Origin of the sequence: Pseudomonas sp. A014 (assembly GCF_052378495.1) — a bacterium.
GTDB classification, from domain to species: domain Bacteria; phylum Pseudomonadota; class Gammaproteobacteria; order Pseudomonadales; family Pseudomonadaceae; genus Aquipseudomonas; species Aquipseudomonas machongensis.
In genome coordinates this window covers 3,557,012-3,613,230 of the sequence record NZ_CP199001.1, presented here as the reverse complement: position 1 = coordinate 3,613,230, position 56,219 = coordinate 3,557,012, and the positions used below count along the sequence as shown (strand labels likewise).

Here is a 56,219-nt window from a genome sequence, read left to right as displayed (position 1 = left end):
TCACGCACGCCTTCGCGCAGGGGGTGGTGGTCGACGTCGATGTCGTAGTAGCCCATCTGCGCCAGCCAGTCGACCACATCCTTGCCGCGATAGAAGCGCGCGCAGCGCGGCGCATCGCCCACCGCCAGGAATACCTTGCGCCCGGCCAGGTGTAGGTCTTCGGCGATCTGCGCGCCGGACTGTCCTGAACCGACCACCAGCACGGCACCTTCCGGCAGGGCCTGGGGGTTGCGGTACTGCTCGGAGTGGATCTGCTGGATGCCGCTGGGCAGGCGCTCGGCCAAGGTGGGAATGATCGGCGTGTGGTAGCCGCCGCTGGCGACGATCACCTGATCGGCGCTGAAGTCGCCAGCGCTGGTGTTGAGCAGGTAACCGCCCTCGGGCCTAGCGGTCAGACGCTGCACCGCCACGCCTTCGCGTACCGGGGCGTTGACCTTGGCGATGAAGGCGTCGAGGTAGTCGATGATCTGGTCTTTTTTCATGAAGCCGTGCGGGTCATCGCCGCTATAAGGATGGCCGGGCAGGCTGCATTGCCAGTTCGGCGTGACCAGGCAGAAGGCGTCCCAGCGCTGGCTGCGCCAGGTGTGGGTGAGGCTGTGTTTCTCCAGTACCAGGTGGTCGATGTCCTGCTGTTGCAGGTAGTAGCTGGCCGAAAGCCCGGCCTGGCCGCCGCCGACGACGATTGCGCGATAGTGGTTCATGTGGGTGTCCTTGATTTCAGATGTCGCCGAAGGCGGCGTAGTTGACGGGGCTGGCGCCGTGTTGGCGGATGTCCAGGACGGTGACGCACTGCTGCGGGTCGGGGTATTGCCGGGCGCGTATACGCAGGCCGCCGAGGCTGTCCATGGCCGAGCTGCAATAGAAGCCCTTGACCTCGCGCACCCGCTCGGAGGCGGCGTTCAGGGCGCTTTCGGCCAGGCGCATGAAGTGCTCCAGCGGGTAGCTTTGGCCGACCGTCAGGTAGTCATGCACGGTGGTGGACGGCGAGTAGGTGTCGGTTTCCTGGCCGTCGGGCCAGCGCAGGCGGATGTTCACGGCGGGCATGTCAGGGTTCCTCGGGGTAGCTGAAGCCGGTGAAGGGGCGGGTGTGCAGGTTCCAGAATTCCTGGTGTTGCTGGCCCAGGCTGACGTGCAGGCGGGCGCTGTCGTCGATCTGGCCGATGGCGGCGCAGTGCAGGCCTTCGAAGGCGAAGGCGGTTTGCACGTGGGGCAGGTCTTCGGCGGCCAGGGTCAGCAGGAAACCGTAGCTGGGGAAGGCTTGCAGCCAGCGCTCTATTGGCGCGTCGGCGGGGCGCGGTAGGCATTCCAGGTCGAGCTGGGCGCCGCAGCCGGTGGGTTCGAGCAACATCAGCAAGGTGCCGAGCAGGCCGGCGTTGCTGATGTCCTTGGCGGCCAGCAGCAGGCCGGCTTCGGCCAGGCGCGGAATCACGTTCAGCTTGGCCCGCAGGCGTTCGCCGGGTACGCCTTCGAAGGCTTTCCAGTAGGGCGCGTCGCCGTGCCATTGGCCGTCGAGGTCGACCACCATGGCCAGGCATTGGCCGGGCGCCACATGCAGGGTCGACAGCAGGCGCCTGGCCCAGCCGGTGATCGCCACGGCCAGTGCCGCTGGGTTGCCAGGCGCCTGGCTGGTGTGCCCACCGGCCAGGTGCAGCCCGTAGGCCTGGCAGGCATCGCGGATGCCCAACAGAATTTCTTCGGCGGCCTGTTCGTCGTGGTGCCAGTAGGCATTGACCACCGCGCTGGCGCGCCCGCCCATGGCGGTGATGTCGCTGACGTTGGCCATCACCGCCGACCAGCCGGCGAACCACGGCGCCTGCTCGACGAACTGCGGCAGCATGCCTTCGATGGCCATTAGTTGGTATTGGTCGCCGCAGCGGATGGCCGCCGTGTCGTCGCCGGGCAGTGCGTACAGGGCATCACGCCCGGTGCCTGTGGTGGGCAGCACCCGTGCCGGGTGCTGGATGGCCTGCTTGGCACGCATGGCGGGGGTGTCGGCCAGGCGCGCGAGCAAGGCGTGCAGGTCAGTGTGCATGGCGGGCCACCTGCGGGCGCAGCATTGCCACCTGACGCGCCATGAAGGGGTATTCGGGCAGCCTGGCCTGCATCAGCACATGGGGCTGGCCGAGCAGTTCGAGTGCTTCGAGGCTGTCCCAGTGCAGGCCGTGGAAATAGCTTTCGTTGGCCTGTTGCACGGTGGCCAGGAAGGTTTCGCAGCCAAGGTCGATGGCCCGCGACACGGCTTCGTTGACCAGCGCCTTGCCGATCATCGCGTGGCGCCGGTAACGCCGCTCGACGCACAGGCGCCCGCCGTACCACACGCCCGGGGCGGTGGAGTAGATGCGCACGGCGCCGATCACCTGCTCGGGCATGCCGCACTGGTGGGCCACGGCGACGATGGCGATGGCCTGGAAGTCGCGCTCGTCCTTGTCCTGCTCCAGCAGGCGCTGCTCGTCGGAGAACACTGCCCGGCGCAGGGCGTAGTAGCCACTGCGCTCCCAGGCTTCGCTGGCGGGTTTGACCCGCAGCTCGCCGGCGAGGAAGTCGTTGAACGTGTCGTGTGTCAGTGCGAAGGCAAGTTCGGCCATGGCAGGGCTCCTGTCACTCGTGGTTCTTGAGCGCCGAGCAGGCGCCGCATTTGGCGCAGCCGGCATTGATGCGCTCTGAATGCAGCCCGTGGCGGCGCAGGCTCGCGCCGATGCGCGGGTACAGGCGCTGCATGAACGCGCTGTCGGGCTTGGGGTGGTGGGCCAACGGGGTGCCGTCGATCGGCACGAAGGGCACCACGAAGGGGTACACGCCCATGGCCGCGAGGCGCTCGCTCATCTGCGCGATGGCCTCTTCGCTGTCGCCCAGCCCGGCGAGGATGTAGGTGCTGACCTGGCCGTGGCCGAATACCTTGACCGCCGCCTCGAAGGCGCTGAAGTAGCGCGACAGCGGCACCTGCGCCTTGCCCGGCATGATGCGCTGGCGTACGGCGTCGGTGACCGCTTCCAGGTGCATGCCCAGCGACACCACGCCGCTGTCTTTCAGGCGAGTGAACCAGTGGTCGTGGTCCGGCGGTTCGCACTGGGCCTGGATCGGCAGGTCGACGGCGGAGGTCACCGCAGCGGCCGATTCGCACAGGATCGCCGCGCCACGGTCGGGGGTTTGTGGGGTGCCGGTGGTCATCACCATGTGCTTCACGCCATCGAGCTGCACCGCGGCCTTGGCCACCTGGGCCAGTTGCGCCGGGCGCTTGCGGGCGATGGTCTTGCCGGCGGCCAGCGACTGGTTGATTGCGCAGAACTGGCAAGCGGTGGCGGCATCGTTCATGCGGATGCAGTGCTGCAACAGGGTGGTGGCCAGCACGTCCTTGCTGTGCAGGGTGGCGATCTTCCAGAACGGCACGCCGTCGTCGGTGCTCAGGGCGTAGAAGTTCGGTACGCCCGGTATCTGCACCTGGCCCACTTGCAGGCCTTCGCGAAAGATCAGGGCCTGGGCGCCGCTGGCGTCCGGCACGGCGCTGTAGGGCGAGTCCAGCGAGGCGCGGTTGAGCATCGGCACCATCGCGGTACGTTCGCCAAAGGTCAGCGCCTTGTGGTCGGAGGGACCGGCGCCGCCCTTGCGGCTCAGGCCGTCCGAGCCCTGCCAGCGCACGCCGTGGCATTGCAGTTCGGCCAGCAGGTCGCTGGCGATCACTGGGCTATTCATGCTCGGCCACCTCGCGGCGCTCGTGCACGTGCAGGGCCGGGCGGCGGTCGATCAACAGGCTCAGCAGCTCCGGGCGGCTGTAGTGGCCCACCGAGTCCATCATGCGCTTGCGCTTGTCGATCAAGGCCAGGTCCAGGTCGGCGACGATATAGCCTTCGCCTTCGGTCTTGCGCGCCAGTACCTTGCCTTCGGGGCTTACGATGGCGCTGAAGCAGCCACCGGAAATCGGCTCGCGGGCGCAGCCGGTGTCGGCCATGATCTGCGCTTGCTGCTGCTCGTCCAGCCAGGCGGTGGCGTTGACCACGAAGCAGCCGCTTTCCAGGGCGTGATGGCGGATGGTCACTTCCATTTGCTCGGCGAAGATCGGCCCCACCAGCGAGCCTGGGAACATCGCCGCGTGAATCTGTTCGCCATCGGCCATCAGCGCGTAGCGGGCCAGCGGGTTGTAGTGCTCCCAGCAGGCCAGGGCGCCGATGCGGCCCACGGCGCTGTCGCAGGCGCGCAGCCCGGAGCCATCGCCTTGGCCCCAGACCATGCGCTCGTGGTAGGTGGGGGTGATCTTGCGGCGGTGCTGAAGCAAGGTGCCATCGGCATCGAACAGCAGTTGCGCGTTGTAGATCGTGCCGCCATCGCGCTCGTTGACGCCGATGCAGGCGACGATATTGGCCTCGCGGCAGGCTTCGGCGATCTGCCGGGTGGCATCGCTGGGCACGCTCACCGATTCTTCGAGCAGCTTCAGGTGTTGCGCGCCCATGGCGAAGGGCGGCTGCACGAAGGAAAAATAGGGGTAGTAGGGCACCACGGTTTCAGGGAATACCGCGAACTGCACGCCTTCGCGGCCCAGTTCCAGCAATTGGCCGCAAAGTTTGTCGACGGTGGCCTGGCGTGAGTAGAGCACGGGGCTGAACTGAACGGCGGCGGCGCGGATGACGGGCATGGGCTGGGGTCCTTGGGTTGAGGCGGTGGAAGGTGTCGCCGATGCGCGAGGCGCGCATCGGCGTTGGCGGTACGGGTCAGGCGGTCCAGGTGTCGATGATCAGCGCGCCTTCACGGCGCATCAGCAGGCGCAGGTCCATGACATCCAGCGGGTTGATCGGGCGGATGCCTTCGATCAGGGCTTTCTCGGTCTGGCCGTACAGCGCTTGCAGGGCGAAGCGGCAGGCATACACCTCGCCGCCCTCGCTCATGAAGGCCTTGAGCTGGTTGTTCACCGCCAGGTGGCCGGGGAAGGCTTCGGTGCCCAGGGTCGGGAAGCCGCGTTGCACGCCCAGTTGCACGCCTGGCCCGTAGAGCAGCACCTTGGTTTCGAAGCCCTTGCGCAGCAGGCGCTTGGCTTGCAGCAGGTTGACCAGGCCGATGGAGCCTTCGAAGGCGATGGTGTGGAAGGTCAGCAGCGCTTTTTCGCCCGGCTCGGCTTTGACGTCTTCGAAGACTTTCTCTTCGTAATTGACCAAGAAATCGCCGTCTTGGTAGTGGGAAATGTCCACGGTAGGCATATCGTCTTCTCCGGTTTTTATCGCTGTGGTGATCGCCGGTGCGGCGGATCGTTGCGAAGGAGAATTGCGAAGGGCGTGCCAGGCGGTTGCAGGTTTTTTTCAAGAAGGCTAAGTGTCTGATTTTAATGGAAATGCTCAACTGATACGGTTTTTAGACGATTATCTGAGCCTGTTCTGGCGCTACGTAAACGCGTAGAACTACGATTATTCGTAATGGTGACTGCGAGATTTCGTACGATGTCCGAAACCGATTACCTCAGTGGTTGGGCAGACCTGGCCTACGCGTCGCGGCATATGGTGTTCGAGCATTGCGCCGATGCCATCGCCTTGCTCGACCCCTACGCCGACCGCTTCAGCGACCTCAACATCGCCACCTGCAAACTGTTCGGCTACCCGCGTCAGGAGCTGTTGTTGCTGCCGGTGAGCAAGCTGTTCGGGCACCAGTTGGCCGACCTGATCGTGTTCAGCCAGGCGGTGCTGGAAAAGGGCCATGGCTGGAGCGACGAGTTCAGTTGCAACTGCAAGAGCGGCGAGCGTATCGAACTCGAAATCAAAGCCACTGCCTTGCAGGTAAAAGGCCAGACCCAAATCATCCTGGTGCTGCGCGAGCAGAGCCAGCAACGCTACCAGCAGGACCAGGCCGAAACCGAGCGGGCCATGCGCGGCGGGCTGCTGGAGTGGCGCAACATCCTCAACTTGTTCAAGGAAACCGAGCGCGACAACCAACTGCTGCTCAGCGCCGTGGGCGACGGTATCTACAGCATCGACAACCAAGGCCTGGCCACCTTCGTCAACCCTGCCGGCGCACGCATGCTCGGTTGGGAGCCGGCCGACATGATCGGCAAGAACATCCACCGCATTCACCACCACAGCCATGCCGATGGCTCGCACTACCCGGTGGAGGACTGCCCGATCTACCGCGCCGTGCACGATGGCGTGGTGCACGAAGGCCGCCAAGAGGTGTTCTGGCGGCGCGACGGCAGTTGTTTCCCGGTGGAGTTCACCAGCACCCCGGTCATCTCCGACAGCCGCCTGGTGGGCGCGGTGGTGGTGTTTCGCGACATCACCGAGCGGCGCACCACCGAGCTGCAACTGCAAACCGCACTCGAGGAACTCAAGCAGCTCAAGGCGCGGCTGGAGGAACAGAACGCCTACCTCCAGGAAGAAATCCACATCGAGCACAACTACCGCGAGATCGTTGGGCAGAGCGAACCGATCCTCAAGATCATCAAGCAGATCGACGTGGTCGCGCCTACCGATGCCAGCGTGCTGATCCATGGCGAGTCGGGCACCGGCAAGGAGTTGATCGCCCGCGCCATCCACCAGGCCAGTCGACGCAGCAAGCACCCGTTGATCCGGGTGAATTGCGCGGCGATTCCTGCCGAGCTGTTCGAGAGCGAGTTCTTCGGGCATATCCGTGGTGCGTTCACCGGGGCGGTGCGCGACCGTGTCGGGCGCTTCGAGCTGGCCGATGGCGGTACGTTGTTCCTCGACGAGATCGGCGAAATTCCGCTGGATCTGCAAAGCAAGCTGCTGCGCGTGTTGCAGGAAGGGCAGTTCGAACGGGTGGGCGAGGAGCGCACGCGCAAGGTCGATGTGCGTATCGTCGCGGCCACCAATCGCAACTTGCGTGAAGAAGTGCAGGCCAAGCGCTTTCGCGAAGACCTGTACTTCCGCCTGAATGTGTTCCCGATCCAGTCGCCGGCCTTGCGCGAGCGGCCGATGGATATCGCACCCTTGGCCATGCACTTCATCAGCGAGGTGGGCCGGCGCCTGAACCTGCCGGGCAAGCGCCTGCGTACCGTGGACATGGAGCGCCTGCAGCGTTACGCCTGGCCGGGCAATATCCGCGAGTTGCAGAACGTGATCGAGCGGGCGTTGATTACCGCCCAGGGCGATACCCTTGCCATCGACCTGCCCGATGATCTGCCCAGCAGCCGTATGCCGCGTAGCGCGCCGACCGAGGCGACGATCCTGACCGACGAACAGCTGCGGCAATTGGAGCGCGACAACACCCTGGCAGCGTTGCAGGCGTGTGACGGCAAGCTGTTCGGCAAGGATGGCGCGGCGCACTTGTTGGGCATTAAACCAACTACATTGGCGTCGCGACTCAAGCGCCTGGGGTTGAGCATGGAACCGCAAGAGAGATGAAATGGGACTTCAGGATAATAACGGATTCTCGATGGTACGATGTGTTTCCCTAGCCGCTAGAATACAGTGGATCAGTGCACGCAACGGGCGCGGGGCGCGATTGCGATCAGGGTAGTAGAGGGTGAATCCCGACATTTCCGGGCTCCAGTCGGGCAGCAAACGCACCAGCCGACCGGCGGCGATCAACGGCTCTACGTAGCCATTGATCATATACACGATCCCCATACCATCCAGCGCCGCGTGCACCAGTGTGCTAGCGTCGTTGACGACAAGCTGGCCTGTGGGTTCCAGCTCGAGTGTCTCATCACCTTTTGCAAATTGCCACCTATCGACCATGCCGGAGCTTGCGTTCTTGTGCAACTCCTGCCAGGGCGGGCGAGGTAAGTTGGACTGGCCAGGACGTGCGCCGACAGCCTCGGCCCTACAGGAACACCGACTATGTCCATTTTCACCAGATTACCGAAGCGGATTCCCGAGTCGTAGCCGGGTGCCACGATATCCACCAGGGCGTTGTCCGAGGTCAACTCCAGGCGTACGTTCGGATAGTGCTACAGAAAACTGGGTAGCACAGGTTGCAGGACGATCAGTGAGGCCGAGCGTGAAAAGGTGATCCTCAGTGCCCCACTGGGGGCGCTGTTCTCATCGGCTAAGTCGGCCGCCGCTTGGGTCAGTAGATGCAATGCAGGTGCCACGCGCTCAAGGTAGCGTGCGCCGATGTCGGTCAGTGAGACACTGCGTGTGGTGCGGTGGAAGAGAGTGAGTCCCAGACCTCGTTCCAGTTGGCGGATGGATTGGCTCACCGCCGAGGGTGAAATTCCCAGTTGCACGCCGGCCGAGGAGAAACCGCGTTGGTATGCGCTGCAGCCAGGAAGACCATCGAGTTTATCCTGTCGCATACCTGCGGCCTCAGCTTAGGAAGAACACTCTCTTAGCGCGTCTGTTATGAAGTGTTACTTAGTCTCCCCAACGAGCCCCCTACTACCGAAAATATGGGTTTTTACGCAATGTTGGGAGGGGGCTGCACTTTGTCTATCGGGAGATAGGGGGGAGGGTAGGCGATTGTCTTTGGTTCTGAGGTGAACCTAAATCGATCGCCACCCAAAACGGCGCTAGATCTCACAGGCGTTGAAAAATTTCAAAACACAGCCAAAAGTTCAATAGTAGACACCAGTGCGGGCAAGATCCGGTGGTGGTTTCAGTAGATGACTTTTTTGGGAGCAGTGTCTCCGGCAAACTTAGGCTCGTGATGGGCTGCCCCAGGCACTGGCTGGCACAATGTGTCCAGCGACATGTTCGCCAGGGCTGGCAGCAAGTCCTGCGGTAGTGCAGCAGTGTCAGACAATTTGTCTGAAGGGCCGCACCGATGCCCTGGTGAGAGATGGTCAGGAGGTCGGCCCAGATGATCGGGGTCTGTGATGCCTTCGCCAAGGCACGCAGCCTCCGGGCCTAAGTCAGCCCTGGGCAGTCGCAGGCGCTGTCGTGGCGGGTACACGGCGAACGCCGACGGCGAACAGTAGCAGGCCCGAAGCGGTCAATGCAACGCCCGCCCAAGAGGTCGATGGCAGGCCGTAGCCAGCCGCGAGGCTCATGCCGCCCGCCCAGGCGCCCAGGGCGTTCGCCAGGTTCAGCGAGGCCATGTTCATCGCGCCCATCAGCGTGGGTGCGCCCGGCGCCAGGCGCACCAAGCGCACTTGAATGGTGGGAATGGCCATCATCGTGGTCAAACCCACGCCGAACAGCGCGAGCATCAGCACGGCGGGGTGCCGGCCTACCAGGGCCAGCGTCACCAGCACCAGCAGTGCCAGCCCGAAGCCCAGCAGCATGCCTCGGTAGGGGTAGCGATCGGCCAGGCGGCCACCGATGATGTTGCCCAGCGCCATGCCCAGGCCGAACAGTGCCAGGGCTAGCGGGACCTGGTTCGCGGGCAAGCCGGCGCTATCGGTCACCCAAGGCCCGATGAAGGTGTAGACCGCGAAGATGCTCGCCACGGTCAGGGCCGCCACGGCCATCATCATCCACACCTGGACGTGCGCCAAAGCAGCGAACTCACGCATCACTGGGTTGCCACGCAGCGCGCCGCTCTTCGGTGTCCAGGCCCACAGCGCCAGCAGGGCGAGGGCACCGAGGGCTGTCACGCACAGGTAGGTGCTGCGCCAGCCCAGGTGCTGGCCGAGGAATGTCACCAGCGGCGAGCCGACGATCATGGCGATGGTCAGGCCAGAGACCACCAGCGAGAACGCCTTGCCGGCGCGCTCGCCGCCGACGATATGGCTGGCCACCACAGCGCCCGCACCGAAATAGGCGCCCTGTGCCAGGCCGGTGATGAAGCGCGCGGCGATCAGTTGAACGATGTCGCTGGCCTGTGAAGACAGCAGGTTGCCGACCGTGAACAGCACCATCAGGCACAGCAGCAGCGTGCGTCTGTTCAGGCGCGCCGCCATTAGGGTAATGAGTGGGGCGCCGATCACCACGCCCAGTGCATAGGCGGTGATGGCATGGGTCGCTGTGGGTACGTCGATACCCAGTGTCGAGGCGAACAACTGCAGGATGCCCATGCTGGCGAATTCCGAGGTGCCGATGGCGAAACTGCCAAGGGCCAGGGCGAGCAGCGCCAGGTTGCCCTGGCGGCGGGAAGGCTCGGTGTGAAACGACGAGGGCATTGCGCTACTCCTGAACGAAAAGTGGCGCGGCATGACCGCGCCACCCTGGGGTGTCGTGCGAAACGTGCGCCAGGCGATCACTCGCCAGGCGGGAAGTCCGCACCGATCGATACATCGGCCCAGCGGATGATTTCTGCCTGGCGCGCGGCCATGGCTTCCCCGACCTGCTTGAAGCCCACCTGGCCCAACAGCAGGCGGCGGGGCGGGTTGTCGCTGTTGACCACCTGCATGATCGCCGCGGCGGCGCGGACAGGGTCGCCAGGTTGACGACCGTTGCGCTGGGCCAGGGAGGCGCGCATGGCGCCTGCGGTCGGTAGGTAGTCGTCGATGATGTTGTCCACGTGGGCCATCGAGGCGCCGGCCCACAGGGTGCGGAATGGGCCCGGTTCGATGGCGATGACCTTGATGCCCAGCGGCGCGACCTCCTGGTACAGCGCATCCGTCAGGCCTTCCAGGGCATGCTTGCTGGCGTTGTACACGCCTAGGCCTGGGAAGGTGATCAGCCCTCCGGTGGAGGTGATGTTGACGATGTGCCCCGCGCGCCGTCGGCGCATGCTGGGCAGCACCGCGTGGATCATCGCCATGGCGCCGAAGAAGTTCACTTCGAACTGGTGGCGCGCCTGGGCCAGGCTTACCTCCTCGATCGCGCCTTCCACGCCGTAGCCGGCGTTGTTCACCAGCACATCGATGGCGCCGAACGTCTCGGTGACTTCGCCGACTACCCGGGTGATCGCGGCTTCGTCGGTGACATCTAGCAGCACGCCATGGGCCAGCTCGCTGTGCAGCTCATTGAACGCACTGCGCTGGGTTTCGTTGCGCAGCGTACCGACAACCCGGTTGCCGCTGGCCAGCACTTGCAGGGCCAGCTCGCGGCCGAAGCCGCTGCTGACACCGGTGATGAACCACGTCTTGGGAGCGTTTGACATGAGGTGTTCCTCGATTAGGGAAAGTCACTACGGTAGAGGCACGCGATTGTTCTGATAATCCGCTTTGTCGAAGATGCGGTATGAAGCAATGCTTCATGATCGCGCGCCGCTCAGCGGTTCACCGTGCGGGCAGGCTGTGCCCGGACACCTGGTGCGGCACGTAGGGTTGCTCCAGAAGCGCCTTCTCCTGCGCGTCCAGGCTCACCTCCAGGGCCGCGATGGCGTCGCTCAGGTGCTCGGGTCGGGTGGCGCCGATGATCGGGCTGGTGACGCCGGGCTGCTCAAGCAGCCAGGCCAGGGCCACTTGGGCCTGGGGTATGCCGCGCCGCTCGGCGATCTGCCGGGTCTGCTCGACGATCTGCGCGTCGGTTTCCACATACAGCGTCTTGCCGAAGGCATCGGTCTGCGAGCGCTCGGTGCTTTCATTCCAGGGCCGGGCCAACCGACCCCGGGCCAGCGGGCTCCAGGGCATCACCGCGACGCCTTGGTCCCTGCACAGCGGCAGCATCTCGCGCTCTTCCTCGCGGTACAGCAGGTTGAGGTGGTTTTGCATGCTGGCGAAGGGTGTCCAGCCGTTGAGCCGGGCGGTGTAGAGGGCCTTGCTGAACTGCCACGCGGCCATCGACGAGGCGCCGATGTAGCGGGCCTTGCCGGCCTTGACCACGTCGTGCAGGGCCTGCAGCGTTTCCTCGATGGGGGTTCGCTCGTCCCAGCGATGGATCTGGTAGAGGTCGACGTAGTCGGTGCCCAGGCGCCGCAGGCTGTTGTCGATCTCGCCGAGGATGGCCTTGCGCGACAGGCCCCCGCCGTTGGGCCCCGGGCGCATGCGGTTGAAGACCTTGGTGGCGATCACCACCTCCTCGCGCCGGGCGAAGTCGCGCAGGGCCCGGCCGACGATCTCTTCCGAGGTGCCGTCCGAATAGCTGTTGGCCGTGTCGAAGAAGTTGATTCCGGCTTCCAGGGCCTGGCGGATCAAGGCGCGGCTGGGTGCTTCGGCGAGGGTCCAGGCATGGGCGCCACGCTGGGCCTCGCCAAAGCTCATACAGCCAAGGACGAGACGGGAAACGTCAAGGCCGGTCGAACCGAATTTCACGTAGTGCATGGAGTGGGTTCCTGATCGTAGATCGCAAGTGTGTATCGAGTTCAAGGTATTGCTCTTGCACGCGCGCGATAAGGCCGAAATGCGGCAAGCTCTTTGAAGTACGGCTTAAAGATCGGGCTGATCGTGTACTACATCGCCAGGGTCAACCCGCCGTCACTTCCAGCCGCCGCAAGGCATCACGCAAAGCTGCGGGTAGGTGCAGCAATGGCCGACGGTACAAGGGGTCGACGTAAACATGCACGTAGTACCCTAGCGCGCAGGCCTGCTCGTGCCCCTCGATAAAGGCGGCGAACTCATAGCGCACGCTGCTGTTGCCCACGTGCCCTACGCGCAAACCGATTTCCATGGGGCGCGGGAACCCCGCCGGTGCCTGGTACTGGCAATGGCTTTCCACCACCAGGCCGAGCATTTCGACATCCTCGGCGCCCGGTCGCAGCGCGCCGCTGTCGATCAGGTAGGCATTCACCGCGCTGTCGAACAGCGCGTGGTACACGACGTTGTTCAGGTGGCCGTACTGGTCGTTGTCCATCCAGCGTGTCGCCATGCTTTGCAACAGCGCATAGCGGTCGCGGGTCTCGTGGCTGGCGCGCGTGCTCATAGCACCTCCCGGTACAGGGCCTTGGCATCGTCCAGGGTGAGCGGGCGGGGGTTGTTGACCAGCAGGCGCGTTTGCTTCATCGCATCTTCGGCCAGGCGCTCGATATCGCCCGCGCCGATACCGACTTCGCTCAGGCGGGTGGGCAGGCCGAGGGTGCCGGGCAATGCGCCGAGCCAGTCGAGCAGCGCCTGGGCTTGGGCACGTTGGTCGCGCCCGACGCCCGGCAGCACCGCCTGTGCCAGTTGCGCGTAGAGCGGCAGCGCCGCCTCGAGGTTGAAGCGCAGCACCGCGGGCAGCACCAGTGAATTGGACAGCCCGTGCGGCACATGGAACAGCGCGCCGACCGGGTAGGCCAGGGCATGCACGGCGCCCACTGGCGCATTGGCGAACGCCATGCCGGCCAGGGTCGAGCCCAGCAGCATGGCCTGGCGCGCCGGCACGTCGTCACCCTGGTTGCACACGCGCTCCAGGTTGCCGGCCAGGTGGCGCAGCGCCTCCAGCGCCAGGCAGTCGGAGATCGGGTTCTTCAGGCGGGCGCTGGTGAACGCTTCGATGGCGTGCACCATGGCGTCGATGCCCGTCGCGGCGCTGATCGAGCGTGGCAGGCCCAGCGTCAGGTGGGCGTCGAGCAGGGCCTGGTCCGGCAGCAACTGCGGCGCCACCACGCCCTTCTTCTCGCCGTCACCGGTGGTGACGATGGCCACTGGGGTCACTTCCGAGCCAGTGCCGGCCGTGGTGGGAATCAGGATCAGCGGCAGGCGGCTGCCCTGCGCCTGGTTGACGCCATACACCTGTTCCAGCGTCTGCTCACCGGCGGCGAGCAGGGCGCACAGCTTGGCCACATCCATCGGGCTGCCGCCCCCCAGGCCGATCACGCCTTGCAGCTGCAAGGCACGCGCCCGTTGGGTTGCGGCCAGCACGGTCGCCGCGCTGGGGTCGGCTTCGACATCGCAGAACAGCTCCACCCGCACACCTTGGGCGGCCAGGCTCGACAATGCGCCATCAAGTAGGCCCAGCGCATGCAGGCCGGCGTCGGACACCAGCAGCACACGCGTCAACCCGCGCCGGGCGACCAGCTCGCCGAGGCGATCGACGCCGCCGGGTTCGACGAGCAGGGAGGGAACAGTCTGGAAGGTATAGGACATGCCACAGGCTCCATGAATTGAGCGAGGAGGGACCCTTTGCGGGTCGATGGGTCCTGGCAGTATGGTCAGCGCTGCGGATGACAGACATCGAGCAATTCCAACAGGTGGAATATGCTGCCGCCACCGACGCGTGAGGAACCCCCGCCATGACCGCCGCACCCGCCTATGAACGCCACTCACCCAGCAACCGTTCCGTGGAGCGCGCCTTGTTGATCCTGCGCGCCTTTCGCCCCGGGGTGTCGGCCCTTGGCAACGCCGACATCGCCGAGGCCACCGGGCTTGCCCGCTCCACGGTCAGCCGCCTGACCCAGACCCTGGTGGAGTGTGGCTTCCTCGACTACGACTTCGCCCGCAAGGCCTACCGCCTCGGCCCGCCCGTGCTGAGCCTGGCCCACGCCTTGCGCCTGGATTCGCAGGTGCTGCACATCGCCCTGCCGCTGATGCAGGAAATCGCCGAAGGGCACCGCATCAACGTCGGGTTGGCCATGGCCGACCAGACGGACATGGTCTACCTGGAGTCGGTGCGGCGAAACCGCAGTGGCTTGTTCCGCCACGTCACCAGCGGTTCGCGCGTGCCCATCGAGCTGACGTCGCTGGGCCGCGCCTACCTGTCCACCCTGCCGGCGGCCGAGCGGCGCGCCTTGCTGGCCGAACTCAGCCGCCGCCACCCCAGCAACTGGAAGGCGGTCAAGCAGGAAATCGACGAAGCCTTGGCCATGCTGGCCCGCGAGGGCTTCTGCATTGCCGCCTGGCAAGTCGGCATCACCTCGATCGCGGTGCCGCTGCGCCTGGCCAACGGGCCCACCTTCGTGTTCAACATCAGTTTCGCCAGCCAGGACTACACCCGGCCCGAGTTGGAGAAGCGTTTGGTGCCGCTGCTGCGCACGCTGCTGGCACGCGTCACCGAGGCGCTGGCGCGGCTCGTCGTGGAGGACTGAGTTCCACTAGATGGAATTGGCCGGTCGCCGTTGTTCGAGACCATTCTCATAATCGGCTCACAAGGCAGCCCCTCCGTCCCGGGGCTGCGACAAGAAGAGCCATTGGAGAACCCATATGAGTACTGCAGCAACGGCCCGCACCCCTACCGGCGCGCTCGAAGGCCTTCGGGTCATCGACCTCTCCCGTGTCCTGGGAGGGCCCCTGGCGGGGCAGATCCTGGCCGACCATGGCGCCGACGTCATCAAGGTGGAGCCCCCGCTGGGCGACGAGACCCGTGAATGGGGGCCGCCCTTCCAGGGCGATGCCTCGGCCTACTTCCTCAACGTCAACCGCAACAAGCGCGCCCTGGCCCTCGACCTGGCCTGCGACGAGGGGCGCGACGTGCTGCTGCGGTTGCTGGAGGGGGCCGACGTGCTCATTGACAACTTCAAGCCCGGCACCCTGGAGAAATGGGGCCTGGGTTACGACGTGCTGGCCAAGCGTTTCGAAGGGCTGATCCACGCCACCGTCACCGGCTTCGGCGTCGATGGCCCCTTCGGTGGCTACCCAGGGTACGACCTGATGGCGCAGGCCTGGGCCGGGCTGGTGTCGGTCAACGGTTCTGCCGCCAGCGGGCCGCTGCGGGTGGGCATGCCGGTGATCGACATGGCGACCGGGGCGAATGCGGTGATCGGCATTCTCCTGGCCCTGCATGAGCGCCACCGTTCCGGCAAGGGCCAGCATATCGACCTGACCCTCTACGACACCGGCATCAGCCTGTTGCACCCGCATGCGCCGAACTGGTTCATGTCCGGCAAGGTGCCGGGCCTGAGCGGCAACGAACACCCGAGCATCTCGCCCTACAGCCTGTTCGCCACGCGTGGCCAGCCGGTGCTGATCACGGTGGGCAACGACAACCAGTTCCGCCGCCTGTGCCATGTGCTGGGTTTGCCGGAGATGGCCGAGGACGAACGCTTCGCCAGCAACGCCCTGCGCATCGTCAACCGCCGCGCCTTGACCGAGGCCATGGAGCGCCAGTTGCTCAACTACGAAGGCGAGGAAATCGCCCGCAAGCTGATGGATGCCGGGATCGGCGCCGGCGCCGTGCAGCGCGTGGACCAGGCCCTGAGCCATCCGCATACCCTGCATCGGCAGATGGTGGTGGAGCTGGGGGACTACCGTGGCACGGGCATCCCGGTGAAGCTCTCGCGCACGCCGGGGCAGGTGCGCAGTGCGCCCCCTGAGTATGCGCAGCACGCCGAGCAGATCCTCAGCGAAGCCGGTTTCTCGGCTGAGCAGATCCAGGCGTTGCAGGACCAGCAGGTGGTGCTGCGGGAGCGCAAGCGCCATGGCCGTTGAGCATCCGCAGGGCACGCCGGACGAAACGGTGCTCTACCACCTCGAGGCAGGGGTGGCGCTGATCACCTTGAACCGCCCCGAGCGCCGCAATGCGCTGACCGCCGACATGGATGCCCGCCTGCGTGAATACGTGCGCCAGGCGGACGCCGACCCGCGCTGCAAGGTGATCGGCATCACCGGCGCGGGGCAGGGGTTCTGCTCCGGCGCCGACCTGTCCGGCCCGCCGCCAGCGGCGCAGGCGCTGCCGTATGCCCTGCAACCGCAGCGCCTGGCCGATTTTCGCTTCGGCTACTTGATCGAGGCCGGCAAGCCCGTGGTGGCGCTGCTCAATGGCGCGGCGGTCGGCGTGGGCCTGGTGCTGGCCAGCTTCTGCGACATCCGCCTGGCCACGCCTGAGGCCAAGCTCGGCTTCACCTACAGCCGTGTCGGGTTGGTGGCCGAGTACGGGATCGCCGGGTGGCTGCCGCACCTGGTCGGTGCCGGCGCCGCGCGCGAGTTGTTGCTCAGCGGGCGGCTCTTCGCGGCCAGCGAAGGGCAGCGCCTGGGGCTGATCGACCAGCTGTACGAGGCCGATGACTTTCACCCGCAGGCTCAGCGATACCTGCGCGACCTCGCCGAGCAGTGCTCACCGCGCTCATTGCGGGTGATCAAGCGCCAGTGCTGGCAAGCGTTGCAGCACGACCTGCTGAGCACCATCGTCGACAGCGACCAGGCCTTGCAGGCCGCGCGCCGCAGCGCCGATCACCAGGAGGGCCTGGCGGCCTTCCGCGAAAAGCGCGCGCCGCGTTTTCCAGGAAGCGAATCATGAGTGAGTTCATCCAGTTCGAGCAGCAGGGCGGCGTGGCCATCCTGACCCTCGATGCCCCCGATACACGCAACGCCCTGAGCGGGCCCGAGCAGTTCGAAGCCCTGGAGCGGGCCTGTCGGCGGATCCAGGTCGACCGTTCGATCCGCGTGGCGATCCTGACCGGCGCCGGCAAGGCCTTCTGCGCCGGTGGCGATGTGAAGCTGATGCTGCAGCGTGTGCGCGAACGCACCGAGCAAGCCATCGAGGAGCGCTACCGCTACCAGGAGGGTATCCACCGCATGGTGCTGGCCCTGCACAACCTGGAGGTGCCGACCATCGCCGCCGTCAATGGCGCGGCCATTGGCGCGGGCCTGGACCTCGCCTGCCTGTGCGACCTCCGGGTGTGCAGCGAGCGCGCGGTGTTCGCCGAGAGCTTCGTCAAGGTCGGGATCATCCCCGGCGACGGCGGCGCCTGGCTGCTGCAGCGCATCATCGGTCAGGCCCGCGCGGCGGAAATGACCTTTACCGGGGACACCATCGATGCCCAGACGGCGCTGGCCTACGGCCTGGTGTCGAAGGTGGTGCCGGGCGAACAGCTGCGCGACGAGGCCCTGGCCTTGGCCGCGCGGGTCGCCGCCAACCCGCCCCATGCACTGCGCATGGCCAAGCGCCTGATGCGCGAGTCGGCGCATTCACGCCTGGAGTCGATCCTGGAGATGTCCGCCGCCTACCAGGCCCTGGCCCACGCCACCGATGATCACCGCGCGTGCGTCGAGCACATCGTCAAGCGCATTGGCTGAGAGGGGAGAGCTGTCATGAGTATCAACTTCAGCGTGCGCGACGGGGTCGCCTGCATCGCGCTGGACCACCCGCCGCTCAACACCCTGGGCGGGGCGCTGCGCCAAGCCTTGATGGCGGCGCTGGCGCGTGCCGAGGGCGACCCCGCGGTGCGCGGCATCGTCTTGCACGGGGCCACTTCACGGGCGTTTTCCGCCGGCGCAGACATCACTGAATTCGACGGCGCGCAGGTGTCGCCCGGGCTGGGCGAATTGATCCAGCGCATCGAGGGTTCGCGCCTGCCGGTGCTGGCGGCCATCGAGGGCCATGCCCTGGGCGGCGGCCTGGAGCTGGCGTTGGGCTGCCACCTGCGGGTGGTCGGCGAGGGCGCCAGCCTCGGCCTGCCGGAGATCAAGCTCGGCCTGATCCCCGGCGCGGGCGGCACGCAGCGCCTGCCGCGGCTGGTCGGCATGGCCACGGCCCATGAGTTGATCATCAGTGGCCGCAGCCTGGGCGCTGCTGAGGCCGTGCGCCTCGGCTTGGCCGAGGCCTGTTTGCCGGCGCCGCTGGTCGAGAACGCGCTGGCTTGGCTGCAAGACTACCTGGCCCAGGGCCACCGAACACTGCCGATGGCCGAGCGTGAAGTGGCCGAGCAGGCCCTGGGCGACCCGCTGGGCACGCATGCCGGGCCGGCCCTGGCGGCGGCGCGCCAGTGCGTCGAGGCCAGCGCCCGGTTGCCGTTGGCCGAGGGCTTGGCCGAGGAGCAAGCCGCCTTCGCCGCGCTTGTGCGAACGCCGGAGTCGGCGGCCCTGCGCCACGCCTTTTTCGCCGAACGCCAGGCCGCGGCCGCTGTTTCCGCCGCCGCGCCCCGCGAACTGCGCCGGGCCGCAGTGATCGGTGCCGGCACCATGGGCAGCGGCATCGCCATCTGCCTGCTCGATGCCGGCCTTGAAGTGCGCTTGCTGGATGTGCGCGAGGCGGCGGTGCAAGGCGGCATGGACACGATCACCGAGCATTACCGGCGCCAGCAGGCCAAGGGCCGTCTGTCGGCCGACCAGGTGCAGGCCCGGCTGCACAGCCTATGGCCGACCACCGACTATGCCGACCTGGCCGATTGCGACCTGCTGATCGAAGCGGTGTTCGAGCGCCTGGATATCAAACAGGCGGTGTTCGAACAGCTCGACCGCGTGGCCCGGCCGGGGGCCGTGCTGGCCAGCAACACCTCGACGCTGGACATCGACCGTATCGCCGCGTTCACCCAACGCCCTGGCGACGTTCTGGGCCTGCATTTCTTCAGCCCGGCGCCGGTCATGCGCCTGCTGGAAATCGTCCGTGGCCGGGCCACCAGCGACGCCGTGCTGCGCAGCGCCCAGGTGCTGGCGCGCAGGATGGGCAAGGTCGGGGTGGTAGCGGGGGTGTGCGACGGTTTCATCGGCAACCGCATGTGGCACCAGTACTTGCGCCAGGCTTCGCAACTGGTCGCCGAAGGCGCCACGCCGCAGCAGGTCGACCAGGCCATGCAGGCCTGGGGCTTCGCCATGGGGCCGTTCCGCGTGGCGGACCTGGCAGGCCTGGACGTGGGCCTGATGATCCGCCAGCGCTGGCGCGACGACTACCCTGACCAACCCTGGGCCGGCTGGCTCGATGCGGTCAGCGCCAGCGGGCGGGTGGGGCTCAAGGGTGGGGCCGGCATCTACCGCTACCAGGGCCGTGAGGCGCTGGTGGATGAGGAAATCCAGGCGCTGATCGTCGCCTGGCGCCATGAGCAGGGGCTGGTGCCCCAGGCCTTCGACGACCAGGCCATCGTGCGGCGCTGCGTGCAGGCCTTGATCGTCGAGGGAGCCCGCCTGCTGCAAGCGGGCATCGCCCGCCGGGCCAGTGACGTGGACGCCGTGTTCATCAATGGCTACGGCTTCCCGCGTTGGCGTGGCGGCCCGCTGTTCCAGGCCGACCAGTGGAGGCTCGACAGCGTGGTCGCGGGCTTGCGGGCCTATGCCGGGCACGCCGAGCCCGGTTTCTGGGCGCCGCCGCCGTTGCTGGTCGAGCTGGCCGCGAGCGGGCGCCCGCTGGGGCAATGGGTGAAGCAAGAGGAGCAGCCGCAATGAATGACGTCGTGATCCTGTCGACCGCGCGTACGCCGATCGGCAAAGCCTACCGTGGCTCGCTGAACGCCACCCATGCGGCGAGCCTGGGTGGCCATGCGGTGCGCCATGCCGTGTCGCGCGCCGGTGTGGCGCCGGATGAAATCGAAGACGTGTTGATGGGCTGCGGCCGCCCCGAAGGCAGCGCCGGCGAGAACATCGCCCGGCAGGTCGCGCTGCGCGCCGGGCTGCCCGTCACCACCGCCGGGCTGACGCTCAACCGCCTGTGCGCCTCGGGGCTGCAAAGCATCGCCCTGGCGGCCCAGCGCATCGCCACGGGTGAATGCGCGACCCTGGTGGCAGGCGGGCTGGACAGCCTGTCCTGCGTGCAGAACGAGCACATGAACCACTACATGGCCGAGGACCCCTGGTTGAAGGCGCACAAGCCTTCGATCTTCCTCAGCATGATCGAGACCGCCGAGGTGGTGGCGCGCCGTTATGGCATCAGCCGCGAGCGCCAGGACCTGTTCGCGGCGCTCAGCCAGCAGCGCGCCGTCGCGGCCCAGGCCGCTGGCCGCTTTGCCGAAGAGCGCGTGCCGATGCAGGTCGAGCGCCTCGTGCTGGACAACGCCACCGGTGAACGCAGCCTGCAATCGCACCTGCTCGACATCGACGAGGGCCTGCGCGCCGGCACCACGGCCGAGCGCCTGGCCGGCCTGGCGCCGGTCATCGAAGGGGGCGTGGTCACCGCGGGCAATGCCAGCCAGTTGTCCGACGGCGCCAGTGCCTGCGTGCTGATGGACGCGCGCCTGGCCGAGCGCCGCAACCTGGCGCCGCTGGGCATCGTGCGCGGCTTCGCCGTGGTGGGCTGCGAGCCCGACGAGATGGGGATCGGCCCGGTGTTCGCCGTGCCCAAGCTGCTGCGCCGCCACGGGCTGACGGTGGCCGACATCGACCTGTGGGAAATCAACGAAGCCTTCGCGGTCCAGGCGTTGTATTGCCTGGAGCGCCTGGGCATCGACGAAACGCGTGTGAACGTCAATGGAGGGGCCATCGCGCTCGGACACCCCTATGGCATGTCGGGGGCGCGTCTGGCCGGTCATGCGTTGCTGGAGGGTCGACGGCGTGGCGCACGCTTCGTCGTGGTGACCCTGTGCATTGGTGGGGGCATGGGGGCGGCGGGCCTGTTCGAAGTGGCCTGACCCTCTCTCCCGATTCAGAATAACAACAACGAGAACCTGCAAATGACGACTACCTCCACTCAACTGCTGGAAGACCCGTCCATGGTGGCAAGCGCGAGCCATTCCCCCCGCCACACCCGTCGCGTGGTGATCGCGGGTGCGATCGGCACCGTCATCGAGTATTTCGATTTCAGTGTGTACGCCTTCCTCGCGACCATCCTAGCGGTGGTGTTCTTCCCGGCCCAGGACCCCACCGCCGGGTTGCTCTACACGCTGGGCGTGTTTGGCGTAGCGTTCGTCGCCCGCCCCCTGGGCGGCATCCTCATCGGCCACATCAGCGACCGCTACGGGCGCAAGCCGGCGCTGGCCACCGCGGTGATCGGCATGGCCTTCGCCAGCACCCTGATCGGCCTGTTGCCCGGCTACCTGCAGATCGGCATCGCCGCGCCCATCCTGCTGTTCCTGCTGCGCTGCGTGCAGGGCATCTCGGCCGGGGGCGAGCTGGGCAGCGCGGGGGCCTACGTGGCCGAAGTGTCACCCGACCACCGACGCGGCTTTCTCACCAGCACCACCCAGGTGGGCACCATGATCGGCACCATGCTCGGTTCGCTCAGCGTCGCCTTGCTGCATGCGACCCTGAGCCACGAGGACATCCTCGCCTGGGGTTGGCGCATCCCGTTCCTAGTCTCGCTGCCGATGGGCGTGCTGGCCCTGTGGGTGCGCCACAGCATGGAGGAGTCGCAGCAGTTCGAGCAGCTCGAAGAGCGCGGCGCGATCGCCCGGGTGCCGGCGCTGGCGGCGCTGCGCAGCCACCCCGGCGCGGTGTTCAAGGTATTCGGCCTGACGCTGGTGTCGTTCGCCTCCTACTACCTGGTGTTCACCTACCTGGCGACCTACTTCGAGAAGCAAGGGATCATGCCGCCTGGTATCGCCGCTTGGTCGACCACCTTGACCCTGGCACTGGCGGCTGTCGCCGTGCCCGTCTGGGGGGGGATTACCGACCGCATCGGGCGGCGCCCACTGCTGATCGGTGTCTGCGTGGCCAACCTGCTGCTGGCCTACCCGCTGTTCCTGCTGATGCAGACCTCCGTGGCCGGGGCGGTGGTCGGCCAGGTGCTGCTGGGGCAGATCGAGGCGGCCTACCTGGGGGTGATCCTCGCCGCCTATTGCGAGATGTTCCCCGCTCGCGTGCGCTCCAGCGGCCTGAGTCTGGGCTACAACCTGTCGGCCATCGCCGCCGGCGGCAGCGCGCCCTACCTGGCCACCTTGCTGATCTCCATCACCGGCAACCCGTTGGCGCCGTCGTGGATCCTCATCTGCACGGCGTTGCTGTCGCTGCTGGTGGCGTGCACGGTGCGCGAAACCGCCAACCGGCCGATGCCCACCCTATGAACCGCGTATCCGAGAGAACCGTTATGAGCACGTCGAACTACCCGCAACCCTTGCAATTCATCGATGGCCAATGGCGTGAAGGTCGTGCGGACAGTTGGGAGTCGGTGCTCGACCCCGCTACCGAGCAGCCGCTGGCACGCCTGCGCCATGCCTCGCCCGGCGACATCGACGAGGCGCTGGTCGCCGCCGGCCGCAGCGCCGCGGCTTGGCGCGAGGCTGGCGCCGACAGCCGCTACCGTATCCTGCGCCGGGGCGCCGAAGCGTTACGTGCCGAGGCCGATCGTGCGGCCGCCTGGCTCAGCCTGGAGCAGGGCAAGCCCTTGGCCGAGGCCCGCGCGGAGCTGGGCGTCAGCGCCGACATCCTCGACTGGTATGCGGAGGAGGGGCGCCGTGCATACGGGCGCATCGTGCCCGGCGCCAGTGGCACCCGCTTGATGGTGCTGCAGGAGCCGATCGGCCCGGTCGCCGCCTTCACGCCGTGGAATTTTCCTGCCACCACCGTCGCGCGCAAGCTGGGCGGCGCCTTGGCGGCCGGCTGCAGCGTGGTGCTCAAGGCCGCCGAGGAGACCCCGGCCAGCGCCATGCTGGTGTTCCAGTGCCTGGAGCGCGCCGGGCTGCCGGCCGGGGTCGCCAACCTGGTGCTGGGCGTTCCCGCACAGGTGTCCACGCAGTTGTTGCAGAGCCCGGTGATCCGCAAGGTGTCGCTGACTGGCTCGCTGGCGGTGGGGCGCCTGCTCGGTCACCTGGCCGTGGACAACGATCTGGTCACCACAATGGAGCTGGGCGGCAACGCACCGGTGATCGTCGGCCCCGACGTGGACATCGAGGCGGTGGCGAAGCTGTGCGCCCAGGCCAAGTTCCGCAACGCCGGGCAGGTATGTAACGTGCCCAGCCGCTTCTACGTGCACGAGGCGGTGTGCGCGGCCTTCGTCGCGGCCGTGACGCGCTTTGCCGAGCAGCTGCGCGTGGGCCCTGGCATCGAGCCTGGCAGTGAGATGGGGCCTCTGGCCAATGGGCGCCGGCTGGAGGTGATGCAACGACTGGTCGACGACGCCGTGGCGCGCGGCGCACGCCTGCACTGCGGCGGCCAGCGCATCGCCCGCGATGGGTATTTCTACGCGCCCACGGTGCTGTCACAGGTGCCAGCCGATGCGCGGGTAATGGTCGAGGAAGCATTCGGGCCGATCGTGCCGATCGCCGCGTTCAGCGATCTGGACGCGGTGCTGCGCCTGGCCAACGAAACGCCCTATGGGCTCGGCTCGTTCGTCTTCACCGAGTCGCTGGACTGGGCCACCCGCGTGGGCGATGCCCTGGAGGCAGGCATGGTCGGCATAAACACCACGGTGCTCTCGCGCACCGAAACGCCGTTCGGCGGCATCAAGGGCTCTGGCCATGGCCACGAGTCCGGCGTCGAGGGCCTGGAGGCGTACCTGCGCCGCAAAGTGATCTTGCAGCACCTGCCGGTGCGCGGCTGAACCACCCCACAGTACAGCGTGACGACCCGCAGGGTCGCCACCTCGGAGATTAGCGATGAGCAAGGTAGTGATAGTCACCGGCGCCGCCAGCGGTGTCGGCCTGGAGAGCGCCAAGGCCCTGTATGGCAAAGGGTTCCGAGTAGTGCTGAGCGACCTGGACGCGGACGGCGCCCGGCAGGCCGCCGAGCAGTTGGACCCGCACGGTGAAATGGCGATCGGTGTGGCGATGGACGTGACCCTAGTCGAGGCCGTGCAGGTCGTGGTAGGGCAGGTCGTGCAACGCTGGGGGCAGATCGACGCGCTGGTCAACAACGCCGGCCTGCCGCAGGAGAACCGCCCCTTCGACAGCCTGACCGACGCCGACTGGAACCGTCAGTTCGCCGTTAACGTAATGGGCATCGTGCACACCTGCCAGGCCGTTGCCCAGCACATGCGCGAGCGCCGCCAGGGTCGCATCGTCAACGTCACGTCGGTGGCCGGCAGCCGCGCGCGCCCAGGTATGAGCGCCTACTGCGCGGCTAAGGCAGCGGCCGTGTCGCTGACCCAGACTCTGGCCCTTGAGCTGGCCGAATTCGGCGTGACGGTGAATGCGGTGGCCCCGGGTTCGCTGGAGACGCCCATGTTCGCCAAGTTCCTGCAACCCGGCGAGAGTTGGGAGGCGGCGATGCAGCGGTACTTGCCACAGATCCCCCTGCACCGCCTTGGTTCGGCGCAGGAAATCGCCGAGACCATCGCCTGGATGGTGGCCGACGCGCCGGGCTTCATGACCGGGCAGAACCTGTTGGTCGATGGAGGCCGTTGCCTCTGACCACCTGCACGTCCCGCTCGAACTAGCTGTCACCACGGAACCGCCCGCGGCTGCCCCTGGGCATCGCCGCTGGCTTCCTGCGCCTTGAAAACAACAACAAAAGGTAGGTACCCCGATGAACGCAAGCAAGACACTCCTCAGCCTCACCCTGGCCCTCGCCGGGATTCCCGGTGCTTTCGCCGCCGAGGCCTTCGCCAAGGATTCCCCCTGGATGCTCGGAGACTGGGACGGCACGCGGCAGTCGCTCAGCGAAAAGGGAATCGAGTTCACTCTGGGCTACATCTTCGAGCTGGGCTCCAACGTGCACGGCGGCTACGACAATGATCGCACGATGCGCTATGCCCACCAGTTCTACCTGGGCAGCCGCTTCGACCTGCAGAAGCTGATGGGCATACCCGATGCCGAGTTCCAGGTGGTGGTCACCGAGCGCAGTGGCCGCGACCTCACCCTCGACCGCGTGGCCGATCCCAGGGCCGGTTTCATCTCCGCGTCGACCATGGAGATCTACGGTGCCGGCCAGACCTGGCGCCTGACCAAGCTGTTCTACCGCCAGACCTTCCTCGACAAGGCGCTGGACCTCAAGTTCGGTCATCTGCCGGTGGGCGACGACTTTGACGTCACCACCTGCGAGTTCCAGAACTGGACGTTCTGCGGCTCGCTCGGCGGCCATGGTGCCGGGGTCTGGTACAGCGCGCCGGTCAGCCAGTGGGGCGGGCGGGTGAAATACAACTTCACGGGGGAGACCTACGCGCAGGTGGGGGCCTATGAGTTCAACCCGACGCTGCTGGAGCCGAACAACGGCTTCAAGCTCAACACCAGCGGGCGCCGGGGCACGACCTACCTGGCGGAAGCGGGCTGGACCCCGAAATTCGACAATGGCCGCCTGCCGGGCGTGTACAAGGTCGGCGCCTATCGCAACACCGCGCTGATCGCCAACGCCCTGGACGACATCAATGGCAACCCGCAGCCGCTGACCGGCCAGCCCCTCGACCAGGACCGCGGCAAGCACGGCTGGTATGCCTATGCCCGCCAGCGTCTGACGGCCGACAAGCAAGACCCGCGGCGTGGCCTGAGCGTCTTCGCGCACTACTCGGCGAACGACAAGCAGATGGCGGTCCCGGACTACCAGACCGAGTTGGGCATGGTCTACACCGGGGTGTTCGCCAGCCGTCCGGAAGACGATCTGGGCCTTGCCATCGGCATGCAGCACATCAACCCGGCCTACGCCAAGCGCATCCGCCTGCAGAATGAAGTCGCTGGCCTGACCGACTACCACGACCCGGCCTACCGCCCCTTGCGCAGCGCCGAGTATGCCGCGGAGATCCACTACGGGTTCAAGCTGACGCCTTGGCTGACGGTGCGGCCCAACGTGCAATACGTGGCGCACCCTGGCGGCGCCTACCAGGTCGATGATGCCGTGGTGGTGGGCTTGCAGGTTATTACCCAATTGTAGGACGCGTAGGTCAAGTAACGAGGATTCATTGGATCTGACGACGCCAATGATGTCAGGGGTTTATGACGGAGGCGCAGCCGTCCCGGGCTAGGAGCTCGGGATCGCTGCGCCTATGCCGTGGGATGCGCCAGTGACGATGGTGACTTTGGGTTCGATGGCGCTCATGTGATTGCTCTTTAGCAGCTAAAAGCAGCTAACCGGAGAGGAAAAGATAATAGGCCCAGAATCGCCAAACAATATTCCATAGCGAAGCGGCGCGCCATTCGGCAGAACTAGCACGGCTCAACGATTCGTCATCTGGGAAGCTAGGCTACAGCGACTGCAGCCTAAAACACGCTCGCGGTTAAGGCCCGGGCGGAATCGCCTAGCATGGCTGCCGGACAACCCCGAAGTTCATGGTATTCAGCAAGCGGAGCGGTTGGTGTCACTCAAAGCGTAGTGCAGACCAATAGCGCGGAAGTGAGGCACGCCCCGGCTTGGGCCAAGGGCGTGATTCGTGAGTGTCATCAGCCGGCAGTGGGCTGTGTGTCTATGGTCAAGGCGCTGCCGTGATGGGTCAGCGGACGGTTGCCGACGAGGCCTCGCAGCAGCACGTAGAACACAGGCGTCAGGAACAGCCCGAACAGGGTCACGCCGAGCATGCCGGAGAAGACGGTGATACCCATAATCCGACGAATCTCAAACCCTGCGCCGCTAGATAGTATCAACGGGATCACGCCCATGATAAACGCGCAGGAGGTCATCAGAATCGGGCGCAGTCGCAGTCGGCTGGCTTCCAAGGCGGCTTGAAGCGGCGTTCGCCCCCCCAGTTCAAGTTCCCGTGCGAACTCGACGATCAGGATCGCGTTCTTCGCTGACAGGCCGATCAGCACCACCAGTCCGATTTGCGTGAAGATGTTGTTGTCGCCGCCAGTGATCCAGATGCCGGCCAGCGCCGCCATCGCACTTAGAGGTACGATCAGAATAATCGACAACGGCAGAGTTAGGCTTTCGTACAGCGCTGCGAGGACCAGGAACACCAGCAATATCGCCAGCGGGAAGATCCACAACGAGCCATTGCCGGCGAGGATCTGCTGGTAGGTCAGGTCGGTCCACTCGAAAGCGATGCCCTGCGGCAAGGTCTCGGCGGCCACGCGCTCCACCGCTGCGCGTGCTTGGTCGGACGAATAGCCCGTGGCGGCGGTGCCGCTGACATCGGCAGTGGGGAAGCCGTTGTAGCGCATTGCCCTCTCGGGGCCCGCGCTCGGGCGCACGCGCAACAACGCCGAGAGGGGTACCATCTCGTCGCTGGCTGAGCGCACGCGCAGTTCGCCGATGTTCTCGGCTGTGGCGCGGAACTGTGCGTCGGCCTGGGCACGCACGGTATAGGTGCGGCCGAAGCGGTTGAAGTCGTTGACGTACTGGCTCCCCAGATACACCTGCAGCGTCGAGAAAATGTCCGGCACCGCCACCCCGAGTTGCTGAGCCTTAGCGCGATCGACCTCGGCATCGAGCTGCGGCACGTTGATTTGGAAGGTCGAGAACAGGCCTGACAGCTCGGGCTGCTTTGCCGCTTCGGCCAAGAACGCCTTCACCGCCCGGTCCAGTTCCACGTACCCCAGCGGCCCTCGATCCTCAATCTGCAGTCGGAAGCCACCGGTGGAACCCAGCCCGCGCACCGGCGGTGGCGGGAAGATAACGATTCGCGCGTCCGGTACTTTGGCGAACTCGGCATTAAGGCGGTCACGGATCGCGGAGGCCGTCTGCGTCTTGCCGCCACGCTCGGCGAACGGTTTGAGGTTGATGTAGGCCACGCCGGCGTTGCTGCTGTTGACCAAGCCGTTGATCGACTGTCCGGGGAAGGCCAATGAGGCGCGCACGTCCGGATCGCGCAGCGCGATATCGCTCATCCTCCTGATTACCGTTTCTGTGCGGTCCAGCGTGGCGCCGTCGGGTAACTGCGCGCTGGCGATCAGGAAGGTGCGATCTTGAGGGGGGACGAAGCCTCCTGGCACTACGTTAAACAGTAGACCGGCCAGCGCGAGTAGTAAGATGTAGATGCCCATCGCCGCGGCGCGGTGACGGACTACACCGCTGAGCCGATGGCCGTAACTCTCGCTGCTTCGATGGAAGAGGCGGTTAAAGACTGCGAACAAACGCCCGAAGAGCTTATCCATAATCCGTGTGAGGGCGTCCTTCGGCGCACCGTGAGGCTTGAGCAGCAGCGCTCCCAAAGCTGGCGATAAGGTAAGCGAGTTGATCGCCGAGAGCACTGTGGAGATGGCAATGGTCAGGGCGAACTGGCGGTAGAACTGGCCGGTTAGGCCGCTGGCGAAGGCCAGCGGCACGAAAACTGCCGTCAGTACTAGGGCAATAGCTATGATCGGCCCGGTAACTTCGCGCATCGCATGGTTGGCGGCGTCCTTCGGTGATAAGCCCGATGCAATGTTGCGCTCGATGTTCTCGACCACAACGATAGCGTCGTCCACTACGATGCCGATGGACAGCACCAGCCCGAACAGGGTCAGCGTGTTGATCGAGAAGCCGAGAATCGCCATCACGGCGAATGTGCCGACGATTGACACAGGCACCGCAATCAGGGGGATGATCGACGCCCGCCAGGTTTGCAGGAACAGGACCACGACCAGGACAACGAGCAGTACTGCCTCGAATAGCGTGGTCACCACCGCGTCGATTGAGGCGGTGACGAACTGTGTGGGATCGAAGACGATCCGGTAGTCCACGCCGTCCGGCATCTCGCGCTTGAGTTCTTCCATCGTGCTGCGCACATCCTCGCCGATCTGGACGGTATTCGACCCGGGTGCCTGCAAGACGAACAATGCCGCCGCGGGCTGGTTATCCATCAGGGCCCGCGAGGCGTACTCGGCTGCGCCCATCTCGATGCGGGCAACGTCGCGCAGCCGCGTGATCGCGCCGTCCGCGGCAGTGCGCACGATGATGTCGCCGAACTCCTGTTCGTCGCGCAGACGCCCTTGAACATTGAGCTGTAATTGGTTGACGGTAGTCGGTAGGTTGGGCGTGCTACCGACCATGCCGGCGGCGGCTTGGACGTTCTGGGCGCGGATAGCCGCCGTCACGTCAGAGGCCGACAAGCGGCGCTCTGCGATTTTCTGCGGGTCGAGCCAGACCCGCATGGAATAGTCGCCGGCACCGCGAATCTGGATCTGGCCCACGCCGGATATGCGCGCCAGGCGGTCGCGCACATGAAGCAGCGCGTAGTTGTGCAGGTAGGCCATGTCGTAGCGACCATCCGGCGAATACAGATGTACTGTCAACGTGAGGTCTGGCGTGCTTTTGATAGTGGTCACGCCGAGCCGGCGTACGTCCTCGGGCAGACGGGCCTCTGCCTGGTCCACGCGCGTCTTGACCCACTGCGTCGCTAGGTCAGGGTCGGTACCTAGCTTGAAGGTAACCGTCAGTGTCATCAGGCCGTCGCTGGTGGACTGGCTACTCATGTAGAGCATGTCCTCAACGCCGTTGACCGCTTCTTCGATCGGCGTGGCCACAGTCTCTGCGATTACGGCCGGACTGGCACCAGGAAACCGTGCGTTGACGATGACGGTTGGTGGGACGACCTGCGGGTACTCGGCCACCGGCAGGTTTTGCAGCGCTACCAAACCAGCAATCAGGATCAGTGTCGACAACACCCCGGCGAAAATCGGCCGGTCGATGAAAAAGCGTGAGAGGTTCATCTCCGTGTCCTCAAGGATTGGCGGCCAGCGCGGCGACCTGTACAGGCTGCGGCGCTACCTGGGTACCTGGACGCACCCGTTGCAGATTACCGATGACGATACGCTCGCCGCCCTGCAGGCCGGTGGTGATCACGCGCTGACCGTCAACAGAGGCGCCGATGGTTACCTCGCGATAGGTGGCTCGGTCGTCCTCCCCCAGCACCAGCACGTAGCGGCGATTCTGATCGGTGCCGACCGCCCCTTCCGGTACCAGCAAAACCCGTTCGCGTCGTGCGCTGCCCATGCGGATGCGCGCGAACTGACCCGGCGTCAGCGCTCCATCGGGATTGCTAAAGCGAGCACGCATCCTCACGGTGCCGGTCATGCTGTTCACCTGATTGTCGATCAGTTGCAGGCGACCGGCGATGCTGGCGCCCGTGCCGTTAACCTCCGCCAGCACTGGCACGTTGCTGAGGCGGCTGCGGTCGCCGCCTATGCTGGCCAGGGCATCGCGGACCGAATCTTCGTCCACCTCGAAGCTGGCGTAGATCGGATCGACCGACAACAGCGTGGTCAGGACCGGCGCTGACGGTCCGGCATCGACGAGATTGCCCACCGTGATCTCGCGGCGACCGACCCGTCCGGCGATTGGGGCTCGGACCTGGGTATAGCTGAGGTTCAATTCCGCGGCATGAAGCTCTGCACGTGCCATGCCCAGTTGCGCCTGCGCTTCACGTGTCGCGTTCACCGCGCTGTCGCGGTCACGCTCGGACACGGCGCGTACCTGCCATAGCCTCTCCGCGCGTTCGCTGTCGCGTTGGGTATAGATGCGTCGTGCCTCCGTCGCCGCTAGTTGCGCACGCATGCGCTCGACCTCGGCTTGGTAGGGCGCTGGGTCGATGACCAGCAGCGGCTCGCCCATATTGATCAGCGCGCCTTCCTCGAAGTGGATCTCCTTCACCGCACCCGAAACTCGCGCGCGCACCTGCACGGCCTCGACCGCCTCGAAGCGACCTGGGTAGTCGCGCCATAGATCGGACTCTACGGATTGCAAGGTCATTACCTGTGCCGGAATTGCATTGTCCACAGTGGGCGTCTGAGCCGGCTGCGTTCGCGAGGTTTGGAACAGTAGAAGCAGTGAGACGATCACGACGCCACCTGCTGTCAGTGATGCGATGAGCATCCGTACGCCACGCTGGCGCATAGGGGAGGGCGTGCCTGTGATCGGTACGCTGTCTCCAGTGTTGGAGGTGGATTGATTATGCATAACGCTCGCCGGGAAAATGACTGGTATCAGCAACCATGTCTTTATCTCCCGCAACTCGCGCAGCGATAAACAGGTAAACCCGCGAAGCACTGTGAAGCGGTTCTAAACAATACGCGAGCGGCTCATCGTGATAACTTATGAAGCTGGGCTGAACAATTTGTGCGCAGCCTCCCTCTATGGAGAGAAAACATGCGCCAGGATCAACTAGATGGACTGATTGCCTTTATCACGGTTGCCGAGATGAAGGGCTTTACCTCTGCCGGCGTGAAGCTCGGTGTTTCGACTTCTGCAGTCAGCCAGGCTGTTCGTACTCTGGAGGAACGGCTCGGACGGGCGCTCTTCAACCGCACCACCCGTAGCACCAGCTTGACGGAGGATGGCGAGCGTTATCTAGAGCTGGTTCAGCCGGCGGTGGAACAATTGATTGCCGCCTCCGCTGAGGTTGGTCGCGAGTCCGAGTATCCGTCCGGCCAACTGCGCATAAACGTGCCGCGCGCGGGACACCTGATCGTGCTGCAGCCGATGCTGCGCCGCTTCATGGATAAGTACCCTGACATAAACGTCGAGATACGGGTCGAGAATCTGCTGGTCGATATTGTCTCCCAGGGATACGACGCCGGCATCCGCTTCGGCCAACTAGTCGAAAAGGACATGGTGGCCGTGCGCGTCGGTCCGCTGATGAGCACACACATCATATGTTCGCCGGATTATCTTGAGCGTCATGGCGTGCCTGAGCACCCCTACGATCTGCGCGACCACGACTGTATCAACTTCCGTCACATCACAACGGGAATGCTCGAACGCTGGGAGTTCGTTCGCGGCGACGAGAAGATCGATCTTGTTGTGAGCGGTCGCCTCACCGTCAACGATTCCGAAATTCTTGTGCGCTCCGCGCTCGATGGGCTGGGGATCGCTAACATGATCAACGGCTACATCGAGCCGTTCGTCGAGAACGGCCGCCTAGTGCGATTGCTGACCGAGTGGAGCCCCGAGATTCCGTCGCTGCACCTGTACTATCCAGATCGACGCCGCGTGCCGGCCAAGCTGCGTGCATTGATCGACTTCCTGCGTGCGGAGCGCGACATGCCCGTGCGGACCGGCAACCTAGTGCTCTAGCAGGCGCTGGCATGCGACTCGTTCCTGGAGTCGTCCCGTGTGGGAAAGACTACGTTCTGATACTGCTCGTGGGCTAATCCCTTCGTACCGCTCGTCCATCCTGCAACCAAAGCACACGATCGGCTGCCAGCATCGCCGCGGGTCGATGAGCGATAACGATGCGTGTTTGCTGCGGCCGAATTCCCGCGATGCTGGATAGCACACGCGACTCGGTTTCCTGATCCAGCGCGGACGTAGCTTCATCAAGTACGAGCACCGGCGCATCGACGAGCAATGCACGCGCCAGGGCAATGCGTTGGCATTGACCGCCGGAAAGCCTCGCACCGTGTTCGCCAACTAGAGTGTTATAGCTATATGGGAGCTGCACGATGAATTCGTGTGCACAGGCAGCAAGAGCGGCGGCGACGATCTCCTCTTCGCTCGCCTGGGGGCGGGAGTAGGCGATGTTATCGCGAATGGAGCGATTCAACAGCGCGGGTTCTTGCGCCACTACGGTCACCGCGCGACGCAGCATCGGTAGCGGGAGCGTCGCGATGTCCTGTCCGTCGAGCGTGATGCGGCCATCATGCGGAGTGTGGAAACGCTGCAGCAGGCGCGCAAGTGTAGACTTGCCGACACCGCTGGCACCGGTGATGGCCACAGTCTCGCCGGGACGTACATGTAGCTTGAAGCCTTTCAATATGGGCGTGTCTGCCTCGGGGTAGGCGAAGTCCACACCCTCAAAGGTAACCGCCCCAAGCCAGTTGCAGCCTTCTTGGACAGGCTCATCCCTATTGTGTTCTTGAGGTAGGCGGGCGAAGGCCAGCGCGTCGGACGTATCTTCAAGCCCCCTTTGCAGGGCGCGAAGGTTATCACCGAACCCGCGCAGATAGCCGCTCATTAGCAGGAACGACGTCACTGCAAACGCGACTTCTCCTGTGCCGGCCCGGCCTTGTGTCCACGCGCTCAGCGCCGTCCCGCTTAAGGTTGCCAGCAAAGTCAACAGCAGCAGGTTCTGCACGAGCCCGAGGTCAACGAAGCGCCGCCACATCAAGCTCATCGAAGCACCCCAGGCGCTTGCCATGTCGGCCATTAACTGACGTTCACGCGCTTCCGCAACATAACCCTTCACCGTAGAGGCGGCGGCCAGTACCTCGGCCGCCAATCCGCCCATCGCTGCATCGGTGGCATTCGCCTTCAGGCCTACGGGGCGAATCCAGCGTGTACCTGCCACCAAGTTTCCGGTGATGTATGCGCTGGTCACGAGAAGCGCCAAGATGCCCGCTGCCGGCTCGCGCCAACCGACCATCGCGATGATTCCCAGGAGGACCAGCAAAGCCGGCACGACGTGGATCGTCGCCGCGTCGGTTACCGCATCGTAGCCGTCCATCGCGCGACGCAGCCGACGCGCGATGGCGCCGGAGGGTTGTGTCGTATGCCAGGCGAGCGGGGCTGCCAGCACGTGATCAAAGCTCTCCAGTAGAACCGTCTGCATGTTGCGCGCTGCCAGCGGTATCCACAGGCGATGGGCCAGATTCCGGCTGATAGTAAAGCCTGCGAATACCGCCAGCAGCATCCACCAGTCCTTCCAGACCGTGTGGGAATCCATGTTTTGAGCAACGGCGTCAACCAGCTGCGAGGCTGCCCATGGCAGGCTCAGATCGAAGCCGGTAGCGGTCAGGGTCAATGTCACGCCTAGCGCGAAGCGTCCGCGCTGGCGCAGCCACAGCCTTGTGACGAAGGCTAACACCTGACGATAGCCGGGCGATGCGCTTTGAGCCCCGCTTTGTTGATCGCTTATCATGAAACTTCCGTTGTCCGTCATCGCGACGGCTGGACGCTGGGCGGCAGTGCGCCCAGCGTCTTGGCGTCGAAGAATGCCATAGCATTATTGATAACTCCGTTCTCCAGGCGCATGAACCTAGCGTAGTTATCTACTGAGGGCCGACCGTCGTTGGCGACCGTCTCGCCGTCTAACAGCTCCACCAAGTGGGTACTGGCGGCAGGGATCTGCCGCATGCTTGGTGACACGGGACGTGACACGCGGGCGTTGATCAGAACGATGACTTTGGCGAGGCCCCTGCGGGTTCCGCCGAAGGTCAGCGAGGTGTCGGCGATCATCCAGTGCGCCTTCGGCGCCAGGAGATCGAACACGCCTTCCTGAGCGTTGCGCCAGCGATTGAAGGCACCCCGGATCGGGCATTTGCTGCGCTTTGAGTCGGAGGTTGAGAGTGTGCCTGAAGCTTGAGGCATGAGGCTCTCCAATGGTGCATTTAAAAAAGGCAGAGCGGCGAACCAGCCCCAGAGGATGAAGGTGCAGCAGAGTGCATGGAGCGAGTGCTCCTTCGCATGTTTGCTGCCCAAACTAAGCCCGTGCGCCGAACGGCGACGCGGGTCTTGAACCGCGGACCGCGTGTCGATGTATGTTCGACGCGGCGGCGGAGTCTAGCAAGACGGCAGCGGCGCAAGACCTCTGAAGCGATGCTTACCAATAGCGATTACCAAGTTTATCTTCACAGGGCTTCGCCGAATGAACTACTTATCGCAACGTCAGTGCGGAAATAACGTGGAGGCCCTCGTTGTAATAGGAGCCTTGCTGTGAACACTTCCGAATCATCCCGCCTGTTCTTCATTACTGGCGTTTCATCCGGTTTCGGCCGCGCCATCGCCGAGGCAGCGTTGGCCGCTGGCCATCGCGTCGTCGGCACCTTGCGCAGGGAGGACGAGCGCGCCGCTTTTCAGGCGTTGTCCCCCGGTAAAACTCAGGGGGTATTACTTGACGTCACCGATTACAAGGCGGTGCAGCCGACGGTAGATTGGATCGAGCGGGAAGTCGGGGCGATCGACGTTCTCGTGAACAACGCCGGCTACGGCCACGAAGGTCTGGTCGAGGAATCCAGTCTGGATGATCTGATAAGGCAGTTCGATGTCAACGTGTTCGGTGCCGTCGCCGTCGCCAGGGCGGTGCTTCCTTACATGCGCGGTCGCCGCCGAGGTCACATCGTCAACATTACTTCCATGGGTGGGATGATCACCTTCGCGGGCCTGGGCTACTACCACAGCAGCAAGTTTGCCTTGGAGGGTTTGTCCGAGTCGCTCGGCAAGGAAGTGAAGCACCTCGGCATCCACGTGACCGCCGTAGAGCCGGGAGCGTTCCGCACGGACTGGGCGGGACGCTCAATGGTTCGCGCGCCGCGCTCCATTCCCGACTACGACGAGGTGATGGATCCTCTGCGTGCGCGGCGTATGAATGGCAGCGGCAACCAGCCGGGGGATCCTGCGAAGGCGGCTGCGGCCATCCTAGCGTTGGTCGAGTCGCCGAATCCCCCGGCGCATCTGTTGCTCGGCTCCGACGCGCTGCGTCTGGTGGAGGAGAAGCTGGCGGACCTGCGCGCGGACATCGATGCGTGGAAGGCCGTCACCTTGTCCACCGACTTCCACTAAGGGTACTTGCAGCATGCCCAACGCCAAGCTGGACCCGATTGAGACACCTACTAACCCGGCCAGGCTTGCGCGACATCACCGCGTCGGTCTGCTCGGCGTGGTCGCCGCTGTCATCTGGGGCAGTTTTCTGACCGTCTCTCGCCACGGCATTGACGAGGGGCTGCGTGGCAGCGACCTGGCGTTCCTGCGGTATGCAACCGCCGGCCCGCTGCTGTTGCCAGTGCTGCTGCGCCGATCGCCATTGACGCTCGGCGGTATAGGATGGCGCCGCAGCGTGGTGATGGCGCTGCTGGCGGGACCCTTATTCGTCCTTATCAGTGCCAGCGGTTACCTGTACGCGCCGCTCGCGCATGGCGCGGTGATCCAGCTCGGCGTGCTGACGCTGGCCAGCATCGCTTTGTCGGCCTGGCTGCTAGGCGAGCGTCTGCAGCTGTCGCGACTTCTGGGGCTAGCGGTGCTAGTCGCCGGTCTGGCAACGATCGCCGGGCCGGCAATCTTCTCCGGCGGCTCGCTCGCATGGATCGGCGACCTGATGTTCGCCACAGCGGGCGCCATGTTCGCGACGTTCACCGTGCTGGTGAGGCGCTGGAAGATCACGGCGCTTGACGCGACGGTAGTCGTATCGCTGCTGTCCGCCGTCGCGTATTCGCCGATCTACCTGCTGTTTGAGGGCACTGCGCGCCTGGCCTCGGTGTCGCCATCGATGCTGGTCGAGCAGGTCCTCGTGCAGGGCGCGCTGTCCGGCATCGTCGCGTTATTCGCCTTCGCCCAGGCCGTCCACCGGATCGGTGCAGGGCGCGCTGCGCTGTTCCCGGCGCTGGCGCCCGCTGTCGCCATTCTGATAGGTATTCCGCTGGTCGGCGAGCTACCGACGGCGGCTCAATGGTTGGGCCTGGGCATTGTCACCAGCGGGTTGCTCGTCGCCTTGCGTACTCCGGTGCAGGTCTCTTCCTCACCAGCCGCCGCAGCCGAAGGCGTGGCGGCGACTACTCCAAGGAGCCAATGATGAACGTTCCCGTACCCACTACCACTTTAGCACCAGCACCGTACAGTTTCGGTGAGCTGTTGATCGATGGCCGCTGGTGCTCCGGCGCTGCTGGTACCGTGCTGAGTGACATCGCCCCCCTATACCGGGCAGACCCTGCTCGAAGTCGCGCAGGCCGACTCATATCAACGACCTAACGGCCGTAGACCTAGCAAACATGCCGTTCGGCGGCGAGAAGAACTCGGGCCTGGGGCGTTTCGGTGCCCAGGGCGTGATTGGCGAGTTCACTATCGAGCAATGGATTTCGGTGCAGGAAACGCCGCGCACTTATCCATTCTGAGCCATCGATTTCATTCACCTCCTAAACAGGAGAAACATCCATGAGCAACATAAATGCCTCAGCCGCTGGCACCTTTCGCATCGGCGGCGACATCGAGATCAACCGCCTCGGCTATGGTGCGATGCGGCTCACCGGCCGCGGCATTTGGGGGCCACCCACAGACCGTGGCGAAGCTCTGCGGGTGCTGCGGCGTCTGCCTGAACTGGGCGCAAACTTCATCGACACAGCCGACTCCTACGGCCCGGACGTGTCTGAGGAACTGATCCGCGAGGCGCTGCACCCCTACGACGGCATGCTTGTCGCGACGAAAGCAGGCCTGACACGCAGTGGGCCAGATCAATGGACGCCCAACGGGCGCCCTGAATACCTGATCGGCCAGGCGCACAAGAGCCTGCAGAACCTCGGCGTGGATCGTATCGATCTGTGGCAATTGCATAGGATCGATCCGCGCGTTCCCCGCGACGAGCAGTTCGGCGCGGTTAGTCAGTTGATCGACGAGGGAATCATTCGATTCGCGGGACTGAGCGAGGTATCTGTGGCCGATCTCGAAGCAACGCAGGGCTTTTTTAAGGTGGCGACGGTGCAGAATCGATACAACCTGGTGGATCGCGGCAGCGAGGACGTGCTCGAATACTGTGAGAGCCACGGCATCGGGTTCATCCCCTGGTATCCACTAGCGGCAGGTCTCCTGGCGCAGTCCCGGTCCTCGCTGGCCGACGCCGCTCAGCGCCATCAGGTGACGCCGGGGCAGATCGCGTTGGCCTGGCTTCTACGGCGCAGTCCCGTATTACTGCCGATCCCCGGAACAGCTCGCGTCGAACATCTGGAACAAAACGTCGCAGCAGCAGCGATTACGCTGTCTGATGAGGAGTTCCGAGCCATTGGCCAGGCCGTCTAACGTGCCTTCAGGTACGACTGTGCGGGCGGTTGCCCCAATGCGTTCCAGCGGAGCCAGTCCTCGCTGTGCCGGTGAATTGCATATCGCGCTGCAGTTGCAGCTTGATCACGGTACCGAAGGCCAGGTCGGCATTGCTCATCCTTGCACCGATCAGTACGCCGCCGCCGGAGTTGGGCTTGTGGTAGCTGAAGGGCGTCATGGGTTCTGCCCTCGTTGTGGCTGGGCCCCGTCCGTTATCAATGGTAAGGCTTCTTTCACTGCTGCGACGATGTTGCAATAGGCGCCACAGCGGCAAAGATTGCCGCTCATCTGCTCACGAATGGCCTCGCGGGTGTCTGCACGCCCTTCGTGAACCAGCCCGACTGCAGAGCAGATCTGCCCCGAGGTGCAGTAACCGCACTGAAGCGCATCGTGGGTCATGAAGGCGTGCTGAATGGGGTGCAGGACGTCGCCGCTGGCCAGCCCTTCGATGGTCACGAGGTCGACCCCGTCGGACATGATGGCCAGGGTCAGGTAGGCTTGGTACCGACCAGGTCCAATTGCTCACGCAGCAGGTCGAGCAAGGTAACCCAAGGATGCACCGCAGTGTTCGGGGCTGACCATTGAGGGTCAGAGATTCAGTCCCATTGGAAGAGATCGCGCTCATGGTGAAGTCCTCACGGTCAGGGTTCGCGCAGTCTGCTGCGTCTCTGTTGTGCGACCGGGCCGGCTGGTTGAACGTTCAGCCGGCTCGCCGAGATGCCGATCACTTCTTGCCAGGCAGTACCGCGCCGAGCACCTGCTTGGCTGTCTGCACGATGATGCCCGCCTGGTCGGGGTCGCCCTTGAGCAAGGTGCTGGCAAACTTCTTCGCCTGCTCCAGCTTGATGTGGGGTGGCAGGGGCGGCACGTTCGGGTCGGTCTTGAACTCGATCAGTACGGGCCGATCAGCAGCCAGCGCACGCTCCCACGCAGCGGCAACGTCCTCTTCGCGATCTACGTAGATACCGTGCAGACCAATGGAAATGGCGAACAAATGGTAGGGCACGTCAGGGATCGACTGCGAAGCTTCGAACTTGGGGTCGCCCTCCATGACCCGTTGTTCCCAAGTCACCTGGTTGAGGTCCTCATTGTTGAACACGGCACAGATCCAGTGGGGGTTGTCCCACTGCTGCCAGTATTTGGCCACGGTGATCAGTTCGGCGAGGTTGTTCATCTGCATCGCCCCATCGCCCACCAAAGCAACCACAGCCCGTTGCGGGTAGGCGAATTTGGCTGCAATTGCATAGGGCACGGCTGCGCCCATGCAAGCCAGGCCGCCGGACAACGAGCAGCGCATCCCCTGGCGAATCTGCAGGTCGCGGGCAAACCAGTTGGCACAGGAGCCGGAGTCGCTGGTGATGATGGCGTGGTCGGGCAGGCGAGGGGACAGCTCATGGACCACGCGTTGCGGGTTGATCGGGTCGGCCTTGACCAGGGCGCGCTTGGCCACGGTCTTGTCCCATTGCGCACGCCAGGTCTCTACCTTGTCGCGCCAGCGCCGGTCGGTCTTGTGCTCAAGTAACGGCAACAGTGCGCGCAATGTTTCGCTGGCGTCGCCGACCAAGTTGACCTCCATCGGGTAGCGCAGGCTGAGCATGTCGGGTTGCAGGTCGATCTGCACGCCACGCGCCTGGCCTTCTTTGGGCAAAAACTCGGAATAGGGAAAGCCGGAGCCGATCATCAGCAAGGTGTCGCACTCGATCATCAGCTGATAACTGGGTTCGGTGCCGAGCAGGCCGATCGACCCGGTGACCCAGGGGAGGTCGTCTGGCAGCACAGCCTTGCCCAGCAGCGCTTTGGCGACCCCGGCGCCGAGCTTTTCGGAAATTGCAATGACCTGTTCTGTCGCCTGCAGTGCGCCGGCACCCACCAGTAATGCGACCTTGCGCCCGGCGTTCAGCACATCGGCGGCGCGTTGCAGGTCCTCATCGAATGGCAGCACCTTGGGCTTGCTGTAGCCAATGCCGGAATGCACCGTACCGTGGGCCCTGGGCGGTTCGTTGTAGGGTAGGTCCTGAAGGTCGTTGGGGAGGATGATGGCGGTCACGCAGCTTTCGCCGACGGCCGTACGCACTGCACGGTCGAGCAGGTGGCGCACCTGCTCCGGTGTCGATGCCTGCTGGACGAACGCACCGGCGACGTCCTTGAACATCGACAGCAGGTCCAGCTCCTGCTGGTAGTGCCCACCCAATGCCGCACGGGCCTGTTGACCCACGATGGCCAGCACCGGCTGGTGGTCCATACGTGCATCGTACAGACCGGTAAGCAGGTGCGAGGCGCCCGGTCCGGAGGTGGCGATGCACACACCGAGCTCGCCAGTGAATTTGGCATGGGCGCTGGCCATGAAGGCGGCCATTTCCTCATGGCGGGCCTGGATGAATTCAATCTTGCCGTTGGCCCGGCTCAGCGCGCCGAATACACCATTGATACCGTCGCCGGGGTAACCGAAGATGCGCCGTACGCCCCATTGATACAAACGCTCCACCAGAAAGTCGCCTACCGTGCCGGTCATTGCCTGCTCCCGTTCTGTTATCGATAGGCGTCTGGACTTGGCACGTGCCGGGAAAGTTTCAACGGTATGCGCAGCGGCCTGCCGGCTGGAACCCGGCAACAGCCGGCGAGTTCGAAGGTGTATCGATGACTCGATAAGGAAAAGCATCATGACGCGCATGAATACGGAAAATGCCAACGTGCAGGTCTTGTATTTCGAGGACGATGGCGCAACCCCCAACAGCCGTTTTCCCGTACTGCTCTACCGGTTGAAACTTGATCCGTCGGGGGACACTGCCAGCGCGTTCGAAGCGCTGTTTGCGGCTCACCAATGGACCCCGCTCTGGCGCTCAGGGATTTTTGACTATCACCACTTTCACCCTAACGCTCACGAGGCACTCGGGATTGCCTGTGGGCGGGCCCGATTGACGCTTGGCGGGGAATACGGGCAGAGCGTGAGCGTGGAGCGGGGTGATGTGCTGGTGCTGCCAGCAGGCACGGGCCATCGCTGCATCGAGTGCAGCGATAACTTCCTGGTGGTCGGCGCCTATCCTCATGGGCAGGAAGACTACGACATTCAGCGGCCCGACAGAGCAGCACACCCGCGCAATCTCGCTCGCATCGCCCAGGTGCCGTGCCCTGAACAAGACCCGGTCTGCGGTATTCGGGGCATGTTGATGACGCAATGGCATTGAGTGTGAGGTTAGTGAGCCCTACGCTGCACCGACTTTTTCCGATCACCCCTGTTTCTGCAGGGCTTCGACCAACTGGGCCTTGTTCATGCTCGAACGCCCCTTGATGTCTTTGCTGCGCGCCTCTTTCATGAGGCTTTCCTTGCTTTGCGATTCCAGCGACGCGCGCGAAGTGCGTGAATGCCCCTTGCGAGATTCAGCTGCGCGCTTGGCTGAATCCGTGCGTGCGGACTTCTTCTCGCGCGACGGGGTGCTGCTCTCCGAGCCTCCCGGCTTTTCACCACCACCCGATTGTTTGTTCACGGTGGCCCAGGCGCGCGCTTCGGCTTCGTCCTTGCCCGCGCCCTTGTCCTCGTACGATTGCTCGATGTGTTCGGCCTTGCGCTTCTGCTTGTCCGTATACTTATCCTTATCACCGCGTGGAATGGCATTCACTCCTGAGTGAGTTGCTTGATCAATGGCGAAACTGAAACGCCGGGCCATGAACGGGAGATCCACCGCCAGTTGGCCATTCCACCTAGCTGCCCGATCCTGCACCTGATCCACTACCGGTTGAGCCACCGCTATCACTCGCCACGCTGCATCGCTGCTAGCACCTCCAGTACCGGCGGAGGCAGAGTTGGTATCGGTGCCGTCGCCTCCTGTGTTTCCCGTTGCGCGTTGCCCGCAACATGGCCCGTGGCTGCGCCGAAGTCATTCACATCAGCTTCCGTTCTGCCGAAGTCGATGCCGCATCCTTCCCGAAGGTCTAAGTGATCGGCGACATCGCTAACGCCGTGTGGCAGATCAGTGAAGCGCTGACCGAAACCTCACACTGGCACTTCACCAGCCTGATGGCGATCCGTGAAGCCAACGAAGCGCAGATCTCCGAAGGTGTAGACGATGACCGCTTCCCGGTCTAACCGCAGCGTCTGGACGCCGACATCCGTCGTGCGTTGCCGTCCGAAGGCATCGTCGCCCTGGACAACGCCCTGGCGACCATGGGGGCCGGCCTGCCGTCGGCCCTGGCCGCGTACTTGGTGCGCCCGGACCGCCCAGTGATCTCGGTATGCGGCGACGGTGGCTTCATGATGGACAGCCAGGAGCTGGAAAGACGTGTCTCGTAAGAAATGCACAAGGCAGCAGATAAGTAAGCGCTCCATGAACCCCACATTCAAAGCGCTTACCTGATCCCCGATGCTGTGCTTCCGATTTCTTTCTGGAGCCTGCCGACGATGATGCGCCCCGACGCCAAAGTCGAAAAAGTCTATCTCTACCCCAAGCCCGTCGACTTTCGAAAATCCATCGATGGCCTCGCAGCCTTGGTTGAACTGGATATCAAGGTGGCCGTGTTCGACCCGGTTCTTTTCGTGTTCCTCAACAAGCCGCGCAATCGCGTGAAGATCCTCTATTGGGAGCGCAACGGTTTCTGTCTCTGGCTCAAACGCCTGGAATCCGAACGCTTCAAAACCTCGCCCGACATCACTGACGAAGCCATTGTCCTGACTGTTCAGGAGCTGAACTGGCTACTCGACGGCTTCGACCTCTGGCGCAATCGTCCGCATCAGGTTTTGACCCCTCGTTTCGTCGCCTGAATCGGTATAATCCTCGGCATGAATTCCATGCCCGATGACCCTGTCCTGCTCAAGCAAATGCTCCTTGAGGCTTACGCAGCACGCTCGCGTGAGCAGGAAGTCAAAAAAGCCTACGCCACCCACATCGTTGATCTGAAAGAACAGATCAAGTTGCTGCGTGATCGTCTTTTTGGCCGCAAGTCCGAGCAGGCCATCGACCCCAACACGCCGCAACTGGCGATGTTCAACGAGGCAGAAAGCGAGCCTCTGTTGACGGTGGAGACGCCGGATGAAGAAGTCGTCACACCAGCGCCACGCCGGGGAAAACGCAAGCCACTCTCGGCTGATCTGCCGCGTATCGAAGTCATCCACAAACTGCCTGAACACGAACTGACCTGTGCATGCGGTTGCCGCAAGCATGAGATCGGTGAGGAAATCAGCGAGCAGCTGGATATCGTGCCGATGCAGATCCGCGTGCTCAAACATGTCCGTAAGGTCTACGGCTGCCGGGGTTGTGAAGTTGCCCCGATCACGGCAGACAAACCGGCTCAACTGATCGAGAAGAGCATGGCCAGCCCGAGCGTGTTGGCGATGTTGCTGACCACCAAGTATGTCGATGGCTTGCCGCTGCACCGTTTTGAAAGTGTCCTGAGCCGGCACGGTATCGACATTCCACGACAGACACTGGCGCGCTGGATTATCCAATGCAGCGAACATGCCCAGCCGCTGTTGAATCTGATGCGTGAGCGATTGCTGGAAAGTCCGGTCGTCCATTGCGATGAAACCCGTGTCCAGGTACTGAAAGAACCGGATCGAGACCCGACCAGCCAATCCTGGATGTGGGTGCAAGTCAGCGGGCCGCCTGACCGAAAAGTCGTGCTGTTCGACTACAGCTCCAGTCGGGCGCAGGAAGTGCCGTTGCGCCTGCTGGAACGTTATCGCGGGTATGTCATGACGGACGATTACGCCGGCTATAACGCGTTGGCGCTGCAGCCTGGCGTGGAACGGTTGGCGTGTATGGCGCATGCCCGGCGCAAATTCGTCGACGCTCAGAAAGTGCAGCCTAAAGGCAAAACCGGACGGGCCGATGTCGCACTGACGATGATCAACAAGCTGTATGGCATCGAGCGCGAACTGAAAGATGCCAGTGACGAGCAGCGTTTTGTCGCGCGACAGGCGCAAGCCTTGCCAGTCCTGAGCCAGTTGAAAAGTTGGTTGGACAAGGCCCAGTCCCAAGTCACGCCGCAAAGCGTGCTGGGCAAGGCCGTGAATTATCTGGCGAATAACTGGAGCCGGTTGGTGCGTTACGTCGAGGCTGGTTATCTGCCAATCGACAACAATCTGGCTGAGCGCTCGATCAAGCCGTTTGTCATCGGTCGTAAGGCCTGGCTGTTCAGCGACACGCCCAAAGGCGCCACGGCCAGTGCCCAGATCTACAGCTTGGTCGAGACTGCAAAGATCAACGGCCAAGAGCCTTATACGTGGCTGCGCCACATACTGGAGCGACTGCCCCACGCACAGTCTGTAGCAGACTATGAAGCGCTACTGCCGTGGAACTGCTCGCCGGAGATGCCACGGTAACTGCGACTTCCTATTCGCGGTAGGTGGGGTTCATGGATCGCTTACGCAGATAATGCGCTCTCTGGCCAATCATTCCCCTCGCACGGTGGTGACGGAGGCCTGTACCGGCTTGCACTGTTTGGCTCGAGAACTCATGGTCATGGCGCATGAAGCCAAGCTGATTTCGTCTCAGATCGTTAAGTCTTTTGTCAAGAGCAACAAAAACGACTTCGTCGATGCTCAAGCCATATGCGAAGCCGCTTGCGACTTTCCATGCGCTTTGTGACGCCAAACAGTCTAAGCAGCAAACACGTTCTGTTTCTCATCGGATGCGTGAATCATTCTGTGTGAAGTCTATAATAATTGGCTTAGATGACGGCGTGCGTAAGCAAATTTCCGATCAAGGGTCCGCTTACTTAGACCGGGTACGCCGGGGAATCGTGTAGTAATGGCCTCAACAACTGCGGACTGGTTTTTATAGATCGACTGGATTTGGCCATTTTTTGACTTGCCTAATACAACCATGAGTAGGGCTCCAATGATCGTATAGTGTATGGCCGAGAGTGGCTCAGGCTGTTTACCGGGCATTTGAGTCTCGTCCAGTATACGGCTATTTGTGCGAACTCTTGACATCCCATCGTTGAGGCGAGCAGATTCGCTCCGGCGTAGCATTTCAAGCTCTCGCTCCGCTGCATCTCGATCTGCTTTGAGGCCTAGATAAGCTCCTAGGCTTACGCATTGCGAGTGATCAGTGTTCTTCGTAAAAAGAAAATCCGGCTTTTCGTCCGGGTAGTACCGTAATATCCAAACACGGAGATCGGAGTGACGAACGGAGATATATGCACGTTCGATGGTGTCGTGTGGCAACACTTGATGCGCTAGGTATGTCGCTGGTAATTCGCCAAAAAATATCGCATCGTATATGCGCTCAATATATGCATGCAAACATGGCCATTGTGGGAAGTGCGTTAGTAAGTTATCTGGATGAGGTAGAGCTACCTCCAAAATTTCTTGCTGATGGTCAGTGAGGCCACACCAGCGTATTGCTGCATCGATTGGATGATATGTACTTTGAGGAGAGACCATGGTGTAGCCTCCTGCTAGAAGAATCTTAGTGGATTCTTTACCGCTTCCTGTTGTCGGTGCCTCGGTTCAGCGAGCCAGATCTCAGAACATCGTTTAGAGCTAAGAATGGTCTGATCTCACTTTGTATGAGATCAGACCACGGTTTCGTAGCACCCTACAATGTATAGCCGCCGTCCGCCAAGAAGTCTGACCCCGTTACAAAGGAGCTTTCATCTGAGACAAGATAGCGTGCCAGCAATGCAATATCTTGAGGACTGCCCAACCGATTAAGGACTGAGTCTTTGGCTGCTTGCTGGTTCATTTCAGGAGAGTTAGCCGCCAGAATTTTAGTGTCGACAAACCCAGGTAAAATTGCATTGACCCGGATGCCATGTTCGCCGAGTTCTACCGCAGCTGTTTTAGTTAGTCCGCGGATTGCCCATTTCGTACCATTGTAGGCAATGCATCCTCTAAAGCCACGGATCCCACAAATGGATGACGTATTTACGATTGAGCCTCCGCCCGTCTTCTTCATCTCGGCAGCTGTGTACTTCATGCCGAAGAAGGTACCTTTTTGATTTATGGCAACCTGACTATCGAAGTTTTCCTCAGATGTTTCTTCCAAGGATCCTGGTCGGTAAATACCTGCATTGTTGATCAATCCATCCAGCCGACCGAAGCGAGTGATGGCAGCAGCAACCACTCGCTCCCAATCAGCCGATGAGGATACATCATGTCGAATGAACATACCCTGAGTGCCCCAAGCTTTGGCCGCCGAAATGCCATTAGCTTCATCAACATCGGTGAATACAACATTGGCGCCTGATTGGGCAAGCAGATTGGCTTCCGCCAGACCGATACCGTTGGCCGCGCCAGTTACGATAATTGTCTTGCCTTTAAGGGAACTCATAGATCAATCTCCTGTTTTAATTTCGTGTCTAGGACTAATTCGTGTAGAAATCGTAAAAACAAATTCGATGACCATATTTATGAATTTCAAGATGTAGTAGGGCGCAATAGATCAGCAGGCCGGCACGGACGAATCTTTGAGTTTTCAGGGCCCATCGAGCAGAGTCCGACGAAAGTTTTTTTGCTTTGTTGGCTCAGCTCATCATTGAATAGATTCATGTCAGCAATGGTGATCCTATCTTGAGGCTGGCTATTTGCTTTGTCCATCCGTGCCTCCCATGATTACCAAATTACGGGGGCTTGCTTCATAAAAAGCCGTGCTTAGTGTTGTGGCGGAAATTGATAAAAAGCCCTTGTTGAAGCTTTAGGAGTGATTTTGTGCGGCCCAGTAAGGTTCTTCCGTGATTTGCCAGCGTACGTATGCGCTTACACTATCGGCCAGTTCTTGCTGGCTTGGGTGTATATTTCTGTCAAAATGGTGCATAAAGGTCCTGATATTCAATGGCGCGTAGCTTGATGTGGTGGCGTATTGCTATTTGGTGTTGTAGTAGGTTAGGGTTTTGTGCCTTGTCAGAAAATTATCATGCAGCTCGAGAAAGATTTATGCGGCACGCAGTTTGCACTGGTAGGGCTTACGAAAGATCTAGCAGCAGGAGCCGCAGGGTTTGGTGTTAGGGTAACTTTGGTATCTAGGATTAGTTCGTGCTGAGTTTCTGTCGGCGGATTCTATGGTCATCATGCGATGTGATGTTCCAGAATAAATCGCTGGCCAAACGCTACTCGACGTGCATCTAGCGGAGATGGCTGGAAAGCACACCCGTAACCATTTGCAGTATGTTCAGCGGGCACGTTAGCGTTTAGAAATGGTATGCCTGTCCGGAAATGTCATGGCTATGCACGCTTATGGCATTAGCATCGGTCGCTCGAGAGAAGTAGGCGTAACAGCGCGCATTGATATCGCAGGTGATGAGAGCGTTGGAAGTCAGATCACCACGACTGCAGCAACCTAAGGTATGATCAGTAGCCTTTCAGGCTCGCATTTAGCAGTCCTAGATGAGGTCGTAACCCTTGCTGAATAAAAGCGGCATATGTGGGAAGCTTAATATTCTTATGCTCTCTGCCCTATTTCGGGGTGGCGGGATGCTTTGCATCAAGGGTGTGGCAGCGTAATTCCCCTCTTTGGAAGAGTATTGCTCTTGGGGCGCGCATGCCAAAATTTGGCTAACATATGGGGCAGAGTACAGGTTCATTCCGCAATTACCATGTTTGTTTGGTTCAAAACTAGTGTGGTGTTTCAGAAGCGCCGCTAAAAATTAACTGCCCAGTGCTTAAAGTCGCGCTGGCGACTGAGGCAAGGATGTCCTCGGCCTTTTTATGCCGCCGAAATGGCTTCGGGTTTTGGTTGTAGGTTTCTAGGTAGTGCTCGATCGGCGCCTCAAGATCCTTGACTTCACCGGCTGCCACATCCAGGGCGGCGAATGATAAGGTCGTTCCATACCGTTTGTATTCATACGGGCGGATTTTGGGATTGCTTGGTGAGCGCGGTAACCCAGGTTGCGTTCGGTTCAAAGTATGGGCCTGACTCTTCTCATGGATGCACTGCGAAAGCGCTTTCTCGGGTGGGTTTAAGTAAAACCCAACGATGCCGCGAACCTTGTCGATAAACATCGGGTCAATGGAGAACTTGAAGTTCTTTTCCAGGTGCAGCTTGATCTCAGCGCATCGCTCAAACCCGGCAATCCCAGCTTTGAGAAGCGTGGGCGCCAGCGACACTGCATCCTTGCTGGTCCCCAAAACTTGAGCAATATCGTTGTCTGACTCGCCATCCGCACGGGCAAGGATTATCTCGGCGCGCAGGCGTGCATCTTGGGCGCCCTTGCAGAGCTTTACCTGGCATAACAGCTCCGCTTTTTCGGCTTCAGAACGGGTAACAACAGTTGATGGTCGCCCATGTCGATACACAGCTCTTGTTGAGTAAGTCTCTACAGAGACTAGCCAAAAATTTACAGTGGTAATTCTGAGGTACTACATCAGGAGCGGTAGTGAGCGAAGGGCTGCCTCGGTGCTTAAGTTTATGCTTTAGGCGCTCAAGAGGCTGTACTAAATTTCTTTTTTATATTTGATGAAGGCTAATAGTGTTTGAGTGCCTATATAGAAAATTCATTCGGGTCAGTATGTGAGCTGGTCAAAGAGCTTACAATTTCCACTGGATTTCTATTTTCATCGTCGCTACCTTTGTGGCGGGGGGAGTGGGCAGCTTGCATCACCCTCCGGGCAATCCAGATAGCCACGCATTATCTTTGTACGAGATTTTGTCTGTTTCGTTAGACAGGTAGCCACTACCATCGAGTTAATCGTGCCATTTTCAGTAGGTGTTCCGACGAATGCACATTCGGCATCTCGGAAGCTGATCCATGCTCGCTGAGCATATTTTAGTTTCTCTACGGAGGTAAGTGTTGATAGCTTGTTTAGTTTTAGTCGTGACATCATTTCACGGTAAGTGGCGTTCATTTCTATGTCCGCAGCCTGATAGGCTTGGTATGCGCACTTGCTCATTTCCGCCTGGCGGATAACATTGTCGCATGAGTCTGCAGCGAATATGCTGCTTGTCACGAGAAGAAAGGGAGGTATAAGTAAGTTATTGATTTGCATTTAGTTCTCAATTGGTTATCAGTGGCTAACTATGATTGTGATTGGTTATCTTGATTGGCTGGCTTGTGGTTTTCATGGGTTTAGCATTTGAGCTTTGTGGTCAGGCTTAAGCGGAGTCGCTCCGAAGACGTATTGCATCTTGAATGGGAGGTGCTCCAAATAAGCGCTTATACTCACGATGGAATTGAGAGAGGTTATCATAACCTACAGTCGAAGCTATTACGCCAACATCACTAGCTCTTTGGACCAGCAGGCGGCGTGCCTCAAGGAGGCGTAGGCGCTTTTGGTACTGAAGTGGACTCAGTGCTGTTGCATCCTTGAAATGATGATGCAATGACGAAACGCTCATGTTTACATGCTTCGCCAGATCTTCGATACGCATTGGACTATCATAATGATCCTTAACCCATTCGACAGCTTTACTAACCCTGAATGCTCGACTATCTGCAATAAGTGCATGACGAAGTCGCATGCCTTGGCTGCTCATAAGTAGTCGATACAATATTTCTTGTTCGATTAAAGGTGCCAGCGCGGGAATGTGCTTGGGCGTTTCGAGCAAGCTAGCCAAGCGATATGCAGCATTTAGAAGATCTTTAGATAATTTGCTCAGGCTGATACCCAAGCCTGTTGTTGGTTCGTCAGGAGGGGGAAGTTCTCGCATGGCAACGAGATCGGCAACCTTCTGCATGTCTATCTCATACGCGAAGCACAAATATGGCGCGGCAGCGCTGGCCTGAGTTATCCGGCCGATGACTGGCATGTCTATTGATGTGACTAAGCAGTGCTGAGTGTCATAGCTATAGGATGCGTCACCGGCAGTGACTATCTTTGCTCCCTGCGCAGCAAAGATGAGTGCAACCTTAGTAAAGGCTGACTCTTCTTTGAGGGGGGCAGAGTAACGATGGAATGTCAAAGATGGAATGGCGGTTCGATGCTCTCCATCGATAGGGGCGAAGCGTCCCACGATCGCAGCTAACTGGCGTGATAGGGTTTCTTGTGAAGGACGGTCTGAATCTGTGATATCTGGAGATTTCATAGCTTATAATCCTAGAAATTTCGCTATAATTATCCATGCGCTAGCATTAGCGTACATATTATTTTATGTGTTTTTTGGTGTTTTGTGCAATACTCTAATAGGATCGTGCATGCTCCTCGTGCGAAGTGGGTGCGCCTTTGGTCTGACAGCATGGCGCGTCCTTATCTGGAGGTGGGCAGGTTAATCTCGCTGCGATACATAGTAGAAGGAGCGGAATCGATCGAGGGCTCAAATGGAGGAACGCAGGGATACATCAAGTAATTGCGCAATATGATCAAATTAGTGGAAGAGAAAATGCTTCCAGACAATCGCATTGCCTGGCCATTTGGGGTTGGGGTTTTTTCACCTAGGCGCAGATGACGGCGCGCCTGCGAAAATTTCCGGTCAATGATGTGCTTACTCAATCCAGCAATACCGAGTAGCAGTGTGGCGATGGTGTCTACTACCGCTGCCTGGGTTTATACATCGGCCATGGTTGGCCGCCTTTCGTTTTTCCAGCGAGATCTCCAGCAGGGTTCCAATAACCGTGTAGTGCAAGCTGATGGACGCCTAGGACGCTGGCCCAGCTGCGTCGAGCTGTTCTGCAAATTCGCGTTTTTGTTGTTTTTAGGTTGTCATCTCCACAGCGATCGAATCGTAGGCCTGATGCATCTTCTCTAGTTCGCTTCGTAGATGTTTTGTTTAGCATGCAGAGCCAAATAAGCATTTAGATTTACGCACTCGAGTTGGTTAATGCTCTTTGGAAGCAAGAATCCGGTCCTCTCCTCCGGTTGATTCAGCGCAAACCATGCCCGCAGATCTACCGGCGAATTGGCCAATACATACGTTCGGCATTGTCATTGAGCGTAATAGATCCGCCAGATAAAGTGTCAGATAGCTCGCCAGTAGCAATGGCTTCGTAGATCCGCTTCATATGAAAGTGCAGAGCGAGCTACTGTGGGAAGTGCTTGAGTGGCGTAACAGCTCCACCATCCCCAAATACACCACCGAATATTGAAATCCCAGCTGCGGTCCCGATTTCTTTCTGGATTCCGCCATGATACGATCCGACAGCAAAGTCGAACAGAGGTACCTCTATTTCAGTCCTGTGGACTTTTTAAAGTCTATTGACGGCCTCGCTGCCGTGGTCGAACTAGACATCCAAGTCGTCGTGTTCGACCCCTTGCTCTTCGTCCCTCTAAACAAGGCTCGCAACCGCAACCGCAACCGCAACCGCAACCGCAACCGCAACCGCAACCGCATCCTGGCCTTGTATTGGGTATGCAATGACTTCTGTCTCTGGCCCAAGCGTCTGGAGCCCAAGTGCTTCACAACCCTACCTGATGCAACCGACGAAGTCCTGGCTGTCCAGGAACTGGACTGGCTAACGATGGTTTCGATCTTTGGTGCAACCGACTTCATCAAGTAGTGCCCCCTGTTTGATGGCTTAAACCGGTATAATCTGGCTCATGATTTCATTGCCAGACAACCTTCCCTCTGATTCTGTTCTGTTCAAGAAAATACTGCTTGATGCGCTAACGCATCAAGCACAAACAAAACTGTGGTAGAAGCTTACGAGTTCCACATCGTGAATATAAAGGAGATGATCAAGTTTCTGCGCGACCGTCTTGTTGGTCGCAAGTCCGAGCAGACCGTTGATCCCAATGCCCCGCAATTAGCGATGTTAAAATAGGTAGAAAGAGAACTTCTGTTCGGCATATTTTAGAGGTGGCATATCAAGAGTTCGCCGACCTGAGCAAGAATCTCTGGGGCCGGATAGGAGCGGACACGGATTATCTGGTGATCACCCAGGCTGCGACGATCCGCTCCTGCGTGCTAAGTGGCAACCTGAAACTGGAGCGCATGGCGCAGGTGATCAATGCACAGGACTTCGATGGCATGGACTATACCTTTCTGGTCAGTGCCGACGGCAAGATTCTCGCCCACCCTGACAAGCAATGAGTGACCAAAAGCCACGTCGAGTTCTTTTCGGCAGTTTCGCCATCGTTCGACGAGCGTTTCAGCGAAGTGACGGAAAATGACGCCACCCGCCTGGTCGGTTTCATCCCTGTGCAGGAGTTGCGGTCGGTGAAGTGGTGCGTCGGGCTCTTCCTGGGCAAGCGCAAGGTCTATGCCGCGCTGACCGCCTCGATAGCCGAATGGGGCAATGGCGCGCAGCGCAAGGCGATCTATTCACTGTGGCGCCAGCCTCGACCGGCTTCGTGGTGATGCCCAACTACTGGGGGCGGAAGCATAGAATTAGAGGGGGCGGCGTTTGATCATGCACACAATCGGTTACTCGCCGCGAGTGAGGCTGGCGGAAGCGCGCATACTCTCGCGTCGACTCACAACACGAACTTGTCTACCCCACTTAGCGCTAATCCACATTGTGGGGTAGGGGCTCAGACGCCTTCCGGCGATATTCCAGCACCACTTCTTCATGGGTCGCGCCCCACTCACGCATTGCGGAGATTAGCGGAATTAGAGTTTCACCCAGCGGGGCCAGTGAATACTCCACCTTTGGCGGTACCTCTCGATATATCTCGCGATGAATGATCCGGTCTGTCTCCAACTCTCTTAGTTGCAGAGTCAGCATACGCTGTGTGATTTCTGGCATCAGACGACGCAGTTCATTAAATCGCCGTTTCTGGGCGATCAGGTGAAAAAGGATAAGTGACTTCCACTTTCCGCCGATGACGTCGACCGTAAAGGTAACGGGGCAGGCGAAGGCTTCGACCTCGCCATGCGGGATACCGAGCTTCATGGGGCTACTCCTTGGTTCCTAAAATGTGCCTACAGCACATTAATGTGCGTACTTACGAAATCTGTCTGTAAAGCTTAGCATAAATCCATCACTTGAATTGATGGAGTCATCCGCATGAGCTTGTTGCTTTCCCCTTTTGAGTTGAAAGGGCTCGCGCTGCGCAACCGCGTAGTCATGTCCCCCATGTGCATGCACATGGCTGCCGACGATGGTTTCGTTACCGATTGGCACCGAGTCCACTACGGGGCTCGGGCCCAAGGCCTGGCTGCTCTTGTTTTTCCTGAGACCCTCGCAATCGATAAAGACGCTCGAATTGGCGAGGGCGATCTAGGTATCTGGAGTGACGATCACGTTGTCGGTCTGAGAGGCCTGGTTGAGCTGCTCCATGGCTTTGGAGCCAAAGTTGGCGCGCAGCTCGGCCATGCTGGCCGGAATGCTGACTTGCCGAAAGTCGTCGGTGTTGCGCCATCAGCAATTCCATTTACTGAACAAAGCCCCGTTCCCCGTGCACTGGAAATACAAGAAATTGCTGCACTGGTTAAGGAATTCGGAAAGGCCGCGCGGCGCGCGTTAGAAGCTGGCTTTGACGTACTAGAGATCCATGCCGCACACGGGTATTTATTGAATGAATTCCTTTCTCCTCTGTCCAATACCCGTACGGATGAGTACGGTGGTGATGCAAAACGTCGCTACCGCTTCGTGCGCGAAATTATCGATGAGGTGAAACAGGTTTGGGGCGATCGTCCACTGTTCGTACGGATCTCCAGCAATGACTATGCTGAGGGCGGAAATACGCCGGAGTCATTTCTTGAATATGGCTTCTGGATGAAAGAGCAAGGTGTAGACCTGATCGATTGCAGTTCGGGCGGCATCAAGATGGTTAAGGTGGCAACCTTTCCGAATTATCAGGTGCCGGCCTCTGAACTGCTTCGAAGGGAGCTGAAAATTGCTACCAGTGCAGTAGGTTTGATCCAGAACGGTCGTCAGGCGGAAGAGATCCTCCAGAATGGCCGAGCTGACCTGATTTTTGTAGGCCGCCAGATGCTGCGTGATCCCTTCTGGGTTCGTAGCGCTGCAGATGACCTGAAGGAGTACATCGATATTCCTAAGGCTTACACTCGCTATGGTGCAGCCTGGTTAGATACCAAGCTCAGCTGACACGTTCTCTTGATCACATTTATTTACCGCCGGTGGATGTTGAGGTTCCAGCCTAATGGGAGTGCTGCTTGCGCTTTTCATCTCGGCGTCTGCTGATGCGGTAATAGGTGTTCAATTTTACAGGTCTTCTTGTATCAGCAAATCCCACAGGCTTGAAAATATGCGGATTTTCATGCAGTAATACTGGACTATAAAATACCTGCGCGGCTGGAATCCAAGTAATAATTTCCCCTCGCTTGCTAAGCTGGAGCTGGAGCTGGAGCTGGAGCTGGAGCTGGGGCTGGGGAGCGTTTCTTGTGACAGTTCGTCCTTCGGGAAGATAGCTAAATTTTTAAACATACTCGCGCAAGTATCCTACCGAGGTGTTTATAGATAAAGCACTGACTGTTCGCTGCTTCGCCTTCATATGCATTACCAACCGGATCGATGTGATTTCGCTCTATTGGGCTATCTCCCCTAGTCACGATGGCATCTTCAGGCGTGCTTGGTGAGTGCCAACGACCGAGCGTAGCTGCTTAGCTTCTCTGGTACCGGAGTCAATCAAAGCAACGATGAGTTCCGTTTTCGTAAGCTATCCACAGATCAGCGGTTTATGGCTGCCGTCGAGCCAGATCGTCGTATATGCACCAAGGTATGGAGCCGTCTAGCAGTGTGGTCACGCGAGTCGGCACCGCTCCGAAATGCTTTTGCGTTAACCCTAAAGTTTAGTCCCTTTGTCGAGGAATAGTCTCATTGAGTAGTAGTGGCAAGAACCTTCCGGTCGCGTCCTCGCTAAATATCCATGCGGTCACACTTGTAGCCTATTCCGTCGCAGCTAGCGCGCCCACACCTCTTTATCGCCTCTACCAGGTGCGGTGGCAGTTCTCGTCGGGATTGCTGACACTGATCTTCGGTGCCTACTCATTTGCCTTGCTCTTGACGCTCCTCATGGCGGGACGGCTCTCTGACTACATTGGCCGCCGTCCTGTCATTAGCTTTGGTCTGGCCCTGCAACTTGCTGCCATGGGCCTTTTTCTTACTGAAGACGGACCGAGCTGGCTGATTGCGGCCAGATTGTTGCAGGGTGTGGCGAGCGGCCTAGCCTCCGCGGCCTTGGGCGCTTCTTTGATAGATCTAAATCACAGTCGCGGCGCATTGATCAACAGCCTTGCACCGATGGCCGGCATGGCCCTTGGTGCTCTGGGATCCACGGCGTTGGTTCAATTGGTCCCGGCCCCAATGTATTTGACTTTTGTGCTGTTGCTCGTCGTTTTCTCAGTACAGTTGCGGCAAACTTGGCGCACACCCGAAACAGTGATTGGCCGCTCCGGAGCGCTCAGATCATTGTGGCCAAGCCTTGCAGTTCCGCTACTCGCCAAGGCTGAATTGTTGGCGGTCATGCCGATCAATGTGGCGGTCTGGGCCCTTGCCGGCTTCTACCTGTCGTTAATGCCCTCGCTGATAGTGCAGGTGACGGGATCAGATTCCGTTTGGCTCGGTGGCCTAAGTGTCGCGGCTCTAACCATGAGTGCTGGTGTTGCCATCCTTATCATGCGTCGACGCAGGGCTCTAACCGTACTGATCATGGGCGCAGCCGCGCTCGTAGTCGGAGTGCTTGCCATCCTTGTCGGCGCCAATCTCGGCTTAGCGGCTGTTCTCCTCTTCGGCTCGGTGACCGCCGGTGTTGGGGTCGGGGCCGGATTCCTAGGCGCGCTGAGCAGCGTCATGCCTCTGGCTGAGCCAGGTCAGCGAGCAGGTTTGGTGGCGGTTTTCCATGTCGGAACCTATCTTGCCTTCAGTCTACCCGCGATATTCGCAGGATATTTGACCCAACATCTCGATCTGCTGAAGGTTACCAATTTCTACGGTGCAGTGTTGGCTCTGCTGGCACTCACAGGATTAATCCTGACACTAGCTCGCCACCAACGCCGCAAGAACTACATTGATGTCCTTGATGCAAAAGAACAGAGGAATCAGTGCTCAAACGACTGCGGAACGTGACACATTCCTCACCCATATCTTAGGAAACTCTGACGTTTGGCTTTGTAGAGAACACTGCGTTTGCTCAAGTGCTTGTACCAGTCGAAGCGGTCAGTGGGCTGGTCGAGATGCATAATCCCATGCCCAGCATCCAGACAGTATTGGCTCTGCAAAAGGTCAATCTGGGTTGGGCATCCGACTTTGCCCCCAATGTCCTGATCAAATGGTTGCGCACCCTACAGTTGGTCGAACTAGATACGCAGAAGCGTTTGTGCCTGACCGAGCGTGGCAAGCAATGAGCTCGACGTATTCACTGGATGTCGGGTGTACGGAGCACACCCTCCAGTCCAGTCGTATCCGCGACCGAGGTGGACGCAGGCGGGGAGCTCGTATCCGGGGGGGGGCAGCCATCTGGAGGGTCGTGTCCCAGGAAGTGGTGTAACTCATCATGGCTCTGGCCATTTAGTTTGCCGTTTAGTTGATCACGGCCGACAGCTTAGCCTGTGGATTATCGCTGACGGATTCAAAGCCCTCCAACTGCATATATCGCCGTTGCAGGCACCCCTCGTCGTTCTGCTCCAGCAGCATCGCCCCTACTAGGCGTGTGATGGCAGGATCGTTGGGAAAGATGGTTGCCCACGACGTCGGTGTGGCATTTGATCTCCACGTTGAGCCGCTCCAG

At 61.5% G+C, this 56,219-nt stretch carries 49 protein-coding genes and 8 pseudogenes (2 of these 57 running past the window's edge); 29 read left to right on the top strand and 28 right to left on the bottom strand.

Translation table 11 applies throughout. The annotated features are described in order from the left end of the window. The 7 genes from ACTYOL_RS16550 to ACTYOL_RS16520 form a co-directional block, all read right to left on the bottom strand. Positions 1-701, bottom strand: partial view of an MSMEG_0569 family flavin-dependent oxidoreductase gene (locus ACTYOL_RS16550; RefSeq protein WP_444756670.1) — the 5' portion only. It extends 535 nt beyond the left edge of the window; the window shows 701 of its 1,236 coding nt (coding positions 1-701); the start codon lies at positions 699-701; the stop codon falls past the left edge of the window. A gap of 16 nt (positions 702-717) precedes the next feature. Next, on the bottom strand, positions 718-1,044 hold the full coding sequence (locus ACTYOL_RS16545) for an MSMEG_0570 family nitrogen starvation response protein (RefSeq protein ID WP_444756669.1): 327 nt from the start codon (positions 1,042-1,044) through the stop codon (positions 718-720). Between the two features lies 1 nt (position 1,045). Then, on the bottom strand, positions 1,046-2,032 hold the full coding sequence (locus ACTYOL_RS16540; RefSeq protein WP_444756668.1) for a sll0787 family AIR synthase-like protein: 987 nt from the start codon (positions 2,030-2,032) through the stop codon (positions 1,046-1,048). Continuing rightward, positions 2,022-2,585: an MSMEG_0567/Sll0786 family nitrogen starvation N-acetyltransferase gene (locus ACTYOL_RS16535; RefSeq protein WP_444756667.1), complete on the bottom strand. Its 564-nt coding sequence runs from the start codon at positions 2,583-2,585 to the stop codon at positions 2,022-2,024. Before ACTYOL_RS16535 ends, ACTYOL_RS16540 begins: the two co-directional genes overlap by 11 nt. 13 nt (positions 2,586-2,598) lie before the next feature. Then, positions 2,599-3,690, bottom strand: coding sequence for an MSMEG_0568 family radical SAM protein (locus ACTYOL_RS16530; protein WP_444756666.1), 1,092 nt, complete (start codon positions 3,688-3,690; stop codon positions 2,599-2,601). Further along, positions 3,683-4,627, bottom strand: a complete 945-nt coding sequence (locus tag ACTYOL_RS16525) for a Nit6803 family nitrilase (RefSeq protein ID WP_444756665.1) — start codon at positions 4,625-4,627, stop codon at positions 3,683-3,685. Before ACTYOL_RS16525 ends, ACTYOL_RS16530 begins: the two co-directional genes overlap by 8 nt. Positions 4,628-4,703: 76 nt before the next feature. Then, complete coding sequence (locus ACTYOL_RS16520) at positions 4,704-5,186, bottom strand: MSMEG_0572/Sll0783 family nitrogen starvation response protein (protein WP_427664799.1); 483 nt, start codon at positions 5,184-5,186, stop codon at positions 4,704-4,706. A 237-nt stretch (positions 5,187-5,423) separates the two neighbouring features. Between ACTYOL_RS16520 and ACTYOL_RS16515 the strand changes: the two genes are divergently transcribed. Beyond that, positions 5,424-7,337 (top strand): sigma 54-interacting transcriptional regulator, encoded by a 1,914-nt coding sequence (locus tag ACTYOL_RS16515; protein ID WP_444756664.1) that lies wholly within the window; start codon positions 5,424-5,426, stop codon positions 7,335-7,337. Positions 7,338-7,346: 9 nt separating this feature from the next. Here the strand turns inward: ACTYOL_RS16515 and ACTYOL_RS16510 are convergent, their stop codons facing one another. From ACTYOL_RS16510 to ACTYOL_RS16480, 7 genes are all read right to left on the bottom strand, one after another. Beyond that, complete coding sequence (locus ACTYOL_RS16510; protein WP_444756663.1) at positions 7,347-7,697, bottom strand: LysR substrate-binding domain-containing protein; 351 nt, start codon at positions 7,695-7,697, stop codon at positions 7,347-7,349. Positions 7,698-7,885: 188 nt separating this feature from the next. Continuing rightward, positions 7,886-8,233: a LysR family transcriptional regulator gene (locus tag ACTYOL_RS16505; protein ID WP_444756662.1), complete on the bottom strand. Its 348-nt coding sequence runs from the start codon at positions 8,231-8,233 to the stop codon at positions 7,886-7,888. Between the two features lie 555 nt (positions 8,234-8,788). Continuing rightward, positions 8,789-9,997 (bottom strand): MFS transporter, encoded by a 1,209-nt coding sequence (locus ACTYOL_RS16500; protein WP_444756661.1) that lies wholly within the window; start codon positions 9,995-9,997, stop codon positions 8,789-8,791. A 77-nt stretch (positions 9,998-10,074) separates the two neighbouring features. After that, entirely contained in the window at positions 10,075-10,923 is an 849-nt protein-coding gene (locus ACTYOL_RS16495) for an oxidoreductase (protein WP_444756660.1), read from the bottom strand. Between the two features lie 118 nt (positions 10,924-11,041). After that, complete coding sequence (locus tag ACTYOL_RS16490) at positions 11,042-12,025, bottom strand: aldo/keto reductase (RefSeq protein WP_444756659.1); 984 nt, start codon at positions 12,023-12,025, stop codon at positions 11,042-11,044. A gap of 142 nt (positions 12,026-12,167) precedes the next feature. Next, complete coding sequence (locus ACTYOL_RS16485; protein WP_444756658.1) at positions 12,168-12,623, bottom strand: acyl-CoA thioesterase; 456 nt, start codon at positions 12,621-12,623, stop codon at positions 12,168-12,170. Next, on the bottom strand, positions 12,620-13,768 hold the full coding sequence (locus ACTYOL_RS16480) for an iron-containing alcohol dehydrogenase (RefSeq protein WP_444756657.1): 1,149 nt from the start codon (positions 13,766-13,768) through the stop codon (positions 12,620-12,622). Before ACTYOL_RS16480 ends, ACTYOL_RS16485 begins: the two co-directional genes overlap by 4 nt. A gap of 146 nt (positions 13,769-13,914) precedes the next feature. Between ACTYOL_RS16480 and ACTYOL_RS16475 the strand changes: the two genes are divergently transcribed. The 10 genes from ACTYOL_RS16475 (at position 13,915) to ACTYOL_RS16430 (ending at position 25,999) form a co-directional block, all read left to right on the top strand. Then, entirely contained in the window at positions 13,915-14,706 is a 792-nt protein-coding gene (locus ACTYOL_RS16475) for an IclR family transcriptional regulator (RefSeq protein WP_444756656.1), read from the top strand. A 115-nt stretch (positions 14,707-14,821) separates the two neighbouring features. Further along, a complete protein-coding gene (locus ACTYOL_RS16470; RefSeq protein WP_444756655.1) occupies positions 14,822-16,045 on the top strand; it encodes a CaiB/BaiF CoA transferase family protein in 1,224 nt (407 codons plus the stop codon). Next, a complete protein-coding gene (locus tag ACTYOL_RS16465; RefSeq protein ID WP_444756654.1) occupies positions 16,035-16,853 on the top strand; it encodes an enoyl-CoA hydratase-related protein in 819 nt (272 codons plus the stop codon). The genes ACTYOL_RS16470 and ACTYOL_RS16465 overlap by 11 nt, the downstream gene beginning before the upstream one ends. Further along, on the top strand, positions 16,850-17,632 hold the full coding sequence (locus ACTYOL_RS16460; RefSeq protein WP_444756653.1) for a crotonase/enoyl-CoA hydratase family protein: 783 nt from the start codon (positions 16,850-16,852) through the stop codon (positions 17,630-17,632). The genes ACTYOL_RS16465 and ACTYOL_RS16460 overlap by 4 nt, the downstream gene beginning before the upstream one ends. Positions 17,633-17,647: 15 nt before the next feature. Further along, the gene (locus ACTYOL_RS16455; RefSeq protein ID WP_444756652.1) at positions 17,648-19,714 is read left to right on the top strand and encodes a 3-hydroxyacyl-CoA dehydrogenase NAD-binding domain-containing protein; all 2,067 of its coding nucleotides are present in this window, start codon (positions 17,648-17,650) and stop codon (positions 19,712-19,714) included. After that, complete coding sequence (locus tag ACTYOL_RS16450) at positions 19,711-20,892, top strand: acetyl-CoA C-acyltransferase (protein WP_444756651.1); 1,182 nt, start codon at positions 19,711-19,713, stop codon at positions 20,890-20,892. The genes ACTYOL_RS16455 and ACTYOL_RS16450 overlap by 4 nt, the downstream gene beginning before the upstream one ends. A gap of 42 nt (positions 20,893-20,934) precedes the next feature. Then, positions 20,935-22,263: an MFS transporter gene (locus tag ACTYOL_RS16445; protein ID WP_444756650.1), complete on the top strand. Its 1,329-nt coding sequence runs from the start codon at positions 20,935-20,937 to the stop codon at positions 22,261-22,263. Between the two features lie 23 nt (positions 22,264-22,286). Further along, entirely contained in the window at positions 22,287-23,738 is a 1,452-nt protein-coding gene (locus ACTYOL_RS16440; protein WP_444756649.1) for an NAD-dependent succinate-semialdehyde dehydrogenase, read from the top strand. Positions 23,739-23,793: 55 nt separating this feature from the next. Further along, a complete protein-coding gene (locus tag ACTYOL_RS16435) occupies positions 23,794-24,546 on the top strand; it encodes an SDR family NAD(P)-dependent oxidoreductase (protein WP_444756648.1) in 753 nt (250 codons plus the stop codon). A 115-nt stretch (positions 24,547-24,661) separates the two neighbouring features. After that, positions 24,662-25,999, top strand: a complete 1,338-nt coding sequence (locus tag ACTYOL_RS16430; RefSeq protein ID WP_444756647.1) for a carbohydrate porin — start codon at positions 24,662-24,664, stop codon at positions 25,997-25,999. A gap of 506 nt (positions 26,000-26,505) precedes the next feature. Here the strand turns inward: ACTYOL_RS16430 and ACTYOL_RS16425 are convergent. Both ACTYOL_RS16425 and ACTYOL_RS16420 read right to left on the bottom strand, forming a co-directional pair. Continuing rightward, positions 26,506-29,691 (bottom strand): efflux RND transporter permease subunit, encoded by a 3,186-nt coding sequence (locus tag ACTYOL_RS16425; protein ID WP_444756646.1) that lies wholly within the window; start codon positions 29,689-29,691, stop codon positions 26,506-26,508. A 10-nt stretch (positions 29,692-29,701) separates the two neighbouring features. Continuing rightward, positions 29,702-30,730: an efflux RND transporter periplasmic adaptor subunit gene (locus ACTYOL_RS16420; protein WP_444756645.1), complete on the bottom strand. Its 1,029-nt coding sequence runs from the start codon at positions 30,728-30,730 to the stop codon at positions 29,702-29,704. A 396-nt stretch (positions 30,731-31,126) separates the two neighbouring features. On the opposite strand from ACTYOL_RS16420, the gene ACTYOL_RS16415 reads away from it, so the two are divergent. Further along, positions 31,127-32,053 carry a LysR family transcriptional regulator gene (locus tag ACTYOL_RS16415; protein WP_444756644.1) on the top strand — a complete coding sequence of 309 codons (927 nt, stop codon included), beginning with the start codon at positions 31,127-31,129 and terminating at the stop codon, positions 32,051-32,053. Between the two features lie 73 nt (positions 32,054-32,126). Here the strand turns inward: ACTYOL_RS16415 and ACTYOL_RS16410 are convergent, their stop codons facing one another. After that, on the bottom strand, positions 32,127-33,836 hold the full coding sequence (locus tag ACTYOL_RS16410; protein WP_444756643.1) for an ABC transporter ATP-binding protein: 1,710 nt from the start codon (positions 33,834-33,836) through the stop codon (positions 32,127-32,129). 17 nt (positions 33,837-33,853) lie between these two features. Next, positions 33,854-34,396 (bottom strand): hypothetical protein, encoded by a 543-nt coding sequence (locus ACTYOL_RS16405; protein ID WP_444756642.1) that lies wholly within the window; start codon positions 34,394-34,396, stop codon positions 33,854-33,856. A 234-nt stretch (positions 34,397-34,630) separates the two neighbouring features. On the opposite strand from ACTYOL_RS16405, the gene ACTYOL_RS16400 reads away from it, so the two are divergent. The 4 genes and pseudogenes from ACTYOL_RS16400 to ACTYOL_RS16385 all read left to right on the top strand — a co-directional run bounded on the left by ACTYOL_RS16400 (position 34,631) and on the right by ACTYOL_RS16385 (position 37,699). Next, positions 34,631-35,476: an oxidoreductase gene (locus ACTYOL_RS16400; RefSeq protein ID WP_444756641.1), complete on the top strand. Its 846-nt coding sequence runs from the start codon at positions 34,631-34,633 to the stop codon at positions 35,474-35,476. A gap of 13 nt (positions 35,477-35,489) precedes the next feature. Continuing rightward, positions 35,490-36,482, top strand: coding sequence for a DMT family transporter (locus ACTYOL_RS16395; RefSeq protein ID WP_444756640.1), 993 nt, complete (start codon positions 35,490-35,492; stop codon positions 36,480-36,482). 157 nt (positions 36,483-36,639) lie between these two features. Next, a pseudogene (locus ACTYOL_RS16390) lies at positions 36,640-36,801 on the top strand (aldehyde dehydrogenase family protein); the annotation flags it as partial. 40 nt (positions 36,802-36,841) lie between these two features. Next, positions 36,842-37,699 (top strand): aldo/keto reductase, encoded by an 858-nt coding sequence (locus tag ACTYOL_RS16385; RefSeq protein ID WP_444756639.1) that lies wholly within the window; start codon positions 36,842-36,844, stop codon positions 37,697-37,699. A gap of 7 nt (positions 37,700-37,706) precedes the next feature. Here the strand turns inward: ACTYOL_RS16385 and ACTYOL_RS16380 are convergent, their stop codons facing one another. From ACTYOL_RS16380 to ACTYOL_RS16370, 3 genes and pseudogenes are all read right to left on the bottom strand, one after another. After that, positions 37,707-37,898, bottom strand: a complete 192-nt coding sequence (locus tag ACTYOL_RS16380) for a hypothetical protein (RefSeq protein ID WP_444756638.1) — start codon at positions 37,896-37,898, stop codon at positions 37,707-37,709. Then, positions 37,895-38,345, bottom strand: a pseudogene (locus ACTYOL_RS16375) ((2Fe-2S)-binding protein). The gene ACTYOL_RS16380 and the pseudogene ACTYOL_RS16375 overlap by 4 nt, the downstream one beginning before the upstream one ends. A gap of 99 nt (positions 38,346-38,444) precedes the next feature. Continuing rightward, a complete protein-coding gene (locus tag ACTYOL_RS16370) occupies positions 38,445-40,232 on the bottom strand; it encodes a thiamine pyrophosphate-requiring protein (protein ID WP_444756637.1) in 1,788 nt (595 codons plus the stop codon). Positions 40,233-40,380: 148 nt separating this feature from the next. On the opposite strand from ACTYOL_RS16370, the gene ACTYOL_RS16365 reads away from it, so the two are divergent. Then, positions 40,381-40,905 (top strand): cupin domain-containing protein, encoded by a 525-nt coding sequence (locus ACTYOL_RS16365; RefSeq protein ID WP_444756636.1) that lies wholly within the window; start codon positions 40,381-40,383, stop codon positions 40,903-40,905. A 42-nt stretch (positions 40,906-40,947) separates the two neighbouring features. Here the strand turns inward: ACTYOL_RS16365 and ACTYOL_RS16360 are convergent, their stop codons facing one another. Further along, the gene (locus ACTYOL_RS16360) at positions 40,948-41,328 is read right to left on the bottom strand and encodes a termination factor Rho (protein WP_444758155.1); all 381 of its coding nucleotides are present in this window, start codon (positions 41,326-41,328) and stop codon (positions 40,948-40,950) included. 245 nt (positions 41,329-41,573) lie between these two features. Here ACTYOL_RS16360 and ACTYOL_RS16355 point away from each other — a divergent pair. The 4 genes and pseudogenes from ACTYOL_RS16355 to ACTYOL_RS16340 all read left to right on the top strand — a co-directional run. Then, positions 41,574-42,002 (top strand): annotated as a pseudogene (locus ACTYOL_RS16355) (thiamine pyrophosphate-dependent enzyme); the annotation flags it as partial. Positions 42,003-42,116: 114 nt separating this feature from the next. Next, positions 42,117-42,476, top strand: coding sequence for an IS66 family insertion sequence element accessory protein TnpB (gene tnpB, locus ACTYOL_RS16350; RefSeq protein WP_230384521.1), 360 nt, complete (start codon positions 42,117-42,119; stop codon positions 42,474-42,476). 18 nt (positions 42,477-42,494) lie between these two features. Continuing rightward, complete coding sequence (gene tnpC, locus ACTYOL_RS16345; protein WP_444756635.1) at positions 42,495-44,036, top strand: IS66 family transposase; 1,542 nt, start codon at positions 42,495-42,497, stop codon at positions 44,034-44,036. 55 nt (positions 44,037-44,091) lie between these two features. Further along, positions 44,092-44,356, top strand: a pseudogene (locus tag ACTYOL_RS16340) (IS110 family transposase); the annotation flags it as partial. Between the two features lie 899 nt (positions 44,357-45,255). Here ACTYOL_RS16340 and ACTYOL_RS16335 read toward each other — a convergent pair. The 4 genes and pseudogenes from ACTYOL_RS16335 to ACTYOL_RS16320 all read right to left on the bottom strand — a co-directional run bounded on the left by ACTYOL_RS16335 (position 45,256) and on the right by ACTYOL_RS16320 (position 49,677). Then, positions 45,256-45,990 carry an SDR family NAD(P)-dependent oxidoreductase gene (locus ACTYOL_RS16335; RefSeq protein WP_444756634.1) on the bottom strand — a complete coding sequence of 245 codons (735 nt, stop codon included), beginning with the start codon at positions 45,988-45,990 and terminating at the stop codon, positions 45,256-45,258. 1,280 nt (positions 45,991-47,270) lie between these two features. Further along, positions 47,271-47,951 (bottom strand): annotated as a pseudogene (locus tag ACTYOL_RS16330) (helix-turn-helix domain-containing protein). A gap of 267 nt (positions 47,952-48,218) precedes the next feature. Next, positions 48,219-48,641 carry a lysozyme inhibitor LprI family protein gene (locus ACTYOL_RS16325; RefSeq protein ID WP_444756633.1) on the bottom strand — a complete coding sequence of 141 codons (423 nt, stop codon included), beginning with the start codon at positions 48,639-48,641 and terminating at the stop codon, positions 48,219-48,221. 106 nt (positions 48,642-48,747) lie between these two features. After that, complete coding sequence (locus ACTYOL_RS16320) at positions 48,748-49,677, bottom strand: AraC family transcriptional regulator (protein ID WP_444756632.1); 930 nt, start codon at positions 49,675-49,677, stop codon at positions 48,748-48,750. A gap of 1,036 nt (positions 49,678-50,713) precedes the next feature. Between ACTYOL_RS16320 and tnpB (ACTYOL_RS16315) the strand changes: the two genes are divergently transcribed. From tnpB (ACTYOL_RS16315) to ACTYOL_RS16295, 5 genes and pseudogenes are all read left to right on the top strand, one after another. Beyond that, a complete protein-coding gene (gene tnpB / locus ACTYOL_RS16315; protein ID WP_444756631.1) occupies positions 50,714-51,085 on the top strand; it encodes an IS66 family insertion sequence element accessory protein TnpB in 372 nt (123 codons plus the stop codon). A 40-nt stretch (positions 51,086-51,125) separates the two neighbouring features. Further along, positions 51,126-51,340, top strand: a pseudogene (locus tag ACTYOL_RS16310) (IS66 family transposase); the annotation flags it as partial. A gap of 44 nt (positions 51,341-51,384) precedes the next feature. Further along, the gene (locus tag ACTYOL_RS16305; RefSeq protein ID WP_444756630.1) at positions 51,385-51,618 is read left to right on the top strand and encodes a hypothetical protein; all 234 of its coding nucleotides are present in this window, start codon (positions 51,385-51,387) and stop codon (positions 51,616-51,618) included. Beyond that, positions 51,619-51,885: a hypothetical protein gene (locus ACTYOL_RS16300; protein WP_444758184.1), complete on the top strand. Its 267-nt coding sequence runs from the start codon at positions 51,619-51,621 to the stop codon at positions 51,883-51,885. Beyond that, positions 51,813-52,054: pseudogene (locus tag ACTYOL_RS16295) on the top strand (hypothetical protein); the annotation flags it as partial. The gene ACTYOL_RS16300 and the pseudogene ACTYOL_RS16295, both read left to right, overlap by 73 nt. Here the strand turns inward: ACTYOL_RS16295 and ACTYOL_RS16290 are convergent. Then, positions 52,034-52,420 (bottom strand): winged helix-turn-helix transcriptional regulator, encoded by a 387-nt coding sequence (locus tag ACTYOL_RS16290; protein WP_444756629.1) that lies wholly within the window; start codon positions 52,418-52,420, stop codon positions 52,034-52,036. The pseudogene ACTYOL_RS16295 and the gene ACTYOL_RS16290 sit on opposite strands and share 21 nt — an antisense overlap. Positions 52,421-52,534: 114 nt before the next feature. On the opposite strand from ACTYOL_RS16290, the gene namA reads away from it, so the two are divergent. From namA to ACTYOL_RS16275, 3 genes are all read left to right on the top strand, one after another. Beyond that, positions 52,535-53,578 (top strand): NADPH dehydrogenase NamA, encoded by a 1,044-nt coding sequence (namA, locus tag ACTYOL_RS16285; RefSeq protein ID WP_444756628.1) that lies wholly within the window; start codon positions 52,535-52,537, stop codon positions 53,576-53,578. A 732-nt stretch (positions 53,579-54,310) separates the two neighbouring features. Further along, entirely contained in the window at positions 54,311-55,558 is a 1,248-nt protein-coding gene (locus tag ACTYOL_RS16280; protein WP_444756627.1) for an MFS transporter, read from the top strand. A gap of 119 nt (positions 55,559-55,677) precedes the next feature. After that, on the top strand, positions 55,678-55,836 hold the full coding sequence (locus ACTYOL_RS16275; RefSeq protein WP_444756626.1) for a hypothetical protein: 159 nt from the start codon (positions 55,678-55,680) through the stop codon (positions 55,834-55,836). A 175-nt stretch (positions 55,837-56,011) separates the two neighbouring features. Here ACTYOL_RS16275 and ACTYOL_RS16270 read toward each other — a convergent pair. After that, positions 56,012-56,219: pseudogene (locus tag ACTYOL_RS16270) on the bottom strand (transposase); its annotated part runs 377 nt beyond the window's last position; the annotation flags it as partial.

Excerpts from the sequence above, each read along its gene's own strand:
- ACTYOL_RS16545 (WP_444756669.1), bottom strand. The coding sequence starts at position 1,044 with ATGCCCGCCGTGAACATCCGCCTGCGCTGGCCCGACGGCCAGGAAACC.
- ACTYOL_RS16540 (WP_444756668.1), bottom strand. The coding sequence starts at position 2,032 with ATGCACACTGACCTGCACGCCTTGCTCGCGCGCCTGGCCGACACCCCC.
- ACTYOL_RS16535 (WP_444756667.1), bottom strand. The coding sequence starts at position 2,585 with ATGGCCGAACTTGCCTTCGCACTGACACACGACACGTTCAACGACTTC.
- ACTYOL_RS16530 (WP_444756666.1), bottom strand. The coding sequence starts at position 3,690 with ATGAATAGCCCAGTGATCGCCAGCGACCTGCTGGCCGAACTGCAATGC.
- ACTYOL_RS16525 (WP_444756665.1), bottom strand. The coding sequence starts at position 4,627 with ATGCCCGTCATCCGCGCCGCCGCCGTTCAGTTCAGCCCCGTGCTCTAC.
- ACTYOL_RS16520 (WP_427664799.1), bottom strand. The coding sequence starts at position 5,186 with ATGCCTACCGTGGACATTTCCCACTACCAAGACGGCGATTTCTTGGTC.
- ACTYOL_RS16515 (WP_444756664.1), top strand. The coding sequence starts at position 5,424 with ATGTCCGAAACCGATTACCTCAGTGGTTGGGCAGACCTGGCCTACGCG.
- ACTYOL_RS16505 (WP_444756662.1), bottom strand. The coding sequence starts at position 8,233 with ATGCGACAGGATAAACTCGATGGTCTTCCTGGCTGCAGCGCATACCAA.
- ACTYOL_RS16500 (WP_444756661.1), bottom strand. The coding sequence starts at position 9,997 with ATGCCCTCGTCGTTTCACACCGAGCCTTCCCGCCGCCAGGGCAACCTG.
- ACTYOL_RS16495 (WP_444756660.1), bottom strand. The coding sequence starts at position 10,923 with ATGTCAAACGCTCCCAAGACGTGGTTCATCACCGGTGTCAGCAGCGGC.
- ACTYOL_RS16490 (WP_444756659.1), bottom strand. The coding sequence starts at position 12,025 with ATGCACTACGTGAAATTCGGTTCGACCGGCCTTGACGTTTCCCGTCTC.
- ACTYOL_RS16485 (WP_444756658.1), bottom strand. The coding sequence starts at position 12,623 with ATGAGCACGCGCGCCAGCCACGAGACCCGCGACCGCTATGCGCTGTTG.
- ACTYOL_RS16480 (WP_444756657.1), bottom strand. The coding sequence starts at position 13,768 with ATGTCCTATACCTTCCAGACTGTTCCCTCCCTGCTCGTCGAACCCGGC.
- ACTYOL_RS16475 (WP_444756656.1), top strand. The coding sequence starts at position 13,915 with ATGACCGCCGCACCCGCCTATGAACGCCACTCACCCAGCAACCGTTCC.
- ACTYOL_RS16470 (WP_444756655.1), top strand. The coding sequence starts at position 14,822 with ATGAGTACTGCAGCAACGGCCCGCACCCCTACCGGCGCGCTCGAAGGC.
- ACTYOL_RS16465 (WP_444756654.1), top strand. The coding sequence starts at position 16,035 with ATGGCCGTTGAGCATCCGCAGGGCACGCCGGACGAAACGGTGCTCTAC.
- ACTYOL_RS16460 (WP_444756653.1), top strand. The coding sequence starts at position 16,850 with ATGAGTGAGTTCATCCAGTTCGAGCAGCAGGGCGGCGTGGCCATCCTG.
- ACTYOL_RS16455 (WP_444756652.1), top strand. The coding sequence starts at position 17,648 with ATGAGTATCAACTTCAGCGTGCGCGACGGGGTCGCCTGCATCGCGCTG.
- ACTYOL_RS16450 (WP_444756651.1), top strand. The coding sequence starts at position 19,711 with ATGAATGACGTCGTGATCCTGTCGACCGCGCGTACGCCGATCGGCAAA.
- ACTYOL_RS16445 (WP_444756650.1), top strand. The coding sequence starts at position 20,935 with ATGACGACTACCTCCACTCAACTGCTGGAAGACCCGTCCATGGTGGCA.
- ACTYOL_RS16440 (WP_444756649.1), top strand. The coding sequence starts at position 22,287 with ATGAGCACGTCGAACTACCCGCAACCCTTGCAATTCATCGATGGCCAA.
- ACTYOL_RS16435 (WP_444756648.1), top strand. The coding sequence starts at position 23,794 with ATGAGCAAGGTAGTGATAGTCACCGGCGCCGCCAGCGGTGTCGGCCTG.
- ACTYOL_RS16430 (WP_444756647.1), top strand. The coding sequence starts at position 24,662 with ATGAACGCAAGCAAGACACTCCTCAGCCTCACCCTGGCCCTCGCCGGG.
- ACTYOL_RS16425 (WP_444756646.1), bottom strand. The coding sequence starts at position 29,691 with ATGAACCTCTCACGCTTTTTCATCGACCGGCCGATTTTCGCCGGGGTG.
- ACTYOL_RS16420 (WP_444756645.1), bottom strand. The coding sequence starts at position 30,730 with ATGACCTTGCAATCCGTAGAGTCCGATCTATGGCGCGACTACCCAGGT.
- ACTYOL_RS16415 (WP_444756644.1), top strand. The coding sequence starts at position 31,127 with ATGCGCCAGGATCAACTAGATGGACTGATTGCCTTTATCACGGTTGCC.
- ACTYOL_RS16410 (WP_444756643.1), bottom strand. The coding sequence starts at position 33,836 with ATGATAAGCGATCAACAAAGCGGGGCTCAAAGCGCATCGCCCGGCTAT.
- ACTYOL_RS16395 (WP_444756640.1), top strand. The coding sequence starts at position 35,490 with ATGCCCAACGCCAAGCTGGACCCGATTGAGACACCTACTAACCCGGCC.
- ACTYOL_RS16385 (WP_444756639.1), top strand. The coding sequence starts at position 36,842 with ATGAGCAACATAAATGCCTCAGCCGCTGGCACCTTTCGCATCGGCGGC.
- ACTYOL_RS16380 (WP_444756638.1), bottom strand. The coding sequence starts at position 37,898 with ATGACGCCCTTCAGCTACCACAAGCCCAACTCCGGCGGCGGCGTACTG.
- ACTYOL_RS16370 (WP_444756637.1), bottom strand. The coding sequence starts at position 40,232 with ATGACCGGCACGGTAGGCGACTTTCTGGTGGAGCGTTTGTATCAATGG.
- ACTYOL_RS16365 (WP_444756636.1), top strand. The coding sequence starts at position 40,381 with ATGACGCGCATGAATACGGAAAATGCCAACGTGCAGGTCTTGTATTTC.
- tnpB (WP_230384521.1), top strand. The coding sequence starts at position 42,117 with ATGATGCGCCCCGACGCCAAAGTCGAAAAAGTCTATCTCTACCCCAAG.
- tnpC (WP_444756635.1), top strand. The coding sequence starts at position 42,495 with ATGAATTCCATGCCCGATGACCCTGTCCTGCTCAAGCAAATGCTCCTT.
- ACTYOL_RS16335 (WP_444756634.1), bottom strand. The coding sequence starts at position 45,990 with ATGAGTTCCCTTAAAGGCAAGACAATTATCGTAACTGGCGCGGCCAAC.
- ACTYOL_RS16325 (WP_444756633.1), bottom strand. The coding sequence starts at position 48,641 with ATGCAAATCAATAACTTACTTATACCTCCCTTTCTTCTCGTGACAAGC.
- ACTYOL_RS16320 (WP_444756632.1), bottom strand. The coding sequence starts at position 49,677 with ATGAAATCTCCAGATATCACAGATTCAGACCGTCCTTCACAAGAAACC.
- tnpB (WP_444756631.1), top strand. The coding sequence starts at position 50,714 with ATGATACGATCCGACAGCAAAGTCGAACAGAGGTACCTCTATTTCAGT.
- ACTYOL_RS16290 (WP_444756629.1), bottom strand. The coding sequence starts at position 52,420 with ATGAAGCTCGGTATCCCGCATGGCGAGGTCGAAGCCTTCGCCTGCCCC.
- namA (WP_444756628.1), top strand. The coding sequence starts at position 52,535 with ATGAGCTTGTTGCTTTCCCCTTTTGAGTTGAAAGGGCTCGCGCTGCGC.
- ACTYOL_RS16275 (WP_444756626.1), top strand. The coding sequence starts at position 55,678 with ATGCCCAGCATCCAGACAGTATTGGCTCTGCAAAAGGTCAATCTGGGT.